The sequence below is a fragment of the Geminocystis sp. CENA526 genome, assembly GCF_050753365.1.
Lineage (GTDB): Bacteria > Cyanobacteriota > Cyanobacteriia > Cyanobacteriales > Cyanobacteriaceae > Geminocystis.
The window spans coordinates 1-45,351 of record NZ_JBLZFY010000025.1 but is presented as its reverse complement, the minus strand read 5'-3'; the positions used below and the strand labels follow the sequence as shown (position 1 = coordinate 45,351).

The 45,351-nt window shown below is 34.2% G+C and carries 36 protein-coding genes; 25 read left to right on the top strand and 11 right to left on the bottom strand.

Annotated elements, in window-relative coordinates; genetic code table 11:
• The first annotated feature begins 238 nt into the window (after positions 1-238).
• From ACN4EE_RS09315 to ACN4EE_RS09300, 4 genes are all read left to right on the top strand, one after another.
• Complete coding sequence (locus tag ACN4EE_RS09315) at positions 239-700, top strand: hypothetical protein (RefSeq protein ID WP_431706159.1); 462 nt, start codon at positions 239-241, stop codon at positions 698-700.
• 138 nt (positions 701-838) lie between these two features.
• Positions 839-1,306, top strand: coding sequence for a DUF2214 family protein (locus ACN4EE_RS09310; protein ID WP_431706158.1), 468 nt, complete (start codon positions 839-841; stop codon positions 1,304-1,306).
• Positions 1,307-1,387: 81 nt separating this feature from the next.
• Positions 1,388-1,729: a nuclear transport factor 2 family protein gene (locus tag ACN4EE_RS09305; protein ID WP_431706156.1), complete on the top strand. Its 342-nt coding sequence runs from the start codon at positions 1,388-1,390 to the stop codon at positions 1,727-1,729.
• A 407-nt stretch (positions 1,730-2,136) separates the two neighbouring features.
• Entirely contained in the window at positions 2,137-3,321 is a 1,185-nt protein-coding gene (locus ACN4EE_RS09300; protein ID WP_431706155.1) for a GNAT family N-acetyltransferase, read from the top strand.
• Between the two features lie 303 nt (positions 3,322-3,624).
• Here the strand turns inward: ACN4EE_RS09300 and ACN4EE_RS09295 are convergent, their stop codons facing one another.
• Positions 3,625-3,975 (bottom strand): helix-turn-helix domain-containing protein, encoded by a 351-nt coding sequence (locus ACN4EE_RS09295; protein ID WP_431706154.1) that lies wholly within the window; start codon positions 3,973-3,975, stop codon positions 3,625-3,627.
• 102 nt (positions 3,976-4,077) lie between these two features.
• Here ACN4EE_RS09295 and ACN4EE_RS09290 point away from each other — a divergent pair, with 102 nt between their 5' ends.
• The 12 genes from ACN4EE_RS09290 (at position 4,078) to ACN4EE_RS09235 (ending at position 14,359) form a co-directional block, all read left to right on the top strand.
• The gene (locus ACN4EE_RS09290) at positions 4,078-5,058 is read left to right on the top strand and encodes a coiled-coil domain-containing protein (protein WP_431706153.1); all 981 of its coding nucleotides are present in this window, start codon (positions 4,078-4,080) and stop codon (positions 5,056-5,058) included.
• A 41-nt stretch (positions 5,059-5,099) separates the two neighbouring features.
• Positions 5,100-6,215, top strand: coding sequence for a coiled-coil domain-containing protein (locus ACN4EE_RS09285; protein WP_431706152.1), 1,116 nt, complete (start codon positions 5,100-5,102; stop codon positions 6,213-6,215).
• 134 nt (positions 6,216-6,349) lie between these two features.
• Positions 6,350-7,141 carry an SDR family NAD(P)-dependent oxidoreductase gene (locus tag ACN4EE_RS09280; protein ID WP_431706151.1) on the top strand — a complete coding sequence of 264 codons (792 nt, stop codon included), beginning with the start codon at positions 6,350-6,352 and terminating at the stop codon, positions 7,139-7,141.
• Positions 7,142-7,295: 154 nt separating this feature from the next.
• Complete coding sequence (locus ACN4EE_RS09275) at positions 7,296-7,550, top strand: DUF4258 domain-containing protein (protein WP_431706150.1); 255 nt, start codon at positions 7,296-7,298, stop codon at positions 7,548-7,550.
• Positions 7,543-7,800 carry a DUF2283 domain-containing protein gene (locus tag ACN4EE_RS09270; protein ID WP_431706149.1) on the top strand — a complete coding sequence of 86 codons (258 nt, stop codon included), beginning with the start codon at positions 7,543-7,545 and terminating at the stop codon, positions 7,798-7,800. The genes ACN4EE_RS09275 and ACN4EE_RS09270 overlap by 8 nt, the downstream gene beginning before the upstream one ends.
• Positions 7,801-8,050: 250 nt before the next feature.
• Positions 8,051-8,719: a cytochrome b6 gene (petB, locus tag ACN4EE_RS09265; RefSeq protein WP_017295510.1), complete on the top strand. Its 669-nt coding sequence runs from the start codon at positions 8,051-8,053 to the stop codon at positions 8,717-8,719.
• Positions 8,720-8,942: 223 nt separating this feature from the next.
• Entirely contained in the window at positions 8,943-9,440 is a 498-nt protein-coding gene (gene petD, locus ACN4EE_RS09260) for a cytochrome b6-f complex subunit IV (RefSeq protein ID WP_431706148.1), read from the top strand.
• A gap of 210 nt (positions 9,441-9,650) precedes the next feature.
• Entirely contained in the window at positions 9,651-9,977 is a 327-nt protein-coding gene (locus ACN4EE_RS09255) for a DUF6883 domain-containing protein (protein WP_431706147.1), read from the top strand.
• A 175-nt stretch (positions 9,978-10,152) separates the two neighbouring features.
• Positions 10,153-11,034 carry a beta-carotene hydroxylase gene (gene crtR, locus ACN4EE_RS09250; RefSeq protein WP_431706145.1) on the top strand — a complete coding sequence of 294 codons (882 nt, stop codon included), beginning with the start codon at positions 10,153-10,155 and terminating at the stop codon, positions 11,032-11,034.
• A gap of 180 nt (positions 11,035-11,214) precedes the next feature.
• The gene (locus ACN4EE_RS09245) at positions 11,215-12,021 is read left to right on the top strand and encodes a DUF4382 domain-containing protein (protein WP_431706144.1); all 807 of its coding nucleotides are present in this window, start codon (positions 11,215-11,217) and stop codon (positions 12,019-12,021) included.
• 44 nt (positions 12,022-12,065) lie between these two features.
• On the top strand, positions 12,066-12,191 hold the full coding sequence (locus ACN4EE_RS09240) for a hypothetical protein (RefSeq protein WP_431706143.1): 126 nt from the start codon (positions 12,066-12,068) through the stop codon (positions 12,189-12,191).
• Between the two features lie 164 nt (positions 12,192-12,355).
• A complete protein-coding gene (locus ACN4EE_RS09235) occupies positions 12,356-14,359 on the top strand; it encodes an NAD(P)H-quinone oxidoreductase subunit 5 (RefSeq protein WP_431706142.1) in 2,004 nt (667 codons plus the stop codon).
• A gap of 198 nt (positions 14,360-14,557) precedes the next feature.
• Here the strand turns inward: ACN4EE_RS09235 and ACN4EE_RS09230 are convergent, their stop codons facing one another.
• Positions 14,558-14,851: a hypothetical protein gene (locus ACN4EE_RS09230; RefSeq protein ID WP_431706141.1), complete on the bottom strand. Its 294-nt coding sequence runs from the start codon at positions 14,849-14,851 to the stop codon at positions 14,558-14,560.
• 152 nt (positions 14,852-15,003) lie between these two features.
• On the opposite strand from ACN4EE_RS09230, the gene ACN4EE_RS09225 reads away from it, so the two are divergent.
• The gene (locus ACN4EE_RS09225) at positions 15,004-16,656 is read left to right on the top strand and encodes an acetolactate synthase large subunit (RefSeq protein ID WP_431706140.1); all 1,653 of its coding nucleotides are present in this window, start codon (positions 15,004-15,006) and stop codon (positions 16,654-16,656) included.
• 35 nt (positions 16,657-16,691) lie between these two features.
• On the opposite strand, the gene ACN4EE_RS09220 is transcribed toward ACN4EE_RS09225, so the two are convergent.
• The gene (locus ACN4EE_RS09220) at positions 16,692-27,347 is read right to left on the bottom strand and encodes an FG-GAP-like repeat-containing protein (RefSeq protein WP_431706139.1); all 10,656 of its coding nucleotides are present in this window, start codon (positions 27,345-27,347) and stop codon (positions 16,692-16,694) included.
• Positions 27,348-27,574: 227 nt separating this feature from the next.
• Complete coding sequence (locus ACN4EE_RS09215) at positions 27,575-28,228, bottom strand: TetR/AcrR family transcriptional regulator (RefSeq protein ID WP_431706138.1); 654 nt, start codon at positions 28,226-28,228, stop codon at positions 27,575-27,577.
• 252 nt (positions 28,229-28,480) lie between these two features.
• On the opposite strand from ACN4EE_RS09215, the gene ACN4EE_RS09210 reads away from it, so the two are divergent.
• The 5 genes from ACN4EE_RS09210 to ACN4EE_RS09190 all read left to right on the top strand — a co-directional run bounded on the left by ACN4EE_RS09210 (position 28,481) and on the right by ACN4EE_RS09190 (position 34,497).
• Positions 28,481-29,443 (top strand): circadian clock protein KaiA, encoded by a 963-nt coding sequence (locus ACN4EE_RS09210; RefSeq protein WP_431706137.1) that lies wholly within the window; start codon positions 28,481-28,483, stop codon positions 29,441-29,443.
• Between the two features lie 55 nt (positions 29,444-29,498).
• Positions 29,499-29,804 (top strand): circadian clock protein KaiB, encoded by a 306-nt coding sequence (gene kaiB, locus ACN4EE_RS09205; RefSeq protein ID WP_017293901.1) that lies wholly within the window; start codon positions 29,499-29,501, stop codon positions 29,802-29,804.
• Between the two features lie 63 nt (positions 29,805-29,867).
• Positions 29,868-31,412 carry a circadian clock protein KaiC gene (gene kaiC / locus ACN4EE_RS09200; RefSeq protein WP_431706136.1) on the top strand — a complete coding sequence of 515 codons (1,545 nt, stop codon included), beginning with the start codon at positions 29,868-29,870 and terminating at the stop codon, positions 31,410-31,412.
• Between the two features lie 34 nt (positions 31,413-31,446).
• A complete protein-coding gene (locus tag ACN4EE_RS09195) occupies positions 31,447-33,204 on the top strand; it encodes a GldG family protein (RefSeq protein ID WP_431706135.1) in 1,758 nt (585 codons plus the stop codon).
• A 120-nt stretch (positions 33,205-33,324) separates the two neighbouring features.
• Entirely contained in the window at positions 33,325-34,497 is a 1,173-nt protein-coding gene (locus ACN4EE_RS09190) for a cysteine desulfurase family protein (RefSeq protein ID WP_431706133.1), read from the top strand.
• Between the two features lie 249 nt (positions 34,498-34,746).
• On the opposite strand, the gene ACN4EE_RS09185 is transcribed toward ACN4EE_RS09190, so the two are convergent.
• The gene (locus ACN4EE_RS09185; RefSeq protein WP_431706132.1) at positions 34,747-35,847 is read right to left on the bottom strand and encodes a coiled-coil domain-containing protein; all 1,101 of its coding nucleotides are present in this window, start codon (positions 35,845-35,847) and stop codon (positions 34,747-34,749) included.
• A 270-nt stretch (positions 35,848-36,117) separates the two neighbouring features.
• Here ACN4EE_RS09185 and ACN4EE_RS09180 point away from each other — a divergent pair, with 270 nt between their 5' ends.
• Entirely contained in the window at positions 36,118-36,330 is a 213-nt protein-coding gene (locus tag ACN4EE_RS09180) for a DUF2283 domain-containing protein (protein WP_431706131.1), read from the top strand.
• 6 nt (positions 36,331-36,336) lie between these two features.
• Here the strand turns inward: ACN4EE_RS09180 and ACN4EE_RS09175 are convergent, their stop codons facing one another.
• Positions 36,337-36,672 carry a XisI protein gene (locus tag ACN4EE_RS09175; protein ID WP_431706130.1) on the bottom strand — a complete coding sequence of 112 codons (336 nt, stop codon included), beginning with the start codon at positions 36,670-36,672 and terminating at the stop codon, positions 36,337-36,339.
• A gap of 54 nt (positions 36,673-36,726) precedes the next feature.
• Complete coding sequence (locus ACN4EE_RS09170; protein WP_431706160.1) at positions 36,727-36,996, bottom strand: nucleotidyltransferase family protein; 270 nt, start codon at positions 36,994-36,996, stop codon at positions 36,727-36,729.
• A gap of 549 nt (positions 36,997-37,545) precedes the next feature.
• Here ACN4EE_RS09170 and ACN4EE_RS09165 point away from each other — a divergent pair.
• Entirely contained in the window at positions 37,546-37,851 is a 306-nt protein-coding gene (locus tag ACN4EE_RS09165) for a hypothetical protein (protein ID WP_431706129.1), read from the top strand.
• Positions 37,848-38,282, top strand: a complete 435-nt coding sequence (locus ACN4EE_RS09160; RefSeq protein WP_431706128.1) for a type II toxin-antitoxin system VapC family toxin — start codon at positions 37,848-37,850, stop codon at positions 38,280-38,282. Before ACN4EE_RS09165 ends, ACN4EE_RS09160 begins: the two co-directional genes overlap by 4 nt.
• 186 nt (positions 38,283-38,468) lie before the next feature.
• Here ACN4EE_RS09160 and ACN4EE_RS09155 read toward each other — a convergent pair whose 3' ends face one another.
• The 4 genes from ACN4EE_RS09155 to ACN4EE_RS09140 all read right to left on the bottom strand — a co-directional run.
• Positions 38,469-40,655, bottom strand: a complete 2,187-nt coding sequence (locus ACN4EE_RS09155; protein WP_431706127.1) for a hypothetical protein — start codon at positions 40,653-40,655, stop codon at positions 38,469-38,471.
• A gap of 40 nt (positions 40,656-40,695) precedes the next feature.
• Entirely contained in the window at positions 40,696-41,685 is a 990-nt protein-coding gene (locus tag ACN4EE_RS09150) for a hypothetical protein (RefSeq protein ID WP_431706126.1), read from the bottom strand.
• Between the two features lie 99 nt (positions 41,686-41,784).
• Positions 41,785-45,084 (bottom strand): hypothetical protein, encoded by a 3,300-nt coding sequence (locus ACN4EE_RS09145; RefSeq protein ID WP_431706125.1) that lies wholly within the window; start codon positions 45,082-45,084, stop codon positions 41,785-41,787.
• Positions 45,085-45,097: 13 nt separating this feature from the next.
• On the bottom strand, positions 45,098-45,351 hold a 254-nt coding region (locus ACN4EE_RS09140; RefSeq protein WP_431706124.1), incomplete at its 5' end, for a hypothetical protein.

Below are 45,351 nucleotides of genomic sequence, written 5' to 3'. Positions count from 1 at the left end.
TATTTCTGGTGAATGAATAAAATTCTCTCAAAAGTACATCAAATATTGAGAATTTTTCTCCCCGTCCACTTGTCCACTTGTCCACTTGTCCTCCAGCCTAGTTTTCATCATTTTCTTTATGTCGAACTGAGGTGATACCTACCCTCATCAAAATACTTTTTCAGCAGACCCTAATTATTGGATAAGTTTAAGAAAGTTTATGTTACTATAATCAAGAAAATTACTATTCAAAAATAAAATGTTTAAATATCTTTTAATTTCTTCCTTTGCTTTACTCAATGCTGGTGTTTTACCTGCTGTAGCACAAGCAGAAACCCCCGTCACCGAAAATCCTCCTGCGGAAACTTTTCAACCCGGATTTTGGCAACCTGTCGCTAGAGTAGAAACCGATAAACCTATCGCCTTAAAAATTATTAATGATAGTGGTATCCTCTTAGATTATGCCTTCACCGATGCTAATCTTGAACCTCTTAGGTTAGAAGAAAATGCTACAAGAACGATCGAAAATGTAGAAACTCCTCTTTTTCTGGTGGTTTATCCTGACATCCAAAATGAAAATAGCTCCAGAATTAACCTAAAGTACTTCGTAGAAGTAACAGAAGATAATATGATAGAATTGACAATAAGACAAATAGAAAGTATCAGTCAAGGAAATCGAACTTTTAATTTGCAAACTTCGGGTGCAATTTTCCTATATTAATAAAACTTATGCACTTCTAACAATACTCCGTCATTCCGAGAGTAGCGAAGGAATCTCAATGCCTTGATTTTGGTAAAAATGCGTAACTTCTAACTAATAAAATCATTATACTTAACAAGATCATCATAGGAGTTAATTATGTGGGCTAGTGCAATTACAGCCTATTTTCACTATTTGAGCATAGGAATTATTTTTGCATCCTTATCGATCGAATTTTTCACCCTAAAAGAAAAATTAACAGTCAAAGAAGCATGGCGTATAGTGTTAGCTGACAGTGCCTATGGTATCGGTGCAATAATTGTTTTAGTTACAGGAGTTTTAAGGGTATTATACTTTGCTAAAGATACAGCTTATTATATGCACCAACCCGTATTTTTTGCAAAAATTGCCCTTTATTTAATAGTAGGTATAGTATCGTTATATCCCACTATTTCTTTTATTCTTTGGGTTAAGTCTTTATTAGAAGAAAAACCTCCAGAATTTAGCCTTAATAAGTATAAAATTCTCAGGGGAATAATTATCTTTGAATTAGTCGGTTTTAGTCTTATTCCTTTACTCGCATCCATGATGGCTAGGGGAATTGGTGCTAATTGGTTTTTATCCTAAAAAAAGAGATTAGGCAATTAGGAATTAGGTAAAATTATAATTTTTATTTTGATTAAAACTGGTTAATATTTTTCTTTTTTAATGGATTATCAATTATTAGTGAATGACGTAATAAAAGCCTGTGAAAATAAAGACGCTTTCTTGTTTTCTTCCTTATTTAGCAATGATGGAGTCATTATTTTAAATAATAATTCAACTATTTATAAAGAAGATATTGAAACAGTAACAAAAACATATTTTGATAATTTAAAGTATATAAAAATTCACGTTAAATCTCTAATTATTCAAGAAAATAAAGCCTTTATAGAATGGTCATGGTTAGATTATAATTTAATCACAAATAAAGAAAATAATCGTGATAATCTTATTATTTTAGACTTTAAAAACAATTCGATCGATCGATGGCAAGAATATAATAAGTAGGGAGGTAGGCAAGAGACAAAAGGCAAAAGGCAAAAGGCAAAAGGCAAAAGGCAACAGGTAACAGGTAACAGGTAACAGTACAAGTTTTAAGACTTAATAAAAACGGTAAGTTAAATACGTCTTAGGTTACTCCTAATGCCCACTAACTGATTTTTTTTAAGCTAATATGAACATATAACTTTAGTTATTAGACATTTCCAACAATGATTTTTTATTATTTCGGAGGAGTTGAATAATATTCAACCTGTATAAGGTTTCAGCCTTTGTTATCCTTATTTTTGGAAAAGTCTATGACATTGACACAAACATCTTTATCTATAGTCATCAGTTATAATTTGTGAGCAATCAAATATTATTCGATAGTCTTTAATTCATTTTAAATTGTTAATTTTATCCCCTAAAATCTTATGAATACTTCTACCTTGCCTAAATCTTCATGGAAAATTCGTTCTATACAATATCGTGATCTTAACCCTATTGCTACATTATTACAACAACGCTTATCGATCGAGTATAACAGTCATCAAGCAATTTTATTAGAAAAAATACAAAAATATCAGAGTTTTTACGGTTTATTAGAACTATCAAAAATACTACCTATGGGGGATGACTTTTATGTGTATGTAGCAGAAAAAGATCAACAAATACAAGGTTTAATTCAAGTTTCCCCTTTTAATCATACTCGCAGTACATGGCGTGTTGAACAAGTTTTGATTAACTATAATACTTCTATCAGTCATTTACTCATCGGTAATCGTAGCATCGGTTCACAACTTTTGCGCCATTGTTTCGAGAAAATTTGGGAAGCTAGAACATGGGTACTAGAAGTTAATATAAATGAAAAAAATACCCTAGCATTATACCGAGAAAATGGTTTTCAGCCCCTCGCCCAAATAACCCATTGGAGTTGTTCATGGGATATATTACAAAAGTTAGCACAACAAGAACCTAACTTGCCCAACTTATTACCCGTGAGTAATGCTGATGCGAAATTACTCTATCAATTAGATTGTGTCTCCATGCCTCCCATGTTAAGACAAGTGTTCGATCGACATATCGAAGACTTCAAACTAGGATTAGGGCGTTTTATCTGTCAAAAAATACAAGGGTGGTTAACCCATACCGCAGAAATTAGTGCTTATGTATTCGAGCCTCAAAGAAAAGCAGCCATCGGTTACTTCAAATTATACCTATCCAAAGACGGGAGTAAACCCCATGAAGCAATTTTAACCGTACATCCAGCCTATACATGGCTTTATCCGAAACTGATTAGTCAAATGGCAACCATAATCCAAACCCTGCCACCTCAAACTCTCTTAGTTTCCTCCTTAGACTATCAACCAGAAAGAGAAGAATACTTAGAGAAATTAGGGGCGCAAAGAGTTGATCAAAATTTATTGATGTCTCGTTCCGTGTGGCATAAACTCAGAGAAGCAAAACCCTTAGAATCTTTAAACCTTCCCGAAGTATTAAACGGTTTAAAACCCGTACATAATCCCATTCCCACCCCTTGGATAAAATCTTGGTTAGAAAGTACTTATAATTCTTCTTCTTTAACCAATCACCCCGACTCTAACAACTCCCAAGATTAACAAAAATTGCCAAAAATATCCATCAAAAAGATTGCTAGGGGTTGAATAATATACGACTTACCAACCTCTAACGATATTCTGTCATTCCGAGAGTAGCGAAGGAATCTCTATCCTTTGATTTTTACAAGTGCGTAACTTATATAATATTAAATCCTTATTTTATCAGATCGATCGAAATCTAAGCTAAGACTCATTTAACTTACATTTTCTCTGAATTGTTGAAAATCTTTGCAAGTTTTAACTATTCCCTATTCCCTCTTCCCTTTTCCCTACCTTCATCAGTCAAATTAAATGCAAACTAGCTTATTCAGGGGAAGATTCTTGTACTTGTTGAAAAATCTTAGCCGCAAATTCGGGATTTTCTCGCATTCTGCGAAAAAGTAAAGGCATCTGTTGATAATGTTGCTTGATTAATTCCTCATCCTCAGAAGGGATTTTTCCTGCTAAAAATATTAACTCATCTTCGTCTAACCCCAGATACAAAGCCATGTAACGAATCAACTCCTCTTTTGGGGTAGAATCTCCTCGATTATTTTCTAACTTAGATAGATAAGTAAAATCAATGCCTAGTATCTCCGCTAACTGCCTTTGAGTATAACCATTTTTCTTTCTTGCTTCCTTGATGACATTCCCAAAATTTGCCGTTTCCTGCATTTTTTCTCTAACTTGAATAAAAAATCAACATTTTGTTGACAAAAAAATCAACATTGGTTATGATGATAGCATCATGTTGAATAAAAAGTCAAGTTTACTGCCATGAGTCAAGCACAGATACGAGAAACCAAAGAACAAATAATGTCGGCATTCGGGCAACTATTTGTAGAATATAAGCAACAAGAGTCAAAAATTGAAACCAAAGAGGAAGCCGTTGAGAAGGAAAAAAATAAGGCTTTATTAACGAAAGTTGCCGATTATACAGTTAATAATATTGTCAATAGTATGGCAACTTTGCAGTTAGATTTTAGTAATTTAACCAAAGAAATAGCGACTCGCTTAGAGAGTGAATCGGAAGTTTTAACCGAGTTGAAAAAAGCGATTATTGTTGAACAAGAAAAGTTAACTCAACTGCAAAAAGTGCGCTTAGTTGCTGATGCTTTATATATTTTAAGACAAGAACATCAAGAAAGAATAAAAACCCTTGAAAGTTCTACCCAAAATGCTTTAGATAACATTGTTAAACAACAGGAAAAATTACGCAAAGATTGGGAAAAAGAGCAAACGGAATTTGAACTAAAAATTGCTGAAGAATCTACATTATTAACTCAGCAAAGACAACAGCAAGAAGCTGATTTTACCTATCAATTACAGATTGAGAGAAAACGAGAAATGGATGAGTATGAAGAAGCGAAAAGACTCCAAGAAAGAGAGTTAACTTTAGCTAATATTGACAAAAATAAACTATGGGAAGAAAGAGAACTTATTTTGACTAATCAGGAAGCAGAATTTACTCAAAATCAAGAGAAAATTGCAGGGTTTGATGAACAAATTAAAACGGAAACAAATAAGGCTCGTACTGAAGCGATAAAAGAAGCCGATCGAGAAGCACAAATTAAGGCTAATCTAATAGAAAAAGAGTGGGAGTCTGCCAAACAAGGTTATGACTTTAAGATACAGTCTTTAGAGGCAAAAATTGAGCAACAAAATCAACAAATTGAAGAAATTATTACTCAACTAAAAGAAGTCACCAATCAAGCACAAAATTTAGCTTTAAGAGCTTTTCAACCTAGCAATAATTAGTAATAATATTCAGTCAAATCAAATAATTAAGAGGTAAGATAATGGCAATAAATTCTAAAAGTACCAAAGCCCAAATTTTAGAGGCTTATGAGGAATTGCAACAGCAAAAAGCAAAACTTGAACAGGAAATTACTTTAGCAAAAAAACAAGCTCAAGTTCAACAAAAAGCCGTTGAAAGTGCCACAAAAATTGTTAATAACCCTATTAATAATCAAGAAAAAGTTAATTCAAAACCCGTAGAAAATATCCCCATTAAATCTATGAATAATATTGAGCAAGTTATTGAAAGTTTAGAAAAATTGCAAGTTGGTTTTGGTAGTGCCGTTAGTCAACTTTCTGAGCAATTAATTACGGAGGCTTCTAGTTTAGAAAAGTTAGAAACTGACATTGATTTAGAAGTGAATCATCTCCAAGAATTACATGATTTAGAAACCATTGAAGATGATACTTTAGTGAATTTATTGACTACTTATGAAGAAAGTCAAACAACTTTTTCTGATGAATATAATCAACGGCTAGAAACTTTACAAGAGGAGTTATTAACGGCTCAAAAAGAATGGGCAAAAGAACAAGAAAATAAGCAAAGAGAGATTAAACAACGTAACGAAATCTCTGCTAAAAATAAACAAAGAGATAATGAAGAATATAGCTATAATTTACAACTAAATCGACAGCTCGATCGAGAAAATTATGAACAAGAATTGACTCAATTATACAAAGATTTAGAAGAAGCTAAAAAACAACAGGAAAAAATTTGGGAAGAAAGGGAAAAAGCTATTTCTGACAAAGAAAAAGAATATCAAGAAGCAAAACAAAAAGTTGCCGAATTTGAGCAAAAATTAGAGAATGAAGTTAAGAAAGCTAAGGATGAAGGTAAGGGAATTGGTACTTATCAAGCTAAAGTAAAAGCTGATTTAAGACAGAAAGAAATTGATGGAGAAACGCAAAATTATCAACTTAGAATACAGGCTTTAGAGTCCACTATTTTAAGTAACGAAAATCGCATTAATTCTTTATCTCAACAATTAGATTCTGCATTAAAACAAGTACAAGATTTAGCGATAAAAGCCATCGAAGGTACATCAAATCGTAACTCTTTTGAAGCGATGAAAGAAGTTGCTTTAGAACAAGCTAAAAATCAACAAAAAGGAAAGTAAGGAATGAAGAATGAAGAATGAAGAATGAAGAATGAAGAATTAATTGCGAGGTACGATCGATCATCTCAAAACCCTATATTATTTATAGTAAAATTGGTTTTAATAAATATATCATACAAACTATTAACCATTTTATGACAAAAACAGCACTTATTACAGGAGCATCTTCGGGGATTGGCAAGGCTTTTGCAGAAGAATTAGCTCAACGCAATTATAATTTAATTATCGTGGCTCGATCGAACTCTTTGTTAGTAGAATTAAAAGAAAAATTAGAGTCTCAATATGGCATCAAAGTTACCGTTATTTGTCAAGATTTGAGTTTACCTCGCGCTGGAGAAAGCATTTTTAATCAAGTTAAACAAGAAAATATTTTTGTTGATTTATTAGTCAACAATGCAGGTTTTGGGGATTATGGTAGGTTTACCGATCGAACTTTATCTAAACAATTAGATATGATACAAGTTAACATTACCGCATTAGTAGAGTTAACCTACCTATTCTTACAAGAAATGAAAACTCAAGGTAAAGGCGAAATTATCAACGTTAGTTCGATCGCAGGTTATCAGCCTTTACCCTATTTGTCGGTATATGCGGCAACAAAAGCTTTTGTCTTGTCATTTTCAGAGGCATTGTGGGCAGAATACAAGTCCTATGGTATCAAAATATTAGCTCTTTGTCCGGGTCCTACGGAGTCAAAATTTCCTGAAGTGGCAGAATTTACCAATTTTCCGGGGATGGAAAAAGGCAACCAATCGAGTATAGCCAAAGCCGAAGATGTGGTGAAAAATGCTTTATCAGCTTTAGAAAAATCCCAAGCAAATGTCGTTACGGGAGGAATTGGTAATCAAATTGTGGTGAATCTCAGTCGCTTTTTCCCTAGGGAATTGATTGTTAGTGGAGTAGAAAAACAATTTCGTCAAAATTAAGAAATAAAATTACCAAAATTAATGTACCTTATCATTGATTTAAAAATTGCTATATACAACAATTCTCAATCAGTTGTAAAATTAGATGATGATTATTAGTCTCAGTGATTATTGTCTAATGTGAACTTTACTGAGAGGGAGATGTTATTATAAGTTGGAATACATATTTTCTCTTCATGCCATAGAAGAATTGCAAAAAACAGGAAGATCACACATAAGAGAAGATTGGATTCAGCAAACATTAGATTTTCCTGATGCAGTAGCATATTATCCTAATCTGAATAAAGTTTATCATTGGAAACGTATTTCTGATTATGGCAATCGTGCGTTAAAAGTAGTTTTCAATCCAGTCAAAAGTCCAGTATATATAATAACCGTTTATTTTGATAGGGGTTTTAAAGATGATTAGAAAATTTAGTTATGACTCTGAAGTAGATGCTGCATATATTCAGTTAACAGATGATACTGTATTGGATTCTGAAGAAATAGCTAATGGCATTGTTGTTGACTACAACGATCGAGATGACATAGTTGCTATTGAATTATTAGACACCAAGAAGATAACCCCTGAGTCTTTTTTCAAATTAAAATCTTTGCTCCCTGAATCAACGATCACCATGCTACAGGAATTCAACCTTTTCAGTAAACAATTATGCTAATTAAGATCAACATTTAAACTGTGTGATTTTAGCAGTTAAAAGTTCCCTTTGATCACCAAAATATGTTAAATTTTATGTAGCGAGTCTCAGAAAACCCCTCGATCGAACGATCGAGATCAATGTCTAGTCTTGCTACAACGTCATGATATAATTTCCTTGACTTAACATAACCTTAAATCTTCACAAAACTGAGATTGATTGAGGTTAAAAATTAAAAACACTGTACATAAAATTCTAAGTTCACGGCTTAATGTTTACTAAACAAGTAACCGATTCTCCTGTTTATAAATGGTTTAACGATCGTCTCGAAGTAGATGCGATTTCCGATGATATTAGTAGCAAATACGTTCCCCCCCACGTCAATATCTTTTATTGCTTAGGCGGAATTACCCTAACTTGCTTCTTAATTCAGTTTGCCACTGGGTTTGCTATGACTTTTTACTACAAACCCACCGTTACCGAAGCCTTTACCTCCGTTCAATTTATCATGAATGAAGTTAACTTCGGTTGGTTGATTCGATCGATCCATCGTTGGTCAGCCAGTATGATGGTATTAATGTTAATCCTCCATGTTTTCCGTGTTTACCTAACAGGTGGATTCAAAAAACCTCGTGAATTAACTTGGATCGTGGGTGTAACTATGGCGGTTATTACCGTTTCCTTCGGTGTAACTGGTTACTCTTTACCTTGGGATCAAGTAGGTTATTGGGCGGTTAAAATTGTATCTGGTGTACCTGCGGCAATTCCTGTAGTAGGTGATCAAATGGTAGAACTTTTAAGAGGTGGTGCAAGTGTAGGTCAAGCAACTTTGACTCGTTTTTACACCATCCACACCTTTGTTTTACCTTGGTTAATGGCAGTATTCATGTTATTACACTTCCTTTTAATCCGTAAGCAAGGTATTTCTGGTCCTTTGTAAAAATATTGTAACTTGCGCATTTATAAGAAAAATCAAGGTTAATTGAGATTGCTTCGTGCCTCGCAATGACAGAATACAATTATGATTGCGTAAGTCAAAATTCCTTCATTTGGTTGGGTTATATACATCCAACCTGTTTTTTACAATACTAAGAAAAAATCAGGATACAATAAATAATTATTCTGCTTTTTCATAACTTCCTTAATGTAGGAGATAATAATTAATGTCCAATCCTAACTCTCAATTAATCAAAAAACCCGATCTCAACGATCCAAAATTAAGAGCAAAATTAGCTCAAAACATGGGACATCATTACTACGGTGAGATTGCATGGCCTAACGATATTCTCTATATGTTCCCCGTTTGTATTTTGGGTACATTAGGCTTAATCGTTGGTTTATCCATTCTCGATCCTGCTATGATTGGTGAACCTTCTGATCCTTTTGCTACACCTTTGGAAATTTTGCCTGAGTGGTATTTATACCCCGTATTCCAAATTTTGCGCGTTTTACCTAACAAACTTTTAGGTATCGCTTGTCAAGCCGCTATTCCTTTGGGTTTAATGTTAATCCCCTTCATTGAAAGTGTTAACAAGTTCCAAAATCCCTTCCGTCGCCCTATTGCGATGACTGTATTTTTATTCGGTACTTTAGTAACTCTTTGGTTAGGTGCTGGTTCTGTATTCCCCATTGACAAGTCTTTAACTTTGGGTTTGTTCTAGGTTTTGACTTAAATTTCCAAAAGATTAAAATACACCCCTCTCGATCGATCCTATGCTCATTTCCTTGAGTTTTTTTAGGGTCGATCGACTTTTTTATGGTTGTTTCATAACCAATTAATGAATAATATTTTATCGTTAAAATAAGGTATTAAATAGTTATTTATGATGTAATTTATGATTGAATCAAAAAACTTAAATATAGTTTGAAAAATGAAATTGCCTCAAGATGCAATAATTGCTGAAACAAAATTAACAAAATATTTATTACAGTGGAAACCTATAGATGATAAATCTCAATTTTTATTAAAGGCAGGTTATAGTATAGCAACAGCGAAAGAATTAGAAAAAGATTTACGACAACAAATTCTACCGTTAAATGCAGTTTATACTGAAAGTAATAATTTTGGAGATAAATATGAAATTAAAGGAGAATTGAAAGGAATTAATGGAGTTATTTTAAATATAATTACCGTTTGGATGACAGAGTTTGATTCAGGGCAAACGAAATTTATTACAGGAAGAAATAATTTTGATTAATTTGACTCATCAATCATTTCATAACTATATTTCATAACAAATAAAATAATCAAATAGTCATAAAAAAATATAAGATACTTTATTTACAAATCTTTACGTTAAGAGCAAAATATTATAAACTACCATAATAAAAAAAATTATTGATCCATATTTAAAGAAGGAGTTTACAATACAAATGCAGTCAGTATCACCCGTATTGACCTCAGTACCAAAAGAATATCTTAAAGCACCGGGAGGATTTAATCCAAACGTGCTAATGTTTATCACCGCCATTTTATTAATTACATTTTCTACCATCGGTTATTTTTTATGGGGATGGGTGGACTGGGTGTGTTTTAGTGCCAATGTCCTTGCTTTGCATATGTCGGGTACTGTTATCCATGATGCTTCCCATAATAGTGCCCATAAAGATCGAATCATTAATTCCATACTAGGTCATGGTAGTGCCTTAATGTTAGGTTTTGCCTTTCCCGTGTTTACTAGAGTCCACTTACAACACCATGCAAACGTAAATGATCCAGAAAACGATCCTGATCATTTTGTCTCCACAGGAGGTCCTTTATGGATGATTGCCGCAAGGTTTTTCTACCATGAGATTTTTTTCTTTAAGAGAAAATTATGGCGTAAATATGAGCTTTTAGAATGGTTTTTGAGTCGTTTATTTTTATTTTCGATCGTGTTTTTAGGCATTCACTACGGTTTTATCGGTTATGTGATGAATTTCTGGTTTGTACCAGCTTTAGTGGTAGGTATTGCATTAGGTTTATTTTTTGACTACTTACCCCATCGTCCTTTTAAAGAGCGCGATCGATGGAAAAATGCTAGAGTATATCCGGGTAAAGTGTTAAATATCTTGATTTTCGGTCAAAACTATCATTTAGTTCACCATTTATGGCCTTCTATTCCTTGGTATAAATATGAACCAGCTTATTATGCAACTAAATCTCTCTTAGATGCTAAAGGTTGTGAGCAATCTTTGGACTTACTCAACGGTAAAAACTTTTGGAGTTTTATGTATGATGTCTTTTTAGGCATTAGACTACATGAAAAACACTAAGTAAAATTGAGAATTGAGAATTGAGAAATATTTGTTATTTTCTGATGGGGGAGGGCTTAATATATTAAGCCCCTACGTTACTTCTTACTTCTTACTTTATCCCCCCTCCCCCGTTGGGGTATTGAATAAAACAAATAACTGACTCAAGATATAGAAAAGTCTATAAAATGAGTTGATATTGTGAAAAATTGGCGAAATATTGCGGTTAAAAGTTTACTTCTTTCGATACTACTATCTAGTTGCGGAGTGAATCCTGTTACCCAAGAAGATACCCCTCAAGCATCTTTGATTTTAGTGGCAAATGGGGAGGATTTTATTCGAGAAGGATTTGTGACAAAAGACGGTTGGCGTGTCGATTTTAACCATGCTTACGTTACTTTAGCAGGTACGATCGCACATCAAACCGAGCCTCCTTTCAATCCTGATGGAGAACAAGAGTTAACACCCCTTAAATCTGTCACCCTTGTCAGTGATGCAGTTACTGTTGATTTGGCGCAAGGAGATGAAAACGCCCCTCCCATAAAAGTTGTGGAAGTGTCTGCACCTGTGGGCAATTATAATGCTTTAGAATGGCAATTAGTCAATAGTGATACTCAGGCTAGTATTGTTTTACAAGGTATCGCTCAAAAAGACAATGATTCGATCGAATTTACCCTCAATTTGCCTATAGAATTAAATTATGTTTGCGGTGAATTTGTGGGCGATGAGAGAAAAGGATTTTTAGAAGAAGGAAAAACCGCCGAAGTAGAGACAACATTTCATTTTGATCATTTATTTGGAGATAGTGAAACCCCCGCCGATGATGAATTAAATCTAGGTGCGTTAGGCTTTCAACCCCTAGCAAATCTTGCGATTAACGGCATTTTAACCACTGATTTAGCCACGTTAGAACAAAATTTGACTTCCGAAGACTATCAAAAATTAATCAAAAATTTGCACTCTTTAGGACACGTTGGAGAAGGACACTGTAAAATAATGGAGAATTAAGAAAAGTGATTTTTCTAAACAATATTCAAAGTTTAAACCTGAATATGCTACTCACCAAATCTTCTTCCACTAATGTCATAGATTCTTCATCTTTAAGACTTTTGACTGTCAGAGAATATAATTTAATGGCACAAGTCGGTATTTTGACTAATGATGAAAAAGTAGAATGAAGGTTTTAAAACATTTTCTTCCCCCTCTCCCCTCATCCCTTCTTATCCTTATCATTTTTCTTCTGTTGAACTAAGGTTTCGTTTATATTTCTAGCAAAAATTGTCCATTGTTTAACAACCTATGTCACAATGAAAACGTTATGAATAAATAAAAAATAACGAGGATGGATAGTTTAAATTTATATGAATATGCTTGGTTAGTGCCGACATTACCTCTACTCTCTTCAATGATAGTGGGTATCGGTCTTATTTCTTTTAATCAAGCCACAAACAAACTTAGACAAGTTAACTCTGTCTTCATTATCTCCACTTTAGGCGTATGTCTGACTATGGCGATCGCACTATTTTGGAGTCAATGGCAAGGACACGAACCCTATACAAAAATGATAGAATGGGCTAGTGCTGGTGATTTTACCCTGAGTATGGGTTATACGATCGATCATCTTAGCTCATTAATGTTGGTAATCGTTTCCACCGTTGCTTTACTGGTAATGATTTATACCGATGGTTACATGGCACACGATGGCGGTTATGTGCGGTTTTACGCCTATCTGAGCATCTTTAGTGCCTCCATGTTAGGATTAGTTATCAGTCCCAACTTAGTACAAGTATATATTTTCTGGGAATTAGTGGGGGTATGTTCGTACTTACTAATCGGTTTTTGGTACGATCGAAAACCCGCCGCCGATGCCTGTCAGAAAGCCTTTGTTACCAATAGGGTGGGTGACTTCGGTTTATTACTCGGTATGCTTGGTTTATACTGGGCAACTGGTACATTTGAATTTATCCCGATGGGCGATCGACTCCATGAAATTGTGGCATCAGGACAACTTGCAGGGTGGTTAGCGGCTTTATTTGCAATTTTAGTGTTTTTAGGACCCGTCGCCAAATCAGCCCAGTTTCCGCTTCATGTATGGCTACCAGACGCAATGGAAGGACCTACCCCTATCTCTGCTTTAATTCATGCGGCGACAATGGTAGCGGCAGGAGTATTTTTAATCGCTCGGATGTACCCTGTATTTGAGCCAATTCCTGAAGTGATGACAGTTACCGCTTGGACTGGTTGCTTTACTGCTTTCTTAGGTGCTTCGATCGCAATTACCCAAAACGACATCAAAAAAGGTTTGGCTTACTCTACCATTTCCCAATTAGGTTATATGGTAATGGCAATGGGAATTGGTGCGTATAGTGCAGGATTATTTCACCTGATGACTCACGCTTATTTCAAAGCTATGCTATTCTTATGCTCAGGTTCAGTAATTCACGGTATGGAAGAAGTCGTAGGACATGAACCAGTTTTAGCCCAAGATATGCGTTTAATGGGAAATTTGCGTAAATATATGCCCATTACTTCCACTTGCTTCCTCATTGGTACTCTGGCTATCTGTGGTATTCCTCCTTTTGCTGGATTTTGGTCAAAAGATGAGATTCTAGGGTTAGCATTTGAGGCGAATCCAGTCTTATGGTTAGTGGGTTGGTTAACCGCAGGATTAACCGCATTCTATATGTTTAGAATGTATTTTATGACCTTTGAAGGAGATTTTAGGGGGAAAGATCACAAAATTCAAGAAGAATTATTGGCTAAAGCTGGTATTGCTTCAAGTGACAATGGACATCACGGTGAAAAACCCCACGAGTCTCCTTTAACCATGACATTCCCCTTGATGATGTTAGCTATTCCTTCGGTTTTCGTTGGTTTACTGGGTATGCCTTGGAATAATCGTTTTGAGGAGTTTATTGCCAATCCTAACGAAGTAGCAGAAATTGCTCATCATTTTGACTTAAATGAGTTTCTCATCATGGGGGGTAACTCTGTGGGTATTGCTTTAATTGGGATTACCTTAGCGTCATTAACCTATTTACAAGGAAAAATCGATTACAAAGCCATTGCTCAGAAAATCGAGCCTTTATATGAGCTATCTTTAAATAAATGGTATTTCGATGATATTTACGACAAAGTTTTCGTGAGAGGAAGTCGTCGTCTTGCCCGTGCGATTATGGAAGTTGACTATAAAGTCGTAGATGGTGCAGTTAACCTCACTGGTTTAGTGACGATTATCAGTGGAGAAGGCTTGAAATATCTGGAAAATGGACGAGCGCAATTTTATGCGTTAATTGTCTTCGCCGCCGTTTTAGGCTTTGCCATTGCCTTTACTGTTGTTGGCTAGAAGAATTAGGAATGAAGAATGAAGAATGAAGAATGAAGAATGAAGAATGAAGAATGAAGAATGAAGAATGGAAAACAAGGGAAAAATATATAAAAGCATTACTCTAGTAGCAAAATAACTCCAAAACTATTACCTATTACCTATTACTTCTCTTCATCACTCATACTTTTTCAGCACCTCCTAACTATGAGGCAATCCCTATTTATCATTATTATTGAGTAATTTTGCACAGACATCTTTAATCCTCATTCTCTCAATATAAGGCCAACCGCCAATTTCTTCTATATGTTTTAATAATAAATAAAGACGATGACGATTATCGGGTAACGCAGGTTCAAACATTTCTTGTCGTATGTGACGATGTATAGACTCTAATTCCCTAAGAATTAACAGTAGATCAAAAATATTGTCTTGGGAATTTTCCGCTACACTCTGTATTTGTGCCACTAAATTTTTGATTTCATTTTCGATCGAACTAGAGGTGTTATTCATGAATCTTAAAAGTACTTATCAGAAATCAATGATAGTTGATAATTATTTTTTTTGCTAGATAAATAGTTCTTTATTCCTCATTTCTAGTCTATAGCAGTAAAATAGATCATATATATAACTGAACTTTGATATAAAATTGTTAGGGAAAAATTATGGGACAATTAAATACGGCTGAATTATTAATTCAATGTTTAGAAAATGAAGGAGTACAATATATTTTCGGTTTACCCGGAGAGGAAAATTTACACCTTCTTGAGGCTTTAAAAAACTCCTCCATACAATTTATTACCACTCGTCATGAGCAAGGGGCGGCATTTATGGCGGATGTTTACGGGCGTTTAACGGGAAAAGCAGGAGTTTGTCTCTCAACTTTAGGACCGGGTGCTACGAATTTGATGACGGGAGTTGCGGATGCAAATTTAGATGGTGCACCCTTAGTGGCAATTACGGGGCAGGTTGGCACTGACAGAATGCACATTGAATCTCATCAATACTTAGATTTGGTGGCTATGTTTGCCCCTGTTACTAAGTGGAATAAGCAAATTGTGCGCCCCGGCATCACTCCCGAAGTTATCAGAAAAGCCTTTAAAGTAGCAGAAAAAGAAAAACCGGGGGCAGTACATATTGATTTACCTGAAAATATTGCGGCGATGCCCGTAGAGGGAAAACCTTTAAAAATTGATAGCCGAGAAAAAATTTATGCCTCCTATCGCAGTGTCAATTCTGCGGCGATCGCCATTGCTAAAGCTAAAAATCCTTTAATTTTGGCAGGAAATGGAGCGATTCGGGCTAATGCTACGGATGCGTTAACGGAGTTTGCTACCCGTTTAAATATCCCCGTAGCTAATACTTTTATGGGGAAAGGGGCAATTCCTTATATTCACCCACTATCATTGTGGACTGTTGGGTTGCAACAACGAGATTTTATTACTTGTGGTTTTGAGCAAAGTGATTTAATTATTGCAGTGGGATATGATTTGATTGAATTTTCTCCTAAACGTTGGAATCCAGACGGCACAATTCCCATTATCCATATAGGTACTAATTCCGCAGAAATTGACAGTAGTTATATTCCTACGGTGGAAGTTATTGGCGATATTGCTGATTCTTTGGATGAAATTCTCAAACGGTGCGATCGAACTGGTAAACCTGTACCCTTTGCTGCCTCTTTACGCAATGAAATTAGAGAAGATTATGAGCAATACGCCCATGACGAAGGCTTCCCCATCAAACCGCAAAAAATTGTCTATGATTTACGACAGGTAATGGGTTCGGAAGATATTGTCATCTCCGATGTAGGCGCTCATAAAATGTGGATGGCAAGACATTATCACTGTGAATCTCCGAATACTTGTCTTATTTCTAATGGTTTTGCCGCTATGGGCATTGCTATACCCGGTGCGATCGCCGCTAAATTAGTACATCCCGACAAAAAGGTGGTAGCAGTAACGGGAGATGGGGGATTTATGATGAATTGTCAAGAATTAGAAACCGCCTTGAGAGTAAAAACCCCTTTTGTCACCCTGATTTTTAACGATAACGGTTATGGCTTAATCGCATGGAAACAAATCAATCAATTTGGCTCTAAAAGCTACGTTGACTTTACTAACCCTGATTTTGTCAAATTTGCTGAAAGCATGGGCTTAAAAGGCTATAGAGTGACCTCTGCTGACGATTTAATACCTACCCTAAAGACAGCTTTAGAGCAGGAAGTTCCCGCTATTATTGACTGCCCCGTGGATTACGCTGAAAATATCCGTTTTTCTCGCAAATCAGGAGATTTAAGTTGCCCTATTTGGGAGTAATATTTTTGTTACAGGAAGACTGGAAGACAAATTCACTATCCATTATTGACAATTTGTATTAAAATATCATTGAAATCGTTATCACCGCCTCCGAAGGTATCTTCAAAACCATAAATGTTGTTACCAAGGGAGGTAAAGTGTTGGCGGTTATCTTGGTTAGCACTACCATAGGAAAAGAAACTGTGAATCGATGATTCTTCACTTTGGCTTAAGTATTCTTCCACGTTGCTATTGACGATAAGGAAAAAACCGAAAATACTAGCACTAGGTAAGGCTAAGGTATAATTGTCGATCGACATATTCTCAGGAGTTTCAAAAATTAACCCTGAAGATTTAGCTTTTTCTACTGCTACTTTATCATAGTCTGGATCATGGGGCATGATGGTTCGATCGTCCATAATAATTCCTCCTGTTAAATCATCCACTTGATAAATGCCGATGGTATTTTCATTGGCGGTGCTTCGAGCGATAGTAAGATTAACGGTAGTATTCTCACTAGCATCGAATCCTTGAGTCAAGAAAACAGGGGTATTAAGAGCAAATTCCGCAACAGTGTTATTATCATCTTTAAAAGTTAAGGCGAAACCCTGATTACCCTTAGAAGTAATTTCCAGTTGCTCTGGATTTTGTGAACTATAAGTCTCACCATTAATGGTAAGATACAATTCTAAACCATTGTCAGTAAAAGCACTTAACCCCTCTGGTGCGCTGATTAATGAGCCAAAAAACTTGGTTTCGCTACCCATTAAGGTATCTAGGGTAATCTCATCGAGGGTATTAGTTAAAGAGGAATTATCGCTACCGAGTAAGTTTTCTAAGAGGATAATTGATTCACCTTCAGGGGTTTTGATGCCTAACTCATAGTTATCAAATTCGGATACATTTAAGGCAGAAATTTGAAACTTAGTATCAATAGGTTGGGGGGTGTAAAGGGTTTCTGCTTCATTTTGATTGACGACTAAGGGTAAAGGATAGTGATAGGGGGAAGGAAATTCCAAGACACTATCAAGGATTTGTTGTTGCTGATTCTCTACTTCCTCATAATTGTTGCTTCTTTGATTAATTATCTCAAGGGTATTGTTAACGGAGGAAATTCGATCGAGCTTACTTTCTTTGATAGAATCTTTTACGGTAAGGGTAGAAAATGAGATAGCAGAATCAATAATTTGATTGATGGCTTGGGAGTTGGTTAAATCAAGGTTAGAGTTATCATAGATATATTTAGCAGTGGCACGACTAATTAACCATTGTGCCTCATGGGAATCGGTGATACCTGCACTTTGTAAAACTTGCCCCCCTAATTGATAAAGTAAAGTCAGTTGATTTTCTAAAATTAGGAGTTGTTGACTGAGAATTGGATCATCAGTAGGGGATAATGGTGTTTTAGTCAGATTAAAATCTTCAGGAAGTTCAAAAATCGTTAATACTCTTTCTGTGGCTATATCTTGGGGGATTTTCTCTGTCTGTAAGGCTAACACTAAAGCAAATAAATTTGGCACGTTAGCAGACTCTTGTATTCTTCCTTGCCAGTTATGCAATAAATCATCAACGGCGGTAGGAGTAATTAAACCTGCACCTAACTGCCCTAAGATATTACCTAAGTCGAATTGTAAGGCGATTTTGAGGGAGTTAAGATTGGTGACAACATCATCTACTGTAGAATTTTCTGCTGTTATGGCAATTAATTGAGTGCCAATGGTTAAGATACGAGTTAAAACGTCATTAATGTCTGTTAATTCACTGTCGCTAAATTCCCCTCCCACATCATTAATTAAACTGGTAATCAGATTATCGAGAAAAGAGAGATTATAAAAATTACCATCATCCTCATTATACAGACTAAGCGCGATCGAACCGATAACTCGATCGGCAACTTGGGCTGGAGTTTGATTAGTGATACCAGAGATAAACTGAGTTAAAACCGCAATCGTGCCTTGAGTAATAACATGACTGGTATAGACTTTTTTACCGTTAATATCCCCATTATCAAGGGCAGACATGGGATCAAAATTAGACAAATCAAGGGTTTCGGGTAAGGTGAATACCTCTTTAATTTTTGCTTCCGCTAATTCTATATCAATGCCCGATTGATGTAATTTTTGCACCAGACTGGTAAGAGGGGTAATCATATTAGAGTCAACGGTAGCGAAAAGAGGTGTGCTGATAGGTAATCCCGTTGCTGTATCAATACCATTTATAACCACTAAACGTCCATCTTGATCATCTATGATACCATTACGGTTTCGATCGAAGGGGACTAAATCCACAGGCAAATTAAAACTACCGTCATTGTTAGTGATAGTAGAAATTTCTCCTTGATCTAATTGACCATTAAAGTTAACATCAAAAAATACTGTGCCTCCTTGTAAGTAACTTTGACTAGCAAAACCACTGATACCCAATTTTTTTAAGACATCTTCAATATTCCAGATTTTGTAAGTGAAAATATTAATATCAAGGATGGTTTCCATTATCTCGAATAAACCAACATCGATACCGACTTGCACTTTAGTATTTAAAAAAGCCTCGATCGCACCGCTAATTTCGAGTACACTAAGATCACCAGTGAATAAAGGTGATAATTCCGAATAACGAATGATACCATCGCCTAACCCTTGATATTCGCCACCATCGACAAAATCAAGTTTAACATCATTCTTACTTTGCACACCTCCCGTCATCCGTGCTTTTGCGACAATGGCATTGGCTTCCATCCCAATATCAATACCAAAAGAAGCGCCTAACTCATTAACATCCTTACCATTTTCATTGACATCTCGAATATAAAGCCCTTCTAATAGTAAGTTTGATTTACTTTCATCAAAACCTGTTTTCTGCCACTCATTCAACCCATAGGCATCATAAGCTAAATAAAGGTTAGAATTAAGCCCTAATGATATTTGTAAAACTGCATCCAAACCGTAGTCAGGTAAAATGGCATCTAAACCAATATCAGACAAGTCAACACTAATATCAAAATCTAAATCAGGCACATCATAGATTAAAAAGTCAACATTTTCTTCCCCAAGCAATAAACTAGCTACCGTGAAAAAGTCAGTTAACAAAGGTATCTCTAAACCATTTAAGGAGAGAATACCATCAATTAGTTTTCCTAAATCATCTGTAGCGAGAGGATTATTAGCAATTCGATCGAGAATGTTACCATCTGGTATAGTTAAATCATCACGACTAAAATTAACCTCTCCATTCTGAACTTTTGCACTAACTGAGCCTATATCAATTAAAACCTTGCTATCATCGGCAATATAATCATCAACTAATCTTACAACTTCAACCAACTCATTAATAGCATCAATAAATTCGTATAAATCTAAGGAGTCTCCATCATCAAAACCATTAAACCCTAAATTTTGTAAAGCATCGTTATCACCACTATTATCATTAACATTGAGAAGGGTTAACATCATTTCCAATACCGATACCTTCCCATCGTTATTCTTATCAAAAAGAAAGTCTAATTCTAAAGCAGATAGGAATTTTGTATCAGCGTTAAGGGTGTCAATAATAGGATAAATAGGTTGTAAAATTTCATCGATTAAATTAACATATTTTTTTGCATAACCTCGCACTAAAGATTGTACATCTAAAGCCACATTTTGCAGAGTAACCACAAAATCATTAAGTTCAATTTTTGCTTCATCAGCATAGTTATAAAGAGGTAATTCTTCCACTGCTAAATCAAAAGTTATACCCGGAAACAGATTAATAATTCTTTCATCAGGGGTAGCAGAAAGTAATAATTTAGCAAAACTTCCCACCTTAAAATCATAATCAAAATTAGAAAATAACTCTTGAATAGGACGATTTTTAAGTATGTTTAAAGCAGAGGTATCTAGGTTATTACCTAATAATTTAATATCATAGTTTAAATCTAAATCAATACCTTTATCTACAAAATCAACGGTTAAACCGTTAATACTATCGATACCTGTTAAAGTCACATTGTCAAATTTGATGTCTGGATTTAAAACAGTTTGCGAAGTGTTTAAATAATAACCGCCAGTTTTATTAATACCAAAACCTAAAATAAAATCATAAATAATATCTGCTTGGGCTTCTCCATTAACAGTTAAATCAAGGGAAGGAATTGCTAAGTCTTTGCTTAGGGGAATAGTTTGATTATTATAAGTAACAGTAAAGGAAACCGTAAAGGGAGTATCGTTATTATTAGGAGTATAATTTATTTGCAAATTAGAAAGGTTATCCCCTAGAGTTTCGGGTAACAAATTTCTGAAGATTTGCTCTAGTTTCCATGCAGTTAAATTATTAGTTGTGTAAATTTCACTAACAATTTTATCGGTGATTTCGTCAAAGAAAATAGGCAAGTTTGAGCCACTACCAATTAAGGGTAAACTGGATTCGGTAAACGCCCTTTCTATACTATTTAAACTATACTGTAAACCTAACGCCGTATTGACACTATTGAAAGTTCGATCGATAATATTAACTTCAAGGCTAACAGGCTCATCTAAATTTTCATACTCTGGCGCACCATCAAAAATAAATGCTAGTTGAGTTGTATGGTTTTCTCCTGTCTCTGCTATATTTTCATCGATCGCACTTATGGTGACAGTCTGTGGTATATACCAATTTTCAGAAGTAAAAGTGATAGGGTTAACGTTATTTAATTCATTAGGATTATCAGAGAAATTAATTGTAGTTGTCTGAGTTGGTTCACTTAATAGAGAGACATAGAAACTATAGCTTTCCCCTTCCTTGACAACTGGCACAATACCACTTTGAATAATTTGCACTCCAGCCCTATCATTATTGATAATCACGAGGGTATTAGTGGTAGTGTCTCCTAAGCTATAACCTTCCCCTGCTAACAATTCGATAATAACTTGCTTATCACCATCATCAATAAAGTTATCAATAGCGAAAATAGTTAAAATCGTGCTAGTTTTGCCGGGGGGGATTCTGACGCTTCCTGTTTCCAATACGGTTTGATAGTCAAAACCATTAACCGCGCTACTACTGCCTAAAACTCGATAGGCAACATTTAAACCAGTGGCGCCAAAAGCGGAATCAACGGCTTCACTTACCGAGATAGTAAAGTAACCCGGCATGGCTTCTTCTGTGGCATTTTGCGTCACCGCCAAAGTAGCTAAGGGGAAGTCGTTATCGGTGATGTTAACTTCTATGGGTTGAGGAGGAGTTAGATTACTATAGGCATTATCCTCAGATTCAATACTAAAATCAATATTAGTGCTGTGGTTATATTCAATTTTGCTATCATCAACGGCAAAAACGGTGACAGTTTGAGGAATATTCCAGTTGTCTTCATTAAAGGTGAGGGTGAAAGGTTGAGAGAAACCTTGATTAGAAAATTTGATTTCCTCGTTACTGGGTGTCATGGTGACATTGACAGGAGAAAGGGGTTGAGTCTTTAAAGAAACTTGATAAGAATTACTGCTTCCCTCTGTGAAATTATCACTTATTTGAACAACACTAATACCTGCGTTATCATTATCTTGATTATTAAGAGAAATGTCACTAACTTCTAAATTATGATAAAAATCATCACCACTTTTAACGGTAGAAATTATTTTATAGGCAACAGTATCATCATCTATTAAATCATCTTGAGGATTGACATTAAAACTTTGTTCAATATTCCAATTATCAGGGGTAAAGTAAAGGGAAATAACCTCTTGATTTTCTTGAAATTCTGCACTTAAAAGTCCTTCGTTTTTATTGTTTGTGCCTAAATAAACGATGACATTATCAGTGGGTTGGCTAGTTAATTTTACTTTAAAAGTTTGGGGTGAATTATCAGCTTCGCTAGTGGTATAAGTTTTACCAGTGATAGAATTTCCTGCATTATCAGTAATAGAAACTCCTGCGACATCATCATCTTTAATGGTGAAAGTAACAGAGGTATTTTCTGAATCAATATAATAGCCTTGATTTGTATTTAAAACAATGGTAACGGTTTCATCTCCTTCGGCAATGTTATCAGCAAAAGGAGTTAAATCAATATCCGCAAATTGCCCCGGAATAATGGTGATTTCGCCACTAGATAAATTCTCATAATAGTCGATAATCCCATCAATATTACCAAATAATAAATCTTGATCTAAATCTCCGTTAATATCTCCAAAAATTGGACGCACATTGTCTGGTATGGTAAAATCACTGCGTTCAAATAGGCTATTGTCTCGGATAAAATTAGGTTGAGAAGGAGTGCCTATATTTAACCAATATTGCATAACCCCTCCCGATTTAGTGGCGCCGTTGATGTCTCCTGTTAAAACAGCGTCTAAGTCTCCATCTTCATCTAAGTCTGCAAAAATTATACTAGCTCGATCGCCCAAATCCACATTTTGAAAAGGATTTCCTGCGGTGTCTTCCACAAAAACAGGATTTGTTTCACTGCCTGTGTTGCGATAAAACCTGATTAAACCATCACCGCTACCGATAAATAAATCTAAATCACCATCGGAATCAATATCTATGAGAAAGGGAGCGCTATAATCTCCTACGTCAATATTGTTAAAGGGATTATTTGAGCCTGTTATTTCCGTAAAGGTAAGGTTACTATTACGATAAAAGCGAATCTTACCATCACTACTACCTAAGATTAAATCTTGATCACCATCCCCGTCAATATCACCGAAGGCAGGAGTTGAGTAACCGGGGGAAGTTGCACCATTTAAGTCAATGGCACTAAAAGGATTGTTACTGCTATTTTTAGTAAAGATAGGTTGATTCTTTGTACCAGTATTTTCATAATAGTCGATCGAACCTTCATAATTACCAATGACAAGGTCTAAATCTCCATCTTGATCTAAATCTATCAGAAAAGGAGCGCTATAGCTACCAATATCGATACTATTAAAGGGGTTTTCAACACCTCTTTTTTCTTCAAACATACTAAAGGATTGATAATCAATCCCCTCTGTTGCGTCATTATTTCTCGGATTAGTTAAGATAGAATAACGTACTTTGACAGGCTGACTTGAACTACCCTCCCCTACAGTAATTCTAAATTTACCCCCCGTAGTGTCACTTTCTCCTATTTCACTACTGCCTACTATCTCAATGGTAACTAAAGGATCGCTTTCTAGGTTATCATCTACTTCAGGTTCATTATTAACCACATCACTATCAATATCTGTATTAGTAATGGGTAATAGTTGATAAAGTCCGTTATAGTTATTATCACTGCTAGTTGTCGTCACCTTAACATTATAGGTTATATCTCCATCGGCTCGATCGTCCGTCAATCCACTAACATTGATACTTTGATAAGTATTCCAATTATCAGGGGTAAAGGTAAGGGTATTGGTAGAGAAACTATTTTCCGTAGCATCAATTTCGCTAAAATTCAGAGTAACGTTACTGCTAGGTTGGCTTGTCAGCTTGACTAGCAAAATGTCTTCTTCTCCTTCCGTTGTTAAAACACTGGTGATGGTGGTATTTAAAGTATTAGTAACAATGGGAAAGTTAAGGGTTTTGTTTTGATAGTTACTATCTTGACTTTCGGTAACGGCAGTAATTTGATAGTTAAAATCATCACTATTATTAGCAATTAAATTAGTAAGAGTAAGATTTTGTGCAGATTGCCAATTATCTGGGGTAAAGGTTAAACTTCCTCCACTGGCATTATTATTTAAACCATCTCTTAGGGTAACGGTGACATTTTGGGAAGGTTGTTGATTTAATCTAACAGTAAAAGTGCCACTATTATCATTAAAACTAATCACCCCGACGGTTAATAAATCATTGCTATTGGTAATAGATGCAGTGGTTTGAGGAGTAGCAAATTCAATACCAGATTCATCATCATCGAAAATAGTTAAGGTGGCGCTGGATGTAGCATTATTTAGAGTATAACCTTCCCCGGCTTGTAAAGTAACAATGACGGTTTCTGCATTTTCTTTCACCTTATCATCAATGACGGGTACATTCAAGAAAACACTGGTTTCTCCTTCGGGAATTTCTACTATACCTGAAAGCGTACTATAGTCAACATTAGGAGTAGCTGTGCCTGTCACCATATAGTTAATAACTAAACCACCCCTAGGCGCAGGATTACTCAATAATAATTTAAACACCCCTGCTAATTGACTTCCTTCATTGGTATCGTTTTCTAATAAAATACTCACACTAGGGATAATTATAGGGAGGGGGTTTTCTCCTTCCGTGACATCTAAGTTAGGGATGCCGTCATCGGGATTAATGGTAATGTTGCTAGTGCGGTTATTATAGTTACTGTCGTTACTGGTGCTAGTGACTGCTAAATTTCGAGAGGAAGTGATACCATTTAAGGTGATGTTTTGAGGAGTATCCCAGTTAGCGGAAGTAAAGGTAAGGGTAAAAGTATCAACTCTGACGGTGACGTTTTGGGTTGGTTGGCTTGTTAATTTAACACTAAAGTTAACCTCCCCTTCGCTATTGGCTTCTAAGGGATTAGTATTCGTAACCGCATTTTTATTTCGATCGAGAATGGCAATATTCGGGCTATAATCTCCACTATCAGTGATATTAACCGTTGCAGTGATGACACTTCCTAAACCATAGTTATTCCCTACGGCATAGTCTGGGGTAGTGTTCGGATTTTGATCCGCAATTAATGATATAGTAATAGTCTCGGTGGCTTCTGCGATGGCATCGGGTAAGGCACTCAAATATAATCTAGCAGAGGTTGCACCATTAGGAATAAAAACGACATTTTGAGCATTACTACCACTGGTTAACCTTCCCTGAGAGTTAAAATAGTCGGTGAATTGGGTGGCACTTCCTCCCGTGATGTTATAATATACTGACAAACCCGGTTGCTTAGTGACGACTTGACTAAGGACAATATCCACATAACCGATAAAGTCTCCTGTATCGCTACCCTCCTGCATATTTTTAACACCACTAACTGTTACCGTAGGCTCATTGTCGATAATATTTAAAGTAATAGCATTTTTACTTAAATCTATTCGATACCCTGTACCTAAAGCAATATTGTTAACTACGGGAGTTGTCGGTAATAAGGTAAAAGTGAAACTCTCATTGCCTTCGTAGGTAAAGTCATCTTTAGCAAAAACATAAATCGTCTTACTGCTTTCTCCTATACCAATGGGAATAGTTGAGCCTAAACTACCATTATTGGGGTTAGTATCGTTATCAAGGATAATGTCATTACTCGCCCCTGATAAGGTATAGGGAATACTAAAATTGCTGGTAGCAGTGGTATTTAAAGAAATAGTAAATTGCCCAATAATGCCCGATTCGGAAGGATTTACTACCCCAGATGAGCTTATACTGACAACGGGAGTTGGATCGGTTATAGTTAAACTAGCACTTCCTCTGGTAGAATCCACCACATAACCATTATTGATACCGTTACCCGTAAGAGTTATAATAACCGTCTCATTGGGATCATAATTCAGATCATTGATAGGATTGATAGTGATAGTAGCAGAAGAAGCCCCCGCAGGAATAGTTGTATTTCCTGAGATGGTATAATCGACATTATTGGTTGCTGTACCACTTATAGCATAGGTGACGGTAGTAGATACGATCGCACTTTCATCTAAAGTAATGGTAAATGTGCCACTACTCCCCCCCTCCATAGGAGTGCCACTAGCAGTGATACTCGCCCATCTCAACTCATTACGATACCGAAATATATCATCTTCTCCGTCTGTGCCGATGGCAATATCGATAAAACCGTCATTATCCAAATCTCCCACTCCCACGGCGGTGATAGTATTTAACCCACTACTATCAATAGTAAAAAGGGTAAAAGTAGGACCAAAATCTAAATTAGGGATACCATCATTGTTATTGGAATACCAGTAAAGACTGGCATTAGTGTTGTTATTACCAAAAATTAAATCATTATCTCCATCTCGATCGAGATCAGCAACAGCAATTTGTGCTACCTTAAAGTTAACGACTTGAGTAGCTCCAGTAAAAGAACCATTACCTTTATTTATCCAATAGTAAACCCCATTATCGGCGGCGATAATCACATCTAAATCACCATCATTATCAATATCAGCTAATTTTATATCTTGGGGTTGATGACTATTACTAATAGTGGATTTTGTCCAACTTGTACCATTACCATTATTACGATACCAGTATAAACCGCCACTACCACCAGCAACCACATCTAAACTACCATCTCGGTTTAAATCTCCACCATAAACAGCACTAGCATTACTGAGACTACCATCAATGTCTAGTTTGCTAAAACTCCCCCTAGAAGTTTGTCGCCAAATAGCCAAATCATTATCATCTCTTGCTACTGCGACAATATCTGGAAAACCATCTGTGGCAAAATCAGCGATAAATATTTTAGTAGCACCTCTAAAACTATCTGCTATTTTATTACCACTCCAAGAAGTGCCTTGCCCATTAGTATTGTACCAGATAGTAATATCATGATCTCCTGTTTCGGCGGTTACTAAATCTATATCTCCATCTCTATCAATATCTGCACCATAGAAAGCATTGCGCCCTCCTCCTAACTCTCCATGAATTAAAATGGGAGAGGTGTTTTGAGTGCCATTACTATTACTTCGATGCCAAATTAAATCATCCCCCCCAAAACCAGAAGAAACAGCAACGATGTCTTGCAAGTTATCGTTGTTTAAATCGAGAAACATAATACCAGTGGGGGTTGCAACATTGGTATTAACGGTAGCTTTGTTAAATCTAATGCTCATAGCTAATCAATTTTAGGCTTAATAGAAAGTTCAAATTCTGTTTTCTCGCTTGTAGTTTTTTAGCTTTATTTTTTTTAACTAATTATGACTACCTAGTCACATTTTAAGATAATTTTATGGATTCGTCAAGAGGAATGAAGAATGAAGAATTGAAAATTTTAAAAACCACCCTATCCCCTCATCATCCCCTCACCTCATCATTCCCTCACCTCATCATCCCCTCACCCTCAATCTTTGCCGATGCCTTTTTCTAAAGTAGTGACGAAATCATCAAGGGTTTGATTAATGGCGGTAATATTTAGTGGGGTATCTTCTTTGACTAATTTTTGTACTTTGATACCTAAATATCTAGGGATAAATTGTCTTAATTCGTTGCCAAGGGTGACTATCATAAAAGCGACTATATCAGGATTGATATATTTTGGTAGTTGTCCGATTTCTATAGCATATTCAATTTTTTCTTTAATAAAAGCAATAGAAACGGCTTTTGTACGGCGAAAAACTTCGTCACGAAAAGGAATATCTCCATAATGAGGGTTTCTAAACAAAATTTGTGTAAAATGAGGATAATTTAACTGAAAATCAAAGACTGTTTTCAGTAAAGCTCGTAAATAGAGAAAAAAACCGTTTTCAATGGCGGGTAAATTGGCATTTTCTATAAATGATTTTTGCTTGGCAATGCCTATGTCAACTAGATATAAATATAAGTCTTCTTTCCCCTCAAAATATTGATAAAAGCTGCCCTTGGCAATTTTGGCTTCCTGCACAATGCGAGATATGGATACCGCTTCATAACTATGATTGGCAAATTGTTCGATCGATTTTTCAATGATAACTTGTTGTTTCGTCTCAGGTAAATTAAAAAACGTTTGAGTGGGCATATTTTCCGTGAAATTGAATATTGAAATTGAATATTTAACAATCTCTAAGCTAAGACGTATTTAACTTACATTGTCTATTAATTCTTGAAAATAAGTGAAAATCTTAAAATTTCCCTTTTCCCTTTTCCCTTTTCCCTTTTCCCTATCTTCATCAATCAACTTAAATACAAACTAGCTTAACTAATTGCTAATTGATTCCTCGTCAGTTAAGATATATCTGAGTACATAATTTAGTGTAATTAATAAAATCCCTTGTCTTCTCGATTATCTATCTGTATTTTTGTTCCTGTTGTGCAAATTGTCCACTCTTTAACCCAGTTATTGAGTGGTGATGGCGAATCTTCGGTGTGCAATCGCTATCATTTACACATACTTAAATCTGCGACAGAATTGAAGGAATTTGTCATCGATAATAAGGAAAAATTAGATTGTTTAATTATCCTTAATGACGATGTAAGTATCACTATTTTTAATGAATTTTATCAATTGGGTTTAATATTACCAGTAGTTATTATTGAACCTGATGATTTAGATTTATCCAGAGAATCTATTACCATCGATTCTGAGATTAAATTAAATAATGATTTACCCGAGTTCGATCGAAATGACCATCTTTATCATACCGCAGAAGTGCGTATTAGACTCAGACAATTAGGTAATATTATCACTTATATTGACAAGTCGATCGCCCAGTTTTTACACTTAGCACCTAGTTGTTCGATCGAAGAAAATCCCCATAATACTAGCAAACATATAGAACAAAAACAAAACTTTTTATTATTACAACAACGCCGATTAGCAGAAAAATTAAAAGAAAGATTAGGATATTTAGGGGTTTATTATAATCGCAATCCTAATTATTTTTATCGTTATCTATCTCAGACAGAAAAACAAGAATTAATAGAACAATTAAGCCTAGCCTATCGAGAAATTATTTTAGATTATTTTAGTCAAGAAAATGAAGTAAATCAACAAATAGATCAATTTGTGAATCAGGCATTTTTTGCTGATTTGTCAGTGTCTCAAATTCTGGAAATTCACATGGAATTAATGGATGAATTTGCTCAACAACTCAAATTAGAGGGCAGAAATGAAGATATATTACTAGATTATAGGTTAGCTTTAATCGATATTATTGCTCATCTATGCGAAATGTATCGCCGTTCAATTCCGAAAGAAGATCTACCTTTTGAAGTGCTATTTCCTGTAGATTAAATTAGCAACTAATTATAAAATATAAAGCATAATAAATAACTATTAATATTGTTCTATGAGTCCTCTAAAAAAAACCTATGTCCTCAAATTATATGTAGCAGGAAATACCCCTAATTCTGTTAGGGCTTTAAAAACCTTAAAAAATATTTTAGAAGAAGAATTTAAAGGCGTATATGCTCTCAAAGTAATTGATGTTTTAAAAAATCCTCAACTAGCAGAAGAAGATAAAATTTTAGCCACTCCAACCCTGTCTAAAGTTTTACCGCCTCCCGTGCGTAAAATCATCGGCGATTTGTCCGATCGAGAAAAAGTATTGATAGGATTAGACTTATTATATGAAGAGATAAGAGATAGGGAATAAATAACATTTTTTACATATAAAACTACTTTTTTAAAATTTAATTTAATAACTGTAATTTAGCCCATGGATAGTATAAAAAAAGAAGAATTAAGAGCAAAAGGAGTCAAGAAAATTCGCACCATGATTGAAGGATTTGACGAGATAAGTCATGGTGGTTTACCTATCGGTAGGACAACTTTAGTTAGTGGTACTTCGGGTACAGGAAAAACCCTTTTTGCCATTCAATTTCTTTATCACGGCATCAAATATTTCGACTACCCCGGATTGTTTATCACCTTTGAAGAATCACCCAATGATATTATTCAAAATGCCTATAGTTTCGGTTGGGATTTGCAAAGTTTGATCGATGAGGGTAAACTATTTATACTGGACGCATCCCCCGATCCTGAAGGTCAAGAAGTAGTAGGAAACTTCGATTTATCTGCTTTAATTGAACGTATCCAATACGCCGTCAAAAAGTATCAAGCCAAGCTAGTTTCGATCGATTCCGTCACTGCAATATTTCAACAATACGATGGGGCTTCCGTTGTGAGGAGAGAAATTTTCCGCCTTGTGGCTAGGTTAAAATTACTGGGAGTTACTTCCGTAATGACAACTGAAAGATTAGATGAATATGGTGCAGTAGCAAGATTTGGCGTAGAAGAATTTGTTTCCGATAACGTGGTGATTGTGCGCAACGTTTTAGAAGGTGAAAGAAGAAGACGTACAGCAGAAATTCTTAAATTACGAGGCACAACCCACATGAAGGGAGAATATCCCTTTACCATTACTACTGACGGTATTAACATCTTTCCCCTTGGCGCTATGCAACTTACACAAAGATCGTCTAACACTCGTAGTTCATCTGGTATTAAAACCCTTGATGAGATGTGTGGAGGTGGTTTCTTCAAAGATTCTATCATCTTGGCAACAGGTGCAACAGGTACAGGTAAAACCCTGTTAGTAAGTAAATTCTTAGAAGAGGGGTGTCGTCAAGGAGAAAAAGCCATTTTGTTTGCCTATGAAGAATCAAGGGCGCAATTATCCCGTAACGCTTCCTCTTGGGGTATCGATTTTGAGGAAATGGAACAAAAAGGACTCCTCAAGTTATTATGTTCTTATCCCGAATCTGCTGGATTAGAAGATCATTTACAAATGATTAAATCCGAAATAGCAGAATTTAAACCTAGTCGTATTGCGATCGATTCTTTATCAGCATTAGCCAGAGGCGTTACCAATAATGCCTTTCGTCAATTTGTTATCGGTGTAACAGGTTATGCGAAACAGGAAGAAATTACAGGATTTTTCACTAACACCACCGATCAATTTATGGGTGCGCACTCTATTACAGAATCCCATATTTCCACTATTACCGATACAATTTTAATGTTACAGTATGTAGAAATTAGGGGAGAAATGTCAAGAGCTATTAACGTGTTCAAAATGAGGGGATCATGGCATGATAAAGGTATTAGAGAATATACTATCAGCAAAGCAGGACCAGATATTAAAGATTCCTTCCGCAACTATGAACGTATTATTAGCGGTTCACCTAGTCGTATTAGTATAGACGAGAAAAGTGAGTTATCCCGCATCGTCAAAAACGTCAAGGATAAAACGGCGGAATAATGGAGAATGAAGAATGAAGAATGAAGAATGAAGAATGAAGAATGAGGGTGTGCCAATTTATCTTACGGAAATGAAAAAATATATTATCTATTGCTTTATTTTAGGTATCTTCTTAATATCTGGTGGAGTGGTAGTACAACAAATTAATAATAATTTAGCTAATCTTGTTATCACGATGGTAACGGGAGGCATGGTAGCGATTATCGCAGGAGGAGTTATTTTCCTTTATAGCAATAAAGGTTTTTGGAGTAAACGATCGACGGAAGCCACTACTAACGCTATAATTTCTACCGTTGCCCTATTATTAATTCTAGGGTTAGTCAATTTTTTAGGATTACGATACTCTATCAGACTAGACTTAACCGAAAATCAACTTTATACCCTTTCTCCTCAGTCTCAACAGTTGGTTAAAAATTTGAGTCAACCCATGACGGTATATGTTTTTGATTCTCCTTCCAATGATTTCGATCGAAAATTATTAAGAGATTATGCTAGAAGAAACGATTTCTTTCAGTATCAATTCGTTGATCCTCAAGTTAGTATTAATTTAGCACAAAAATTTAACGTTACCCGTTTAGGGGATGTGTATTTAGAGTTAGGAGACAGAAGGCAATTAGTACAAACGGTATCTCCTCAAAATCGTCTCTCAGAAGTCAAGTTAACTAACGCTATTGCCAAAATCCAACGAGAAACACAACCTATCATCTACATTTTACAAGGTCATGGCGAACCCTCGATCGAACAGGGAATCAATAGCATATCCCAAGCCGTCACCACCTTAACCGATAAAGGTTATATAGTTTATCCCCTCAGCCTTGCCACTTCTCCCCTCATTCCTCCCGATGCAGATATTTTGATTATCAACAATCCAGAAAAGCAATTATTAGAAGGAGAAATCAAAATTATTGAAAAGTATCTTGAAGATGGCGGTAGTTTGTTAGTGATGTATAATGCCCAAACAAATGTTAACCTTGATCCTATTTTGGATAATTGGGGGGTAAAATTCGATCATAGATTAGTAGTAGATGCTTCAGGCACAGGAGAAGTATTCGGTTTAGGACCTTCTATCACCATCGTGGTAGAATATGGGGATCATCCTATCACCCAAGACTTTAATAACGGTATTACTCTGTTTCCTTGGGCTAGAGCTATCTTAACCGATTCGATCGCGCAGGGTGCCCTTGGCATCGAAAAAGTCAGCACTACTCCCCTGTTAATTACTAATCGGGAATCTTGGGGGGAGAATAACCCCGAAGGGGAAACAGTGGAATTAGATACTAGCGTTGACTTACCCGGTCCTTTAAATATAGGAGTAGCCCTAGCTAAAAAAAATCTTCTCAGTGAAAGCTCACAGCCTCAAGAAGCCTTAGAAACAAAAGAAAATGAAGAATCAGAATCGCTGAACGAAATACCCCCCTTAGAGCCAAAAACAGACGAATCAGATACTAATTTACCGACACCTCCGACTATTCAGACACCGCAACCAACAACTTTAGACGTAGGAGGAAAAAGCAAACCTTCAGAGACGAGAATGGTAGTCATCGGTAACGGCAATTTTGCCACAGATGGCTGGTTTCAACAGCAACTCAACGGCGATTTATTTGTTAACACTGTTGCATGGTTAGGACATCAAGACAATACTACCCTATCTATCAGTCCAAAAGAAGCTACTAACCGCCGAATTAATCTCAGTAATTTTCAGGCTAGTTTAATCACTTGGTTAGCCATTTTCATTATACCTGTTTTGGGTTTCACCGTTTCGATCGTCACATGGTGGCAACGAAGCCGATGAAATAATGAGGAATTAGTAATGAGGAATTAGTAATGAGTAATGAGTAATGAGTAAAAAAAGAATTGGGTTTTAATTCTTAATTCTGCATTCTTAATTCTACATTCTTAATTCTTAATTCTTATGATCGATCGACCTATATACTTAGATAATCACGCTACAACGAAAGTGGATTCTCGTGTGCTATCGGCAATGATGCCCTATTTTGCTGAATATTATGGCAATCCTTCCAGTAACGCCCATCTTTACGGTTGGGAAGCCCAAGAAGCGGTTAAACAGGTTAGAATAACCATCGCCCAAGCTATTAACGCTGATGAGACAGAAATTATTTTTACCAGTGGCGCAACGGAGGCGAATAATTTAGCTATCAAAGGCGTGGCTGAGGCTTATTTTAGCAAAGGAAAACATATTATTACAGTACAGACAGAACATAAAGCGGTTATCGAGCCTTGTGAGTATTTACAAACGTTGGGATTTGAAGTTACTTTTTTACCTGTTGAAAAAAATGGTTTATTAGACTTAGATTTATTGACTAAAAATATTCGATCGAACACTATTTTAGTTTCAGTAATGACGGCAAATAATGAAATAGGAGTAATTCAGGATATAGAAACAATTGGAGCTATTTGTCGTGAAAAAGAGGTTATTTTTCATACCGATTCCGCTCAAGCTATAGGTAAAATTTCTTTAGATGTGCAAAAAATGAATGTGGATTTAATGTCTTTAACTGCCCATAAAATTCATGGCATAAAAGGTATTGGAGCTTTATATATTAGACGCAAAAATCCGAGAGTAAAATTAGCTTCTCAGATACAAGGGGGAGGGCAAGAAAGGGGATTTCGATCGGGTACTTTGTGTACTCCACAAATAGTGGGTTTTGCTGAAGCTGTGAAAATTGCTTTAGCAGAATTAGAAGCTGAAAATCAACGTCAAAAGCAGTTAAGAGATTATTTATGGCAAAAATTAAGCACTTTAGAGGGAATATACCTCAATGGCGACTTAAATCAACGATTGGCAGGAAATTGCAATGTGAGTATTGACGGGGTGGACGGTTCAGCTTTATTATTAGCATTACAGTCTAAAGTAGCACTCTCATCGGGTTCGGCTTGTTCTTCTACCTCCACAAAACCTTCCCATGTGCTTAAAGCGCTCGGACATTCAGATAGTTTAGCTAAGGCTTCTTTACGCTTCGGTATCGGACGTTTTAACACCCAAGAAGAAATCGAGGCAGTGGCGGATTTTACCATTAAAACTATTAATACTCTACGTCGATCGATAAAATCAAGAATTAAGTAGCACAAATATTTAATATTTTTTGTTTTTTATCTTCGTCTAATATTTTATCTAGTTTACTCATTCTATCCCTCTGTATTTGCTATTATTTCGTGTTTACTCGGAGATTAAAATTAATCTTTATAAGAATCAGTCTATCTTTTCTCTAAAGTTCGATCGACATTATTGGTTTTTATTTTACAATTTCATTGTCAAGTGAAGAAAGTTGATTTATTTCAGTGGTAAAATTATCCTATTTTGACAAGTTTATATTTATTTATTTTTTAGTTGTCTAATTTCTTCTTTTTGGTAGTTCAACTTAATTTCTAATTCAGCAATCTTGGTGTCTAATTTATCTTTTAATTCTAATAGTTTACTAACAGTTTCAATAGTGAATTTTTCTAAGTTTTTATGTTTATCTGTTAGATTACCTAAATTTTGATGATATTCTTGAGTAATAGATGATAAACTACTAACATTGTCCAATAAAATTTGCATAGATTCTTTTAGTTTATTAGTTTTTTGATCGATTAAATTTATTTGCTGATTATTCTGTTCTTCTTTATTTTTTAGTTGTTTTATTTCCTGTTGTTGATGATTAACATTAACCTCTAATTTATTCGTATTTACTTCTAATTTATCTTTTAATTTTAAAAATTTATTGATAGTATCAAAAATATATATTTCTAACTTTTTTTGTCCTTCTGTTACAATAATTAAATTTTGATGATCCTCATGAACAAGAGATAATAAATTACTGATATTATTAGGCACTTCTCCTGATTGAGTGTTAATTTTTTGCAACTCATTTAATAATTTATTCATCGATGAAGGTTTATCTATTTTTATTATTCCTTTATCAAGCAACTGCCATGAATAACCAGAAGGTAATATTTCTAAATTAGCTAATTTTTCGATCGTCAAATTACTATTATTAGACTGAATTTTTCCCTGAATAATAAATAATGATTTTAAGTTATTTTGAAAACGATGTAAATTAATTTGTCTGTTACCATTAGGCACTAAATAATAAAATCTTTCGTTATTTTCTTCCCTTAAAATCACCCAATAATAACCATTATTTGCATATTCTACATAAATATTGTCTGGACTTTTTCTTCTATAAGAATCCGCCGTCTCAGAAACAGGAGTCGCATATTCTGCTAAGATTTGGGGAGTGTAATTATAGACATTAATTAATTCTTCTTCACTAATATTTATGGGCTTAGGTTGAGGTTGAGATTTACTGCCCGTAACGATAATTCGTTGATTGGCTTTTTCTAACTCTTGACATTTTTTATCTAAGGCTTGAATTTTTTGATAAACTTTTTTGAGAATATTATTAATGTCATCGGAGTAATTTTGATTTTTCATTGTGTTTCTTTTTTCTGTCATCAAGTATCTAACATCTTATGTATTAGATATTTTAGCTATACAAAATATAGTAACTTAATTTTTACAATCCTAAAACTTATGTCATCATAACAATATTTTGTCATTGGGATGCACTTTGTTTGCGTTGCGAGGTACGAAGCAATCTGAATTAAGACATGATAAAAAGTATTTTTGTGAAGGTAGGCAAAAAGCAAGAACTTTAACGTTATTATATTGTTTAGGTTTTACTATAAAAACAACTATAAATTTATGGCACAAGTAAGACAAGTTTTTTATGATTCTTTAGGTGATACTTTAGTGATTTGGTTTGACAATCCTAACGATGAATATGAAGTGGAAGAAACAGAAGATGAAGTTTTATTAATGAAAAATAAAAATGGTAAAGTTATTGGTTTTGAAAAGTTAAATTTTTCCAGTAAAAATCAATCTTTATCGGTTGCTTTTGAGACTTTATCTATTTAGAAAGTTTTATCCCACGGCATAATCAGTCAATTTACGCATCAAAGGCGGATGAAAACCAATGACAATATTTTGTTTTTCTACCCCTAATCTTACTAATTCTTCTGCAATATCTTTTTCAGTCATATTCCACTGAATCCAAATTTTATCGCCTTTTAAATCAATATGAATTAGGCAATAATGGACATATTTTTGCTCCTCCCAACCAAAAGTAATGACTTGATAATGTCCTTTTTCTTCATCAAAAATACTTTGTATCTCTAATTGATCATTTGCTGGTTTATATTGACTATATTCGGTTAAAATTTCTTTAACTAATTGAGAATATTTAGTTAATTTATCCATGTTAATATTACCTCGTCATTTTGGTCAAAAATTATTAGTTTTAAGTTATTTTCTTTAATCATTATAATAAAACTGCTTCTTGTAAAACTTGATTTTTACTTGTAAAACTTGATTTTTAATGGTTTCATGGAGATTATGGGGTTTAGCTATATCAACTTTTATGCCTAAAAAATCTTCTAATTCTTGTTTTAAGGCAATTCGATCGAACAGACTCTCTCCTTTTTTTATATCTATTAACAAGTCTAAATCACTTTTTTCTGTGGCTTCTCCTCTTGCATAAGAACCAAATATTCTGACATTATAACCCCTATATTTAGGACAAATATTTAATATTTTTTGTTTTTTATCTTCGTCTAATATTTTTTTTAGCCATTGTCATTAACCCTCTTACTTTAAAATGGTGTAATCATCATTATTCATTTTAATTAACTATACAATATTTTTATACATTCTTCCATTTTGTTTAGATAAAGTCAGTAGCTTTTCATAAAATTAGTAATTTTAATGCAGTATTTTTACTATGATAAAAGCTATACATTTTGTTTGTTCGATCGAACCCTACATTTAAAATGCCTGATGTAATTTCTACTTATATTTTTGAGATAGAAATTCCTGCAAATGCGGACAATAATCTGAGTAAAGTAGTTATTAATCAACAAATAAACCTTGAAACTAAGTGAGTAAGTAAAATTAATTGTACATTTTATTTTTCTAAAAGCTATATTAACAATGGGTTTAAACCCATTGCCTCTATACAATTAATTTTGCATGAGTACTTATAACCTTTTTTCCTAAAGACAGTAAAGCATTAGACTTTTTCAGCAGACCCTAAATAAAAAAACTGTAGCCCATAGTTTTAATAAACGTTCTATAATGAAAGATGAAAAAAAATCAGTTTTTGTGGGAGGTGAACTAATGACGTTACAAGAAATGATTAAAGACTTAGATAATTTATCATCTGATGAACAAGTTTCACTATTTAATATTCTTGAGGAAAGACTCAAAAAAGAAATAAAAATCAAAACAAAGGATGATTTAAAAACAAATTTACACCATAAGAAAAAAGATTTTTGGGAGGCGTTACAAGAATTTCGTAATCAAGTAGATTTAGAATCTCTGGATGATGATACTTTTGATAATTTACGAGATAAATCACCTGGTAGAGAGATTATTTTATGACTTTAAAATACTTATTAGATACTAATGTTCTTTCAGAGGTAAAACGTCCTTTACCTAATGAAAATATCACTCAAAATATAACATTATATTCTCAACAAATAGCCACTGCGTCTGTGGTTATTAACGAAATGTTATTCGGTATTTTACGATTGCCAATTTCTAATAAGCGTCGAGATTTAGAAAATTATTTGGAGAATGTAATTTTATCTACTATTCCTATCTTTGATTATGACTTAAAATCGGCTCAATACCATGCACAGGAAAGGGCGAGATTATCAAAAATAGGAAAAACTCCTGCTTTTGCAGATGGACAAATTGCAAGTATTGTTTTTACTAATGACTTAATTTTAGTGACAAATAATGTTAAAGATTTTGCTGATTTTAGTGGCTTAAAAATTGCTAATTGGTTTATAAATATCGATCGAAACTAACATTATTAGACTTCAACAATAATAGCAATACAGGGGTTTAAAATATATTATATTCTTCCGAGTCAATTAAAAATCTATTTGATTTTTTAGATTGATATTTTTTCCCTTCATAAAGTTAATTTAATCTGATTTTATAAAATTATAATCAAGTTCGATCACGAAGTGGCGCTGCGCGATCGAGCCTTTTTATTTGTCTAATTTATCCTTAAACTCTTGTATTTTTTCTTCAAAGATACCTTTCACTTCGTGGAAAGTTTTATCAAAATTATCTAAAATTGATTGATCGCTTTTATCATCTAAATTGCCATTAACAATATTTGCGTTAATAATATTCACTTTTGCTTCTTGTAAAATCTCATCTATTTCTATTTCAAAATCTTTTTTCTTTTCCTCAATAAAAATATTTAAGTTTTCTCGTAAATCTCCCTCAAGAGTTTTCTTGAGATTGATAATTTCACTTCTTTGATTTTGAATACAACCTCTTTGTAACAACAACCAAGTTAACCCAGATGGTATAATTTCTAATTGTGCAAGTTTTGTTACCGTGAGAATATTTGTTCTAAATTCTTTACTTCCTTTTAGTTCAAATAATAATCTAATACTATCTTTTAAACGATAAAATTTTATATTACGATTAGCATTAGGTAATAACCAATAATTTTTTATGTTTTGATCTTCTGTTAAGATAACCCAATAATAACCATTAATTGTATATTCTAAATAAACTTTTCTCCCCATGTTTCTCCTATAAGTATCAGCAGTAATAGAAACAGGAGTAGCATATTCTGCTAAAATTTGAGGGGCGTAATTATAAATATTTATTAACTCGTCTTTATCTAAGGGTATTGGCTTCGGTTGAAGGTTAGATTTGCCACCAGCAATAATAATTCTTTGACTAGCTTTTTCTAATTGTTTTAGTTGTTTATCTATATCTTGAATTTTTTGATAAATAGGTAGTAATTGGTTATCAATATTACTTTCTACGGAATTAATAACTGGCTTAGATTCAATATCAATAAAGGAATAATTATTAAGACTATAATTATCTTCTATATTTTCATTATTTAAGTCTATTTCTCCCGAATAAATTAACCTCCACTTTTGACTATCTTGAATTACGATCGCAGGTTTAATAATATTAAGTTCACTACCTTTTAAAGTTTGCGATAAATTACCATTACAAATAAATAATTTTGATTTATTAATTTGCTGTAAAGTAGGAGGATTAAAGAGAATGTCTCTGTTTAAAAATAAGTAATAATTACCATCATTACTGCCGATAATATAATATTCTCCATTACGATTATTGACTTCTAATTCGATAATTCCTTCCCATGTGCCTGTCGAAACTTTGTTTACAATATCTTTTGTCATACTGACTCTAATCGCATTATAGTTGCTGAAAAAACTTTGGGGATTTTCTTTATATAAATTGACTAATTTTAGCTCTGTTGTTTTATTAAATTGATCTATAATTTGTTGTCTTAATTCTTTAATCTCATGTTTTCTCTTATTGTTACTAATTTCGCCTTTTTTAATCTGACTATTATAATATTCAAGTTCTAATTTTAAATCTTTGATAATTTGTTTATTATTTTTATTGGATAAAATAAGCAAAATGATTAAGCTGATCGAACCTAAGTTTAAAATAAGGGTAATAATAATAACAATTAAAAGCTGATTATTATTTAGTAATTCTTGAGATTGTGAATTATCAATATTTTGTTGATTGTTAGAAATTTGAGAAATATCTAAAGATTTAATACTATCAATTTCTGTTTGAATTAAATTAAGTTGCTCTGTTAAAAATTTATTTAATTCTTGATAGGTTTTTTCGCCAAAATTACCGCAACTACTATCATTTTTATCTTTGATAATTTCTAAGGGGATTTGTATTTGTTCACAAATTTCTGTTTCCTCTAATTGATTATCTTGTAAAAGTGTCACGAAAGAAGCTAGATTAAATGTTTTATTACTGGGAGATGTGTCTATTAAATTTAATACTGCTTTAATTTTTGTTTTTTGTGCCTCATTGACGTAATTTTCTAAACTTTTAAGTGCCGTTGTCAACTCATTTAAGTTTTTTTGAATCTGGGTATAAATATCAGGCTGAATTTCTATGATTTTAGGAGAAGTTTTACTAGCTTCCTGTAATTTTTTTAATAATGCTTCTTCTTGTTGAAAATTCTTAGCAAAAGTTTGATATTTGGTGTTCACTTCATTGTACAAATTAACCATATTTGGACTAGAATCCATAGGAAAATTATTTTCTGAAACTGTATTATTTGGAGATAAAGATGTTTTCTCGCATCCTATTAACAGTAAGGGAAAAAAAGAACTTAAAATAATTAATTTAATAACTTTATTGTCCATAATAACCTCTATTTAATATTTAAAACTATAAAAATAAAGATTATTCTATATCTCTTAAATCTATTTCTCCTGACTCAATTAAACGCCAATATTCCCCATGTTTTTCGACTTTTGCAGGACGATTAATTTTTATATTTTCAGCTTTTATTTTTGGACTTGAAAGTTCCCCAATTATATCAAATAATCTTCCATTTCTTATGGTTCTTAATTTAGAATCAGTAATTGATAAATTATTAGATAAAAATAAATAACATTCGTTAAAATTTGTGCTAATAATAAAATATTCTCCCAGCTTTTTATCTTCTTTAAATTCAATATCACCTGTAAAATATTGTTGAAAAATTTTACTAGCAGTTTCATTTGTTAAATTAACTCTGATATTCTGGTAATTATCGAAAAAACTTCTAGGATTTTGATTATATTCTTCTACAATATTAGTATTTTGATTTTCTATCATTTCTTCAATTTCTTCTGAATTTTGATTCATATTATAAATATCATTACCATAATTTCCTAATAAATTATCTTGGTAATTTTGCATTTGAGATAAGCTCTCTATATTTGATTTTGGATAGTTTTCAGGCGGATTATAATTAGATGAATATGGATTAGAAGAAGGAGGAGAAAAAGCTCTTTTGTTAAAATTTTCTAATTTTTTAAGTCTTGATTGAATTTCAGAATATTCCGATTCAATTAGTTTTCCTAAATCATTAATTTTATTTTCTAATTCAGTAATTTTTTCTTTCAATCTTTTTTTATCTTTATCCCATTGATTTAGTTTTGTTTCTTGATTTTTTAAATCTTTACTGATTTTTTGTTGTGGTTTATATACCAGTAAATAACCTCCTACCGATAAACCAATAATTCCGATAAGAGACAGAGAATTAAGAGTTATATAAACAATATCTTTTTTTGTTAGAGATGATGTTGAGCTATCATCCGTTTCGGATTCAGTATTTTTACATCCTGTAAATAGGGAAGTAAATAGGCAACTCAAGATTAATAATCTAATAATTTTATTTTTTAACATAAGTAATTTGTTTCTGAATAAATAAATGAATATAAAAGAATTTATTTAATTTATTGATCGCCAGAATTAAGGGATATTCTGACGATAATAAGCTATAGATTAGTCTTTATAAGAGTCTGCCCATCTAGTTGCCAATACAGCAAGTAAAGATTTTAAACCCATAATAAACGGTGTTGTTTCCCGAATTTTTTTGGCATCTCCTCGAATGTTTAATAATTCATTTTCAAGATGATATTTAACTTCTTTCCAAAGTTGACTATTTTTGTCTTCTTCAGATTCGGAATTATTTTTATCTTGAGGTTTTTGAGGTTTATAATCAGATTTTTCTAAGGGTTTGATACTTTGAATATTCAATGATTGTAACCCAGTATGAAATTCGTATAAAAAGTTTTCCAAATGAGTTAATTCAGGAATATCAAATTTGGTAATATTTCCCTCTAAATGAAAGCGTGATTGCCACATTTCTTCTTTTTCATACTTTTGATCATCATCATAGTATTCAACATAAAAGTTTTCTCCTGCAATGGGTTGTAAATCTTTGCTATCAGTATTCCCTGTAAGCTCTGTTTCACTAAGCACTAAACCACAGGCTACTTCATGTTTTGGGCGTTGGCTTAATTGAGTTTTTTCTTGAGTATCATCAAATTCTGAGGCTTTACTCATGATTAAACTTAATAATTTGTTAAAGTCTGCTCTCGTGTCATAGATACCTGTAGGAGAAAGCCAATGAAAGAAACGAGAAGCATTACCACCGATATAAACAGGAGTAATTTGAGTTCTGCTGTATTTGCCTTCTTGATGTAAAGTTTTTAAGATTAAACCTACATAGTAATATAAACCTGCAACCCCGATCGCCGTAATAGTAATTAAACGCTGAAAATAGCTATCATCATTTTTATAGGTACGTTTTCCTTTTAACCATTTTTCGGCTGTAAATTTTAAAATGACATCAATAGTTGTGGTGATGGTAGATTTGTTTAAGTTACCCCAGTTCCGACTACCACTATCTAATTCTGTCATCAATTTTTTAGCATATTTGGGGTTTTTGGCTAGAATATCGGAAAAAATATTTCTTCCTGCAAATAATACGGAACATTGATAAACAATACTGCGATTTTCCCAGATAGATATATCGGAAGTGCCTCCCCCCATATCAATACAAGTGGTACGCACTAACGGATGTTCTTCTTTATCATTAAAATATTGTGCCAAGGCTACGCTTTCAGTACAAAAACGTTGGTTATCTTCTATGGTAGGGGTAGAATAGTCTAATCCTGTTTGAGGACTTAATTCTTCGGCAATTTCTTCCCAATTACGATGAAAGGTGATTTTGTCAATGTAAGAAAAAGCACTCGGATATGATACACACCATTGTATTGAGTTCATCCCTTCCGCCGTTGCGATCGCTGAAATATGTAATGCTAAATGTCTTAAAAAGAGTTTAGAATACTGTAAATTAGACCATTTGAGATCCCCTTCTATCCATTGTTTATCGGGATCGAATGACATATCAGGAAAATAAATACGTCCGTCTAATATTGGTTGTAGTGTATCTTGATTGCGATCAGCATTTTTAGTGGTTAAAAGAGTACATAGAGGTAAAGGTTGTTCTGATAGTTGTGCGACTTCGGGAATAAAGTTTTCTAGTAAAGCGACAAATCGAGTATCATTAATGCTTTTGGTGAGGTTAATCTGTAAGTCTTTATTGATTTCCAAAGGCTGATCAACACTGTTATTACCTTTAATATAAATATTGGTAAAAGAAGTACCAAAATCAACTCCTACTCGCCATGTGCCACGGGAGTTAATTTCTGGGGGAGTAGGTAGCAAAATTAAACCGATGTCTTGATAACGACTATCTTTACAAATTACATGGGTAGGCATTTTCTCCACTGTCGAAAGTTGGTATGATCCAGTACCATCGGGAGCTTTAAAAGTGCGAGGTTGTTGAGTAGGATTAGGGAAATAAACCTTAAAAGTCTCATCTCCATAATCACCATCGTAGTAAAAAGTATAGTAAGTTTTCCAGTTGACGGCACGGAAATTAGGCCACACTGTTAATACTGGCATATACTTAATAGCGTTTTCTTCCTTGAGAATATACTCTTTTTGCAGACGTAGAGTGTTAAATTGTTTTTGATTACCAATACCAGAGAGGGTAATAGTTAAAGTTAGGCGAATCCCTTGCCCATTCATGTTATTGAAAGGCTCTAATTCGAGGTTATTAATTAAGTCTTCGGGGGTAAAATAGTCCAATAAAATGGGATTTAGGGGCAGTAAAGGGGTAATTTTTTCACCGTTGAAGGTAAGGGGAAGTTTCGCCTTCGGCACAATGCCTCCGGGAAGGGCATCTTCTAAATCTAAGAATGTTAATTCTTCTAAAAATAATTCTTCGGATGTTTTCCAAACCACGTCATCCCAACCATAGTTACCTTCTCGCAAATCCTTAAGATTCAAGGAAGCGAGGGTTTTGTCTTGATGCACCCAAATATTTTGTTTTGGCACTCCCCAATATTCAGAAATATTCTCATCGATGATGATAAGGGGTTTTTTACTGGTATAAATGCCACTAGCAATCACCCGTAAGTTTGAAGGTTTAGGGGGAATTTTAACGGGTTTATTGAGTAACATTAATGCCCCCCGATTAATATTTTCACCAAAGTAGTTAGTATTCTCGCTGAGACTTAGGCTAGGGATTTCTTGCTCATTAATTCGTAAATCTGCTTTGAATGCTCCAATTAAGCCGATAATTCGATCGAGCGCGAGGGGATTGCCATTAAAATTACGAAGACTGCCCTCAATGTTTTCTAACCAACGCCACAATAATTGTTTAGATTCCTCGTTTAAATAAGGCTCAGGGCTTACTAATATCCCGTTTTGATACCATCGTAAACCCTCCCATTTTCCCTCCTCAGAAGGACAAACAAAAGTACTAGGGCTACTCATACCCACGGGTTTGCCATTCCAAAGAAAGATATAAATTTCTTGCCAAGGATTAATACCCTCCCTTGTATAAAGGGTGTTATTAGCGTCTGGCATTAACTGAAATAAAGCATTACCAAAGGGGTTGTTTTTTTCTTTAGCTAAATCCAAAAACTGGACTTTGAGATTAAATCCCTCTACCTCCGCTAAGGCGATAACCGCTAACATTCCTCGCCACTGTGCCACCATAGCTTGATGAATGGGGTGTTTAGTGTCAAAAAGAGCCATTTGAGTAATCATAGGGCGCGCCCACATGGTAGGTACAGAGCTTACATTTTTAATCGCCCCCGGTGCTTGATAATCGAGACTATCAGCCACATCTCGAAAGGCACTATCGCCCTTGCCTTCCCATTGGGCAGGTTGCCCTTTGGTAATATTGGTATCGTCTTTTAATTTGGATAATAGTAAATCTGCCATAGTTTTTTATTTGTTATGAATTGATTTTAATTTGTAACAGGCAAGATGCCTGTTTTACGGAGTTGATTTTGCGTAGGGGTTGAATATTATTCAACCCTTCCTCATCAAAAAACTTCGTTAACCCTTCCTCATCAAAAAACTTCATTAATCCTTCCTCATCAAAAAACTTCATTAATCCTTCCTCATCAAAAAACTTCATTAATCCTTCCTCATCAAAAAACTTCATTAATCCTTCCTCATCAAAAAACTTCATTAATCCTTCCTCAT

Excerpts from the sequence above, each read along its gene's own strand:
- ACN4EE_RS09315 (WP_431706159.1), top strand. The coding sequence starts at position 239 with ATGTTTAAATATCTTTTAATTTCTTCCTTTGCTTTACTCAATGCTGGT.
- ACN4EE_RS09310 (WP_431706158.1), top strand. The coding sequence starts at position 839 with ATGTGGGCTAGTGCAATTACAGCCTATTTTCACTATTTGAGCATAGGA.
- ACN4EE_RS09305 (WP_431706156.1), top strand. The coding sequence starts at position 1,388 with ATGGATTATCAATTATTAGTGAATGACGTAATAAAAGCCTGTGAAAAT.
- ACN4EE_RS09300 (WP_431706155.1), top strand. The coding sequence starts at position 2,137 with ATGAATACTTCTACCTTGCCTAAATCTTCATGGAAAATTCGTTCTATA.
- ACN4EE_RS09295 (WP_431706154.1), bottom strand. The coding sequence starts at position 3,975 with ATGCAGGAAACGGCAAATTTTGGGAATGTCATCAAGGAAGCAAGAAAG.
- ACN4EE_RS09290 (WP_431706153.1), top strand. The coding sequence starts at position 4,078 with ATGAGTCAAGCACAGATACGAGAAACCAAAGAACAAATAATGTCGGCA.
- ACN4EE_RS09285 (WP_431706152.1), top strand. The coding sequence starts at position 5,100 with ATGGCAATAAATTCTAAAAGTACCAAAGCCCAAATTTTAGAGGCTTAT.
- ACN4EE_RS09280 (WP_431706151.1), top strand. The coding sequence starts at position 6,350 with ATGACAAAAACAGCACTTATTACAGGAGCATCTTCGGGGATTGGCAAG.
- ACN4EE_RS09270 (WP_431706149.1), top strand. The coding sequence starts at position 7,543 with ATGATTAGAAAATTTAGTTATGACTCTGAAGTAGATGCTGCATATATT.
- petB (WP_017295510.1), top strand. The coding sequence starts at position 8,051 with ATGTTTACTAAACAAGTAACCGATTCTCCTGTTTATAAATGGTTTAAC.
- petD (WP_431706148.1), top strand. The coding sequence starts at position 8,943 with ATGTCCAATCCTAACTCTCAATTAATCAAAAAACCCGATCTCAACGAT.
- ACN4EE_RS09255 (WP_431706147.1), top strand. The coding sequence starts at position 9,651 with ATGAAATTGCCTCAAGATGCAATAATTGCTGAAACAAAATTAACAAAA.
- crtR (WP_431706145.1), top strand. The coding sequence starts at position 10,153 with ATGCAGTCAGTATCACCCGTATTGACCTCAGTACCAAAAGAATATCTT.
- ACN4EE_RS09240 (WP_431706143.1), top strand. The coding sequence starts at position 12,066 with ATGCTACTCACCAAATCTTCTTCCACTAATGTCATAGATTCTTCATCT.
- ACN4EE_RS09235 (WP_431706142.1), top strand. The coding sequence starts at position 12,356 with ATGGATAGTTTAAATTTATATGAATATGCTTGGTTAGTGCCGACATTA.
- ACN4EE_RS09230 (WP_431706141.1), bottom strand. The coding sequence starts at position 14,851 with ATGAATAACACCTCTAGTTCGATCGAAAATGAAATCAAAAATTTAGTG.
- ACN4EE_RS09225 (WP_431706140.1), top strand. The coding sequence starts at position 15,004 with ATGGGACAATTAAATACGGCTGAATTATTAATTCAATGTTTAGAAAAT.
- ACN4EE_RS09220 (WP_431706139.1), bottom strand. The coding sequence starts at position 27,347 with ATGAGCATTAGATTTAACAAAGCTACCGTTAATACCAATGTTGCAACC.
- ACN4EE_RS09215 (WP_431706138.1), bottom strand. The coding sequence starts at position 28,228 with ATGCCCACTCAAACGTTTTTTAATTTACCTGAGACGAAACAACAAGTT.
- kaiB (WP_017293901.1), top strand. The coding sequence starts at position 29,499 with ATGAGTCCTCTAAAAAAAACCTATGTCCTCAAATTATATGTAGCAGGA.
- kaiC (WP_431706136.1), top strand. The coding sequence starts at position 29,868 with ATGGATAGTATAAAAAAAGAAGAATTAAGAGCAAAAGGAGTCAAGAAA.
- ACN4EE_RS09195 (WP_431706135.1), top strand. The coding sequence starts at position 31,447 with ATGAAGAATGAGGGTGTGCCAATTTATCTTACGGAAATGAAAAAATAT.
- ACN4EE_RS09190 (WP_431706133.1), top strand. The coding sequence starts at position 33,325 with ATGATCGATCGACCTATATACTTAGATAATCACGCTACAACGAAAGTG.
- ACN4EE_RS09185 (WP_431706132.1), bottom strand. The coding sequence starts at position 35,847 with ATGAAAAATCAAAATTACTCCGATGACATTAATAATATTCTCAAAAAA.
- ACN4EE_RS09180 (WP_431706131.1), top strand. The coding sequence starts at position 36,118 with ATGGCACAAGTAAGACAAGTTTTTTATGATTCTTTAGGTGATACTTTA.
- ACN4EE_RS09175 (WP_431706130.1), bottom strand. The coding sequence starts at position 36,672 with ATGGATAAATTAACTAAATATTCTCAATTAGTTAAAGAAATTTTAACC.
- ACN4EE_RS09165 (WP_431706129.1), top strand. The coding sequence starts at position 37,546 with ATGAAAGATGAAAAAAAATCAGTTTTTGTGGGAGGTGAACTAATGACG.
- ACN4EE_RS09160 (WP_431706128.1), top strand. The coding sequence starts at position 37,848 with ATGACTTTAAAATACTTATTAGATACTAATGTTCTTTCAGAGGTAAAA.
- ACN4EE_RS09155 (WP_431706127.1), bottom strand. The coding sequence starts at position 40,655 with ATGGACAATAAAGTTATTAAATTAATTATTTTAAGTTCTTTTTTTCCC.
- ACN4EE_RS09150 (WP_431706126.1), bottom strand. The coding sequence starts at position 41,685 with ATGTTAAAAAATAAAATTATTAGATTATTAATCTTGAGTTGCCTATTT.
- ACN4EE_RS09145 (WP_431706125.1), bottom strand. The coding sequence starts at position 45,084 with ATGGCAGATTTACTATTATCCAAATTAAAAGACGATACCAATATTACC.